Genomic DNA, 44656 nt, shown 5'->3' on the forward strand with positions numbered 1-44656 from the left:
CGAAAATAAAGTCATCGACTATGTGACACCGACTGCGCAGGAATTGGCCGCGCGTAAAAAACGTAATTTGGCCATTGCCGCCGCGCTGGTTACGTTCTGCGCTCTAATTTTTGCTCTGATGGTGTTCAAAAGCTGGGGCGGAGGCGCCTAAGTGACCGACGCGCAAAATAAGGCCGACCAACAGAGCCGTAATATCAGCCGCACGATAGGCATACTTGCGGTCGTGACATTCGCCATGTTGGGTCTCGGTTTTGCCTCGAAACCACTTTACGATACATTTTGCCGCGTCACAGGCTATGGCGGCACAACCCGCGTCGCCGATACGAATGAAAACCTCGTGAGCGACAGGGTGATTGAGGTGCGGTTTGACAGCAATGTCACGAATGGCCTGCCATGGACATTTAAACCCAATCAATTGTCGATGGATGTGCAGGTTGGGGCTAATAATCTAACTTTTTACAAAGTGACCAATCTGGCCAATTACCCCGTGATTGCGACGTCAAATTATAATCTGACCCCGATCAAGGCCGCGCCGTATTTTTCAAAATTGGAATGTTTCTGTTTTACGGAGCAGCGACTCGAGCCCGGCGAGAGCGCAGAGCTTCCCGTTGTGTTTTTCATCGACAATCAAATCCTCGACGACCCGCGTCTGGATGACATAAAAACCGTGACTTTGTCTTATACCTTCTTCCCCGTTGATGAAAAAGCCTAAGCCGCGACGCAAAGCCGCTATTATCTGCCGTGAAAACATTGCCCGCGGGTTAGCTTTTAGCTATAGCGGAGAAAATCTACGCCTTTCTTTTGCTGGAGTGCCCTATGGCCGGACATGCCGTTGAACATGACTATCACCTGATTGATCCAAGCCCGTGGCCGCTCGTGGCTTCTATGGCGGCATTGGTCTGGTGTTTTGGAATGGTTATCTTTTTCAAAGGCCTAGCCTCCGCAGATAGCGGCACGGCCTTTTTCCTCGCTAAAGGTGCATGGCCTATCCTTGCCGGCGGCATTTTATTTTCCGCTTATGCCATGTTTGCATGGTGGAAAGACGTCACTGCAGAAAGCCGCGCCGGAGATCATACACCGGTTGTGCAGCTTGGCCTGCGCTACGGCATGATTATGTTCATCATGCAAGAAGTCATGTTCTTTGTCGGATGGTTCTGGATGTTCTTTGAACTCGGACTTTTTCATAAAGTCCGCGCCGGATGGAACCCTGATGTAACAGATAATCCTGAAAAATGGGCCGATAGCTGGACCGGCGGCCTGCATACGGTTGACCCATGGAATTTGCCATTGATGAATACTCTGGTTTTGTTGCTGTCCGGCACGACCGTCACATGGGCGCATCACGCGCTCATCCACGGCAAACGCAATGAAGCCAAATGGGGGCTGGGCCTGACCATTTTGCTCGGCATAGCTTTTACTGCATTGCAGGCGCTCGAATATTATGAAATTTTCACGCACCGCGCCGACGGAGAACCGTGGTATGATGTGAATGCTTATGGCTCAATCTTTATCTTTGCGACGGGCTTTCACGGCTTTCACGTTCTTATAGGGACGATCTTCCTGCTGGTGTGCTGGTCACGTCTGATGGCGGGCGGCTTTACCGCCAAGAAGCATTTCGGGTTTGAAGCGGCCGCCTGGTATTGGCACTTTGTCGATGTCGTCTGGATTTTCCTCTTCGCCTTCATCTATGTCTTGTTCCAATATAACGGCGTCCATTAAAGGGCGTGCCCGGCTTCCTTGTTCTTGACGGTATTAAAGGCCGCTGCCCCGATTGTGGCAGCGGCTCTTTATTTTCAGGCTTTCTAAAATACGCTACCCACTGCGAAGTGTGCAGCAAGGATTTTCAATCCGAAGATGCCGGTGACGGCCCCGCTGTCTTTGTCATATTTATTGCGGGATTTTTTATTGTGCCATTGGCGCTTGTGTTCCAGCTTGCGCTCGACGCACCCGTCTGGCTGACTTTGCTCATCTGGATACCCGTTATCTTGATTTCGTCTATAGTGCTGCTGCGTCCGTTGCGCGGCATCATGTTGGCCATGCAGCTGAGCCGGGATTCCGGCGAAGCCCGGCTGGAAGATAAGGACGGCTCGATAGAGGATAAGAGTTGATGCGTTTTCGTCCCATGCCCGGTTTTACAGTCCTCACTCTGATTATGCTGGCGATTTTGATTTCGCTCGGTACGTGGCAATATCAGCGCCTACAATGGAAAACGGACCTGCTTGCCAGCATTGATGCGGCTGCGGATGCCGCGCCCTTTATGAGCCTGTCAGCGGTCAACACAGCCATAGAGGACGGTGATCCCGTGGATTTCCGTCGTATTGAAATTGTCGTGACGCCAATCCCGGCTGCGGGTGAGTCCAAAATTGCAACGCCGGTCTTCTTTGTCTTCACAACACAGGACAAGAAAACCTATTGGCGCGTTTTTTATCCCGTATCATCACACGGCAATGGGGTTTATGTCGCTGGACCGCTTATACCCGACGCGCAAAAACTTGCCTATAAATTGCCCAATGACCCCCAAGAGAGTGTGACGGGGTATGTCCGTCTGCATCAGACCCCCGGCTTTGGCAGTCCAAAATCGACACCGTCTCAAAACCGCTATTTTTCGTTCAATCCTGTTCCTGACGAACTGGATTGGGGCGAAGCTATTCCAGGACGCGATATCCAGACGGGTTATTATATCGACGCCGTCCCGGCCACGCGTGCCGAAAACATCCCGCCGAAACGGCCTGATATTCGCAATAATCATTTTGACTATATGCTGACATGGTACAGCTTTGCCCTGATCCTGCTGGTAATCTACACCATCATGCATGTGCGCGCGGGTCGGCTCAGTTTTGGGGGCCGTTCGTGAGTCCTCGCCGGCGCGCTGACACTAATACGGCTCTGTTCGAAACTGTGGCAGGCGGCGGCGTGCATCTGCGTCATCCCCAATGGGCTGATTATGATGCATGGGCAGAACTGCGACTGTCTTCGCGCCAACATTTACAGCCTTGGGAGCCGCGCTGGAGCGATGATCATCTGACCCGCAGCGCTTATCGCGCCCGATTGACGCGGTTTAAAAAAATGGTCGCTGCGGATCAAGGCTATCCATTTCATATTTTTCGCGCCTCTGACAATGTTATGGTCGGAGCCGTCAATTTAACGAATGTACAGAGAAAAGTGAAACAAAGCTGCGCGCTGGGCTACTGGATTGCGCAGCGCCATTCCCGGCAGGGCTATGCCCGCGCCGCCGTGCGTGCCGTGTCACGTTTTGCGTTTGAGACTTTGGCTTTGCACCGCATTGAAGCCGCCGTGGGTCTGGATAATACAGCATCGCGGCATCTACTCGACGCGGCCGGATTTACCCATGAGGGGATCGGGCGCGGCTATTTAAAAATTGACGGTGTCTGGCGTGACCATGATCTAATGGCGAAATTGTCAAATGATTAGCTAGGCCGATCCGCTAAACATGGAGAGTTGCGACGGTTTAATCCCGATTTGCGCCAGCGCCGCTTCCCACATTTTCTCAGGTTTTGTGTCATAGATAAGCGCGTCTGTGCCCTCAGCTATCAGCCAGGCATTGACGCCAAGTTCGGCCTCAAGCTGTCCCGGTGACCATCCGGCATAACCCAGCGCAAAAATGGCGCGCTCCGGCGGGCTCTCTCCGGCCAAGGCGAGCAACACATCTTTGGTGGACGTCAATACAAGCCCGTCACGCACGCGTATGGAAGATTCCAGAGAGAAAAAATCATCACTATGAAGGACGAAGCCGCGCTCACGTCCCACTGGGCCGCCGTTAAAGACGGGGCGGGGGCGGGCGGCATTGGGGCCTTCAACGCCGGACTGTTTCAAAATTTCGCCGAGGTTAACGCGCGGCTGCGGATTGTTGAGCACCACCCCCATAGCCCCGTCATCATCGTGCAGGCACATCATAATGATACTACGCGCAAAACGAGGGTCCAACATAGCGGGCGTGGCGATTAAAATCTGTCCGCCTAGATATTGCGTTTCAAAGCTCATAGCCCAGCAAAGCACGGCGCGGCGATTAATGGCAAGCATGTCTTGCCAAAAGGGCGCGTTATGACCATATTTTAGCTGTATAGACCCAAACCCGGAGAGACTTATGAGCCTTAAAGTCGGCGATAAATTACCTGAAGCCACTTTTATGATCCCCACGCCTGACGGCCCGGAGCCGCGCAGTACGGATGATATTTTTAAAGGCAAGCGCGTCGCGCTCTTTGCCGTACCCGGGGCTTTTACCCCGACCTGTAGCGCCAAACACCTGCCGGGCTTTAAAAACCGCGCCGATGAGTTGTCTGCCAAAGGTATTGACGCGATTGCCTGCACATCGGTCAATGATGTTTTCGTCATGGATGCGTGGGGCAAGCAGTCAGAGGCGGGAGATATGATGATGCTGGCCGACGGCAACGGGGATTTTGCCCGTGCCGCCGGACTGGACATGGACGCAACAGGCTTCGGCATGGGCGGGCGCAGCCAGCGCTATTCGCTAATTGCAAATGACGGTGTTGTCGAACAAATCAATGTCGAGCAAAGCGGCGAGTTTAAAGTCAGTTCTGCCGATTATATGCTGGAGCAGCTTTAAGCTGCCCGCCTGCCGCAGGGTTTTGCCCTGCGGCGCATTCGGCCCCATGGACGCCGGATAATATTATAAAATCAAAGGGGACATCATGGACATTGCGCAATATCTTCCAATTATATTCTTACTTCTGGTTATCGTTGTGGTGTTCAAAGCGATCAAGATTGTTCCGCAAGGCCGCGAGTTCCCGATTGAACGCTTCGGGCGTTACAGCAAAACATTAAAACCCGGCCTGTCTTTTATCATTCCATTTTTCGACCGTATCGGGGATCGCACCGATATGCGCGAGCGCGTTATAGATATTCCGTCCCAAGACGTAATTACCAAAGATAATGTCATGGTCACCGCTGACGCCGTTGTCTTCATCCAGGTCACGGATGCCCGCCGCGCAGTCTATGAGGTGGACAGCCTTGATAACGCCATCCAGAATCTCTGTCTGACGAATGTGCGGACGGTTGTCGGATCTATGGATCTGGACGAAGTCCTCTCCCGCCGTGACGAAATTAATGCCCGCCTGCTCACCGTGATTGATAATGCAACCGATCCCTGGGGCACGAAAGTGACGCGGATTGAGATCAAAGATCTGTCCCCGCCTCATGACATTACCCAGGCCATGAACAAGCAGATGAAAGCCGAGCGCGAGAAACGCGCCGATATTTTGAACGCCGAAGGGTCCAAACAATCCTCTATCTTGCGCGCTGAAGGCGAAAAAGAAGCCGCCATTCGCGAAGCTGAAGGCCGCCGCCAAGCTGCGTTTCTTGACGCCGAAGCCCGCGAGCGCGAGGCACAAGCCGAAGCTAAAGCGACCCAGATGGTGAGCGACGCCATTGCCAAAGGTGACGTCAACGCGATCAACTATTTTATTGCTCAGGATTATGTCAAAGCTTTTGAAAAGCTGGCCAGTTCTCCGCAGCAAAAAACCGTTATCGTACCGGCAGAGCTGTCTGCTCTCGCCGCGACTGTGGGCGGGATAAGCGCCCTGCTCGGCGGCGATAAAAAAGCAGGTAAATAGATCATGGAGCCGGCGACAAATGGATTGGTAGTCATGCTCGAAGGGCTTAATGCTTGGAAGTGGCTGATCTTCGGAATGCTACTGTTGATATTTGAGTTGTTTACCGGATCGCTGTTTATTCTGTGGCCGGCTTTGGCCGCGCTCATCGTCGGCATGGTCAAATTTGTCCTGCCGCTGGGCTGGGAAAGCCAGCTCGTCCTGTTTGCTATATTGACGGCGATCGGTCTGTTGATAGGCGAGAAATATATACGCCCACGCCTGCGCCGCGATGATGCCGCAGATGACCTCAATGCGCCGGGTAAGAAAATGGTCGGCCGTAAAGCCGTTGCAGTAACGGATTTCATTGTCGGTGAAGGCCGGGTCGCTTACGGCGATACGCAATGGCGAGCGCGCCTTGCCGACGGTAATGCCGTGACCGGAGATACGCTTGTGATCACGGGAATTGACGGCGCAACTTTATTGGTCGTGCGTGATTAGCCAATTGTGCATGCAGCCCTCATGCGTTTATAAGCGCGCCTTATGAATTCAGTCATAATCATTCCGGCCCGTATGGCCAGCCTCCGCCTTCCCGGCAAACCGCTCGCCGATATATGCGGCGCGCCGATGATTGTGCGCTGCGCGCAGCGCGCACAAGCAGCAGCTCTCGGCCCTGTCTATATTGCGTGTTGCGAGCCCGAAGTCCGCGACGCCGTTCAAGCTGCAGGCTATGAGGCCGTCATGACCGATCCGGATTTGCCGTCCGGGACTGACCGCATTAAAGCGGCGCTGGAGCAGATTGATCCTGACGGTAAATTTGACACTATAATCAATGTGCAGGGCGATTTGCCGACGTTGGATCCGTCTATTCTTAAAACCGCCATGTCTGTGATGGATAATAAGAGCGTTGATATCGGAACATTAGCGGTCGAGACCGAAGATCCGGGTGATATTGCCAATCCCAATGTTGTCAAAGCCGTCATTTCATTCGCGCATGAAGGTGCTGGACGCGCTCTATATTTCACCCGCGCGAGCGCGCCCTCAGGCGATGGCCCTGTCTATCACCATGTCGGGCTTTATGTTTATCGCCGCGCTGCGCTGAATAGCTTTTGCGCGCTTGCCCCTTCACCGTTAGAGCGGCGCGAACGGCTGGAACAGCTACGCGCGCTGGAGGCCGGCATGCGCATCGACGTGGCCCTGATTGACACGGCCCCGCATGGCGTGGATACCCCCGCCGATCTTGTGCGCGCCCGCGCTGAATACGAGTCCGCATTATGACCAAACACATTGCCTTTCAGGGCGAAGCCGGCGCCTATTCGCATCTGGCCTGCTCACATTATCATCCGAATATGACCCCGCTGCCATGCCCGTCTTTTCAGGCCGTTTTTACGGCTGTGCAATCGGGCAAAGCGGACGCGGCCATGATCCCGGTAGAAAATACATTAGCCGGACGGGTGAGCGATATTTACCATCTTCTGCCTGAAGGTAATCTGTTCATCACTGAGGAGCATTATCTACCGATCCGGCATCAGCTTCTGGGTATTAAAGGCGCGGTATTGTCTGATATTAAAATCGCGCGCTCCCACGCCATGGCGCTGGGACAGGTGCGTAAAAATCTGCTGGCATTGGGCATCGCGCCGATGGAAGATATTGACACGGCGGGCGCAGCGCAAAAAGTTGCCCTACGCGGCGATAAGGCGATAGCCGCGGTGGCCAGCACAATGGCTGCACAGCTTTATAATCTGGACATATTGAAAGAAAATATTGAGGACGAGCCGCATAATACGACGCGGTTTCTCACACTAGCGCGAAAGCCCGCTCCGGCCATAGGCGACGGCCCGTGGGTGACAAGCTTTATTTTCAAAGTCCGCAATGTCCCCAGCGCGCTATATAAAGCGCTGGGCGGGTTTGCCACGAACAGCCTGAACATGACCAAGCTGGAGAGCTACATGATCGGCGGTTCGTTCACCGCTACGCAGTTTTACGCTGATGTGGAAGGCCATCCCGATGATACGGCGATGGGGCATGCTCTTGAGGAACTGCGGTTTTTCTCCGAAAAAGTCATTATGCTCGGGACTTACGCCGCTGACCCCTCCCGGGAGACAGAGTGAACCCCACTCTAGGATATCGCGGGCATGAGCCCTATATCAAAGCCATGAAACGCTTGATTTGTATATTGGTTGTTGGACTCATGGGCTGTGGCGTCGGGCCAATGCCTGCCTCGGCAGATGAACCCGCAGTCTATACCAATTGGCGCACGAATGCCGCGCTGTCGGCTTACGACGCGATGAGCTTTCACGACGGCACGCCTGTTAAAGGGGATCCCCAATATTACTATAGTTACCAGGGCGCGATGTTTTACTTCTCAAGCCAGAAGAACCGTAACCGTTTTATCAGCGAGCCGGAGCGTTTTGCGCCAGCCTATGGCGGCTATTGCGCCTGGGCTGTATCGCATGGCAAACTTGCGCCGGGCGATCCCGAATATTGGACGGTCAAAGACGGACGCCTTTATTTAAACTTCAATCGCCGCGTGCAGCGGCGTTGGCTCAAGCGCGCCGATAGATATATCGCCAGAGCAGACGCGAAATGGCCGGAGATTCTTGAAGACTAGCCGCGGATTATCCGTCTTGATCCAGCCACCAGCGCAGCAATTGATGCGCGATTGCGTAGCGCGGCGGTATTAAAAATTCTTCCGATGTTTTATCGAAAACGGCCCTTACCGTTTTACGGTCAAACCACCGCGCGGTTTCAATCTCTTTAGTATTAATCGTGAGTTTTTTATTTTCGGCGCGGCAGGTCATGCCCACCATGATCTGGCTGGGAAAGGGCCAAGGCTGGCTCATCACATAGCGCGCGTCAGAAATATTCACACCGGTTTCTTCCCACACTTCGCGACGCACGGCTTCTTCCATGGTTTCGCCGGGCGATACAAAACCGGCCAGCGCGGAATAGGCGCCTTCGGGCCAAGTTGCGCCGCGGCCTAATAAAACCTGATCCCCATGCTCGACCAGCATTATCACGACAGGGTTGACGCGCGGGAAATGTTCCTGCTGACATTCGGGGCAAATGCGTTTGACGCCGCCTTCATACGCCATGGTTTTCTTGCCGCATTGCGCGCAAAAACTATGGGTTTTATGCCAGTCAAAAAGAGACTTGGCCCGTCCGGCAATGGCCAGATCCTTGGCGCTTAAGCGCCCCGCAATGCCGCGCAAATTTTCAAATGCTTCGCCGGGCCGCGCGGGGCTCTGTATGTCGACTTTTACATTGAACGCAAAAAGCGGCTTTTTACTGTCCATGCCAAGAAATACCGGGCCGGGATCAAATATATTGCGTCCTTTCATGGCCGAAGGGTGGACGCGAAACAGCGCCCCGTCCGGGGCAATAGCCGGCTTGCCATCGGTCATTAGAATTGCGGTCGCGTTTTTGTTCTTTAAATATGTCTGCAGGGTCGCCACATCGCGGCGCGTTTCTGCGTGGTCGAAAGGGCCGCCGGCAAAGGCAATATTATAATCATGGGTCATGGCGCAGTCCTGCCGAATTGCCCCGCTTAAAGCAAGGCCTTAACACTGGCCTAAAACGTAAAAAAACCGCCCCATGGAAAGTCCAGGGGCGGGATGTAATTTATCGGTTTGGAAGTTGGTAAATATCTTGTTTAAGCCGCTATGACGTTGTCGGTCAGGTTAGATACTTTATCTTTAGTAATGTTGGCAGCGCCTAAAATGTGCTGCTTATCAATTTACTCTTCTTCGTCTGAACTCGCCATTTTCGCAGCTTCTTGAGAGCTGATGGCTGGCGTATCTTTATCGTGTTCAGCGCCTTTTTTAGATTGGCGGGTTTCGGTATTAATATTTGGATTGGTCATGTTAGGCCTTTCTGACTTTGGGCTTCGGAGCGCTTTTTGTCGGCGTGGGCATGCTGACTTCCGGCTGAACCGTTTGGCCCGGTAAGGTTGGTGATGTTTCGACGCTATCAGTCCTCCCGGGACGTTCGGCGTGCAGATCATTTGGGTGTGTATTTGTATTGGTCATACTTAAATAACGGGCAATCACTGTTTTCGTTCCGATGTTGGGACTTGCTTACATTGCCACGCTTTGTCATAAGCCGCGCCGGAAGGTCGGCTATGGACGGAGTCCTCGCCAACCCGGTCAGGACGGGAACGTAGCAGCCGTAACGAGTTTTCTTCGGGTCATGGTTTGGCCTTCCACTTTTTTATTTCCCGGCCCGCGCTGAAGCGCGAGACTCGCCTCTTGTAAAAATTCCCGCGATAGCCGTGCTGAATTGAATCAACCGCCATTTTCTTATCATCCAAAATATTTAAAATGCAGTCGTGGTTAATCGGCTGTTAAAGCGCATCCGCGCATAATTACTGCTCTATTTACGGAGCCGGTCATGGCCAGACTATCTTTCAGAGCGTCCAAAGCGGTGCGCCTCGGCGTATTGGCCATGGCGTGGGTTTGGGTATGCGGAATTTGCGTGTCATTGGCTTCTGCTTACTGGGCGCTGCATGACATGCCGGAGCTACCCTCACTCTCCGATCACCGCCGACCGGTCAGTATTGTTTTCAAAGACCGCTATGGTCAGGATGTTGGTGTGCGCGGGGCTTTGCCCAGCGCGCCGGCTAATTTGGATATTCTGCCGTTGCATTTGCCCCAAGCGCTTCTATCCATTGAAGACCGCCGGTTTTATGGCCATTCCGGTATAGATCCTCTGGGCATTGCCCGTGCTTTATATGTCAATTACCGCAGCGGAGAGCTAAGACAAGGCGGCTCAACCCTCACACAGCAGCTTGCCAAGAACCTGTTTCTGGATAATGACCGCACGATAAAGCGCAAAGCGCAGGAAGCCTTTATTGCGTTATATTTAGAGCAGCGCTTTTCCAAGCGCGAGATTATCGAGCTATATCTGGGGCGGGTTTATTTTGGCGGTGGGGCTTACGGTATTGACGCTGCGGCGGAGCGGTTTTTTGCGAAACCTGCAGCCGATCTAACGCTGGGGGAAAGCGCTATTTTGACCGGGCTTCTCAAAGCGCCGTCTGATTATGCGCCGTCTCAAAGCGGTGTTCCCGCCGCGCGGCGCGCGACATTGGTTATGCAGGCGATGGTACGCGATCGCGTCATTACGCCGGCTCAGCGCGACGCCATTTACGCGCAGCGTATCTGGGTTGAATCACCCCATAATTCGGGCAGTGAAAATTATGCCATGGATTATGCCATGATCGAATTAACAAGCTTTATGGGCGTTCCTGACGAGGATATTGTTGTGCATCTGGCGCTGGATATGCGACTGCAAAATGCGGCAGAGGCTGCGGTGGCGACACATTTGGATCCGGAGCGGCGCGCGCGTCAGGCCGCTGTCATCACGCTGGACGGGACAGGCGGCGTGCGCGCGCTTGTCGGCGGGGCTGATTACGGCCAGTCTCAATTTGACCGGGCCACACTGGCCCGCCGGCAGCCGGGAAGCGCCTTTAAACCTTTCGTCTATCTGACGGCATTGCGCGCCGGAATTTCGCTGCAGGACATGCGCGTCGACCGCCCTGTTACGCTCGGAGATTGGACGCCGCGTAATTTTAGCAAGATTCACAAAGGCGATATTTCGGTTGAGCGCAGCTTTGCCCTATCGATTAATACGGTCGCTGTCGCCCTGTCACAGGAAACAAGCCCGCAAGCCGTCGTGGCTACGGCCTCACAAATGGGACTGCCGGAGTTCAAACCTTACCGGTCTATCGCTCTGGGCGCGCAGGAGGTCACGCCGTTGCAGCTGACCCGCGCCTATCTGCCTTTTGCCAGCCAGGGCTATTTCTATGACGCTTATATGATTGAAACAATCGAGACGCCCGAAGGCGCGGCCATTTACAGGCGCAGACCGCCGGAGGCAAAGCGCGTCCTTGCGGCTGGAGAACTGCGGCAAATGAACAGCCTGATGCACGGCGTTGTCACCTTCGGCACGGGGCGCGGCTCGACTATTGCGGGACGCGAAACTGCGGGGAAAACGGGAACGACTAATAATTACCGCGATGCGTGGTTTGTAGGTTTTGCCCCTGATCTTGTAACAGGGGTCTGGGTTGGCAATGACGAAAACCAGTCCATGCGCCGCGTCACGGGCGGGTCAATCCCCGCGAAAATCTGGCAGGACGTCATGACAGAAGGTCTGCGCGATCTTCCTAACCGCAGCCTACCCCGCACGGCCACACGGTTTACCCAGGGTGAACCGGAGCCTACGCAGCCACTGGGTCCATTGCTCACCTCGATTGAAGGGCAATTGCCAAATTGAGATAAATAGTTAGTAATCCGCGCCGACGGCGTGAAGCTTTGCACCGTGATCGCGCAGCCATTTGCGCCCCGGCTTGGCCGTATCGACCAAATCGTCGACAATATTCCAAAAAGCGCGGCTATGGTTCATTTCAATGCGGTGGGCGACTTCGTGGGCGCATACATAATCCAGCACCCAGTCCGGAGCGCAGATCAGCCGCCAGCTATAGCTGATATCGCCACTTGCCGCGCAGCTGCCCCAGCGTGAGCGTGTATCGCGAACCGTAACATTGGCGGGCCTCAGATCCAGCGCGTGTGTATGAATAAGCGTGCGCGCCTCTAGCTGCTCGCGGGCCTGCCGAATTAAAAACCTACGCATGCGTCCTGACAAAGCTCCCGGGGGCGCCGGGACGAGCAGGCGCGGCGGGACATGTACGCCGCTGTCCAGAGTCTGCGCGGGCAGATATTTCGGACGGTCACGACTTACGGGGCTAAGAACCTGTGTGGCCGCGCCGCGAAACATAATCTGTCCGCCATTTATAAAAGGCTGAGCTTCGGGGAGTTTTTCCAAATGCACGGAAATCCAGTCGGCCTTGTCACGGGCAAAGGCGCGCGCGGCGGACAGATTGCGCATATTCGGCGCAGTAACGATCATTTCGCGCTTGGCGGCGTCCATTTTAATGGAAATATTCTTCGCGCGATTATTTACAGTATAGACCAGACGCGGCTCGGCGTTATCGCGCTCACGAAAAGCGGGCGCTTTGGTTTTAGGCTGTTTGCGGCGAAGAAGCATTAGCTCGATATGGCCACATTTGGGACGCGCTGCAAGTCAACCGATCTGCGCAATGACAGCTACCCACGAAAACTGTCCTTGCGGCGGCGCACTTCGCCCAAGACGTCTTCGGGACTATGGCCCTTCATATTAACGGCGCGGGCTACGGCGTCTTTATCCGCGCGCATAAAGGGGTTGGCGGCTATTTCCGCGCCGATGGTTGTCGGCACTGTGGGAAGGCCGCCGTCGCGTTTAGATTTTGCGTCTGTAATATAATCAGCCAGATCGGGATTGCCGCTCTCAATAGTTTGGGCGAAGCGCGCATTTGAGAGCGTATATTCATGGGCGCAATAAACTTTTGTTGGCTTAGGTAAGTCCCGGTAGCGCGCCATAGCGGCCCACATCTGCGCGGCCGATCCTTCGAACAGACGGCCACAACCCAGCGCAAACAAAGTGTCGCCGACAAATATAACGTCTTCCTCTTTGAAGTAGTAATTGATATGACCCGCCGTGTGGGCGGGCGTATCCCAGATGACGGCTTTGCAATCCCCGAGCCTAACGATGCTGCCCTCGCTGACGGCTTCATCAATAAGCGGGATGCGGGTCTCTTCGGCTTTGGGACCAATGATGGTTGGGCCATATTTGCGTTTCAGCGCCGCATTACCGCCTGTATGGTCGGGATGATGATGGGTGTTGAAGATATAATCCAGGCCCCATCCTCGCGTCTGCAGCTGTTTTGAAATCTCGCCCGCGTCCGGTGTATCAATACACGCGGTCTGCCCCGTATTTGTGCAGCGCAGGATAAATCCGTAATTATCAGACAGACAGGGAAACAGAATTATTTTTAGACTCATAATTTTCTCTTTTTGGTTTGGCCGCAGCCTTCAATGCTCTTATCATAAATTATGCGCCAAACTGCAAACCAGCTTTCAGAATTTTATGCCTCTCCCATGGGGCGCGCGGCGCGCATTATGGCGCTGCGCCGCCTGACCGCGCTATGGCCGCCTGAAGAAGAAGCCGGCCTTGCTATGTTGGGCTTGGGCTATGCAGGGCCTTATCTGATGCCATATGCCTCTAAGGCCAAAAAAGTCATCCTGACCATGCCCGCCGCTATGGGGGTTATCCCGACATCCGGACGGCGCGGTAATGTGGCGGCACTGGTTGAAGACGACGCCTTACCGCTCCCGCCCGCCAGCTTTGACCGCGTCTTGCTAATTCATGCGCTGGAAGAGTCGTTGGATTTCACGGCAGTGCTGCGCGAGGCCTCCCGCATACTTACGCCGGAAGGACGGCTGGTCGTCATCGCGGCCAACCGCTCGGGATTATGGGCGCGTAGTGACGCCTCGCCATTTGGCGCTGGACGGCCGTTCTCGCGCAGTCAGTTAGCCGGAGCGCTAGAGGCTGCGCAGCTTCTCCCGCTGGCCTGGTCCGGCGCGCTTTACGCCCCGCCTGTCACCCGCCTGTCCGGCCCGCGCTTTATCACAGCGATGGAACGCTTCGGCGAAACCGTGTGGCCTCGTTTTTCCGGACTAGTCCTTGTCGAGGCGGTCAAGCGGCTCTATGCGGGAACATATCTGGCCAGCGGTGAAGAGGTGCGCGTGCCGCTTTTTCCAAAGCCCGTGCCAATTTTTGAATCCGGGCCGCATAAAGGCCGTCAAGGGCCGGATATGGATCGAAATAAGGAACAAAATGGCGAGTAAGCCCGACATTTCCAGACTTCGCGTCGATATTGACCGTGTCGATAAGGCGCTGTTGGGTCTCATCGCGGAGCGGCTGGGTTTGGCCGCGCAGGTGCGCGCCAGTAAATCCGGCATGCGAGTCTGGCGTCCGTCCCGCGAAGAATCCCATGTCCGTGAACTGGCTGAGGCGGCGGGAACAACGTCGCCAGAATTGGTCAGCCGCATTATGGCGGAGTTAATGAGCGCCAGCCTTGCCATTCAAGGTCCGATGGTTCTGCATATAGCGCTGGAAGGCGACGCGCAAAGCCTTGCTGCATTAGTGCGTGACCGCTTCGGCGCGTCCATTCCCTTTCGCCATTACCCGACAACCAGCGCGGCACTGGCGGCAACGCTCGCTGATCCTGAAGGCGTCGCCATATTGCCAGCGCCCGGCGGCATGCACCGCTGGTGGAATGCCTTGCTGCCCGGCGGCGCGATGGAAGGGTTAAATATTCTTGCGGGATTGCCGCGTACGGGCGCGCAGGACTGGCCGCGCGCCGTGGCTGTCGCAGGGGCCGATATAGCGCCTTCAGGACCTCAGGATCGCAGCCTGATTGCGGTTAAACATGAAGACATCAGTGCTGCAAAAACCTTAGAGCCAAAGGCTACGCTGCGCGCTGAAGCCGGAGAGTATCGCCTTTATCACTGGCCCGAATATGTAGCCCAGGACACACTGGGAGAGATAAAATCAAAAGTTCCAAGCGCGTTTATCATAGGCGTACTTCCGCCCAGTCTGGGGCAAAGCCAATGAGCGGATTTGATACAATACTGATCGTTGGCGGCGGATTAATTGGCTCGTCCATAGCCCGCGCCGCGCGGCGTTACGCACAGGTCAACACCGTCCTTATGGCTGATAGTCACGCCGCCGTTGTTGCGCAAATCAAAGCGCTCGACATTGCTGACAGAGTTTCTGTGAATGTCGCCAAATTGGCAATGGACGCGGATCTTGTTATCCTCGCTGTGCCGCCCGGACGTATGGGCGCTGCCGCCGCAGCCGTCATTCCTGCCATGAAAAGCGGCGCTGTGCTCTCCGATGTCGGCTCTGTCAAAGGCGCGGTCATTGCAGCGGTCAAGCCGCATCTTCGTGATGATATTGTCTATGTTCCGGGACATCCGATTGCAGGGACGGAAAATAGCGGGCCGGAAGCGGGCTTTGCGGAGTTGTTTAAAAACCGCTGGTGTATTTTAACCCCTGACAATGAAAACACTGACGCCGCCAAATCCCTTACAGCGTTCTGGGAAGGGCTGGGCAGTCAGGTCGCTATGATGAGCGCCAAACGCCATGACACGGTTTTGGCCACAACATCACATGTGCCGCATTTGCTGGCTTACGCTTTGGTCGGCACAGCGGTAGATATGGAGCGGGTAACAGATAATGAAGTCGTCAAATTCTCTGCCGGCGGCTTTCGCGATTTTACCCGGATCGCGGCGTCAGACCCCGAAATGTGGCGCGATGTTTTTCTGTCTAATAAAACCGCCGTTCTGGAAGTCGTGGACCGTTATATTGAAGACCTCTCCGCATTGAAGCGCGCCATTCGCTGGGGCGAGGGCGAGGCCTTGTTGCGCGAATTTTCCAAGACTCGAAATATCCGTAGACAGATTATTGATGCGGGGCAGGATACGTCTGCGGCTAATTTCGGGCGTGATGATAGTAATGATATAAATGCGGGTGATTAAGCCGCCGCGCGTCTAAAACGGAAGACGCCCCATACCTATCGGGCCAAGGGATAGTTCGCCGCGTCTGACAGTCAAATCCAGCTCATAAACGCCGTCATCATTTTTCGGCAGTCCTGATAAAAACATATCGATTAATATGCCTGCGCCTTGCGGGATCATGCCCTCGCGCTGCGCTGCACGGATGATTGCGCCGGGGTCTTCGGTCAAAAGGTTGATCTCGCCAGACAAATCTCCTCCATCGCGGATCAGATCCAGCGTGCCGTCAAATTGCAGGTCACCCCAATTAAAGACGATTTTCTCGGCAATAATCCGGTCATTCTTCGCTGCGCCGAACGGGGCATCAGAGATCAGTTCGCGGGTAATGACAAATCTGCCGCGCACGGCCTGCGCATTGGGGCCAAGCAAGCGTCCCATATCACCCAGCTTTGACGCCTCAACAGTAATATCGGTGAGGTCAAATGTGAGAGTATAGTCTTTGCGCCCCACGTCACGCAGCACATATATGGATTGCGCAAAGGTGACAGGCCATACGCTACCCTCGGCTGCGTATACAGTCACATCTTTGGCCGTAACTTCAGTCTGCCTGGACAGGCTCGAAGTCAGGCTGCTATCAACGCGCGCCATTGGCGTTTGGGTTTCGTAAACGCCACTGAACAGACCGTGATCAATAGAAAATTGTGCAGGGCCCTCATGAGTGAGCGTCACCGATGTCGGCAAATAAGCGGGAGCATTGGCCTCCATATGGTCGAAATTTGCGCTCCATCCTGCGCCGCTTAGGCGGACAGGCGACAGATCGGAGCGAAACCGCAGCGGAAAGCCGGAGATTTTAATCGGCGCCGTCACGACGGTCATATTGTCTTCAGAGAGTGATTTCAGTTCTGTCGTGACTTTATCGGGCAGGATCTCGGCTGCCACGAACCAATAGACGCAATAGACCAATGCACTCAGAACGAGAACGATAATCAGCTTTATCATTTATTCTCACCGTTGGCATCGTCAGTATCCGCTTGTTTATCACGCATGACATCGACGGGCGCGGGATCAGGTTGGGGTGCGGTTTCGCGGCGATCCCCCATTTGGCGGGTGTAAATGACCAATAGCTTTCCATATTCGCGGGCCAGCACGCCAAAACGGCCCTCCTCGCGCTTGTCCGGTACGGGGTAACGGGTCAGGCGCATGCCGTTTGTGGCGTGGCTCAGCTCTGACATGGCGCGCGGCATATGATAGTCCGAAGTAACAATAATCAGATGCTCATAGCCCAGCGCGCGGGCCCAGATCGCGGTTTCGCGCGCGTTACCGGCGGTGTTCCCCGCAGCAAAATCCAGATCGACGCAGCACGACATCGTTTCGTCCTGCACGTCTAATATGTTTGCGATTTGCGATGGCGTGACCGCTTTATCAACGCCGCTAATCAGCAGCCGCTCCGCTGCGCCGGATTTTAAAAGCGCGGCTCCTGCTTCCAGCCGCCCTCCGCCCGGTCCGGTTAACACAACAATGCCGTCCGCATTCAGGCTCTCCGGTGCAGGCGCCCTGCGTTTAACGCTTTGAATGAAAAGACCGAAGCCAAGCAGTAAAGCGATCAACCCCAATATAATGGCAAAGCGCATAAAGCCCAGCAGGCTGATCATTCTGCGCCGTTTCGGTTTTGTCTCGCTCATATCTGGCGGCGTCCTTCGCGCATAGAGAGCCGTGTCAGCACGGTCCGGCCTGCGCTTATGGCGCAAATCAGGCCGGACAATAAGGGGGCGAAGAACAAAATCCAAAGATCAAATTGGCGCAGGGCCAAACGCGGCAACAGCCCGTCTCCCTGCTGGGTCGTAAATAGAGCCAGGATAAGAAACATGATCCCGGCTAGTCCTGCGCCGGATATGCCCGACAAAAGTCCGAGCCAGCCAAAACGCTGTGTGAACAGGCGCGCAATATAGCGCCTGCGCGCGCCAATTTGGGTGAGAACATCAATAATCTCGCGCCGCGCGACCAATCCGGCTTGAGTAGCAAAAATGGCGGTCGCGACCGTACCTGCCATAAGCAATGCCAGCGCCATCAGAGCGAGAATTTGCACGGCCCGGGCCGTGCGTGAAATATCGCGGCCCCACCGATTATGGTCATCCACGCTGCCCTCCAGCCCGGCTTTCGTTAAAGCGAGGCCCGCCGCACCTGCGTCAAAGAGATTATCTCCGGTCAAGCGTAAATCAATCAGGGCGGGGATGGGTAGATCTTCGGGAAGGGCGGCATCACCCAGCCACGGGCGTAACAGTTCGCGGGACTGCTCCGGATCAATAGCCAAAGCCTGGTCGACGCCGCTTTGGGCGCGCAAAATGGGCAGCGCCGCCTCCACCTGTTCGGCCGGGAGTTGCACTGTGGCGGATCGCGACAGACCCCGCCCCCATTCGCTGGCGGCGCTATAGCTGCGCTGCGCGCTCATGGCGGCAATACAGGCTAGAAAGACCATAATCATCATGACTAGAAAGAGCGGGCGGTCGGCCCGTGCGCTACGCGGGAAAAGCGGTTGCGGTTTGGGAATTGTGAAATCAGGGGTCGCCATTATGATAAGCTGCCATCTTGGATAATCAAATGCCGCGCACTGGCCGGAATAAGGTCTAAATCATGTGTCGCGATCAGTACGGTCGTTCCGATACGGTTCATTTCTGCAAAGAGTCGGATAAGACGCGCTCCCATTTCAGGGTCAACATTGCCTGTGGGCTCGTCAGCGATCAGCAAATCAGGCTTGGCAATCACCGCGCGGGCAATGGCGACGCGCTGTTTTTCACCACCCGATAATGTGGGCGGCAGGGAGTTCAAACGATCTCCCAGTCCGACCCAGCGCAAAATCTCTACCACGTCTTCAGCATAACTGGCGCGCCGCACGCCGTGAATGCGCAAAGGAAGGGCGACATTTTCAAAAACTGATAAATGGTCGATGAGGGCAAAGTCCTGTAAGACGACTCCAATGCGCCGGCGGATCAGCGCGCGATTTGCGTCGGGGAGCACCGCCGTATCCTGCCCGAATAAAGAGATGAGCCCGCGGCTGGCCTGCTCGCGCAGATACATCAACTTTAGAAGAGATGATTTTCCGGCCCCTGACGGCCCGGTCAGGAAGGCAAAATCACCCTGGGCCAAGGTGAGATCAATGTCATGCAGAACTTCAGGCCCTTCGCCATAGCGCATGGCGACGCCTGACATCTGTACGGATGGGGCGGTATTGGCATAGGGGCTAGACATTGGGCTTGTTATTGGCATTCTGAGCTGGAGTAAACGAATCAGGGGCCTTATGATACTGACATGTCCAGAATGTGCCACGCGTTATTCAGCAAACGCTGATTCGATTGGGCCGAATGGACGGACAGTGCGCTGCGCGAGTTGCTCTGCGACGTGGTTTGTCTCCTCTGATCCTGATATTTTATCCTTGTCCGAAAACCGCGCAGAGCCTGTAATGCGCTCCGGCTCTATGCCTAGCATGTCTGCGGACATATTGTCTGATGCGGGGGCAAACCTTATTCCGGCAGGCGCAGCCAGCGCCGCCGCTATTCGCGATAATACAGACCGCAGCCGCGCGCGCCGCCGCCTTTTTGGCGTCTCCATGATATGGATTGTGACGCTGGCTTTTTTGGCGGGCTTAGCCGCCGCCGCATATTTTTACCGGCAGCCGCTGATTGAGCGCTATCCGGCTTTGGCCACATTTTTTAAATCGGTGGGTATTGATGTGGCTAAAGGCGGCCTGACCATCGAAGAGATCGAGCCGCGCGGTGTGATTTTAGAAGGCGTGCCGACTTTAATTGTCGAAGGAAAAATCGTCAATCTTACGGGCGAGGCTCTCACGCCCCGCCCCGTCATGTTAAGCCTTCATAACTCCGGTGGTGATGAACTGGCACGCTGGGTTGTTGAGCTGGCTCCCGTGAATATGGCAGGCGGCGCGCGCAAGACTTTTTCTACTCAATATCCCAATCCACCGATCGACAGCTCAGTCTTGAAATGGTCTTTTGTGGGCGACGCTATTAAATCCACGCCTGAGGATGGCGAACGCCTAAAAGTAACGCGTGATGCGGCTCGTACGCAGTGAGTTCAGAATCTTGTGAAACGCCATGATATCATAATCGATGCTGCGTCTATCAGTGCGGCCAATGCGGCTTTGGCTAAAATATTGGTGCGTGATGTTTTTATAACTCATCCTGATACTGTCGTTCTGGCTTTGCTGGATGGAGGGTTCGTTTTTGCAGCGGATATGATGCGTGAATTATTTGCATGCGGCATTGATCCTGCATTCGGCACATTGCGCATTTCCAGCTATGGCGCGGCTAAGGAAAGCTCAGGACACCCCGTCATGACCGCGTCGGTTAATGTTCCGATAGACGGGAAAACAATATTATTACTCGACGATGTTCTTGAAACCGGACTTAGCGTTAAAGCCGCCCGCGATATATTAATGGCTGGCGGCGCAGTGCAAATATTCACAGCTGTATTTGCGCGTAAGCCTGAACCAAAGTCCGGACGGCTATGCGGCTGTGATTTTCAAGCGTGGGACGGGCCGGATAGATTTCTGGCCGGATATGGCATGGATGATAAAGCGTGCGGACGCGGAGCGCCCTATATTTACGCGGTTGACTAAGCGCGCTTAAAAGCGCTCCAGCAGGCGATCCAAATAGTCCAGTTCTTCTTTATCGCGCTCCTGCTCGGCCGCTCGGCGGCGTAGCTCTTCCATTAAATCACGGGCGCGCTGGCGCTGCGTTTCTGCCGGAATATCTGTGCCGTCTCCAATCGCGCTGCCTTCCTCGCCATCATCACCGCGGCCAAAGGGGTCTGATCCCGCGCGCCCGCCATTGCCGGATTGATCTGCGTTTTCGCGGCCCGGATTATTGCCTTGGGCCACCACGGCCTGTCCAATAGAGCGCATCATAGCGATCGCTTCGCGCTGGGCTTGGCGCGCCTGTGTATAGTCCCCGGCAGACAGCGCCTCCTCGGCGCGATTCATGGCGGCGCGGGCGCGCGCAATGGCCTCTTCCGGTGATAGCGCGAGTACGGTTCCATTGTCTGCATCGGGCTGCCCTGCGCCGATACCCAAACGGCCTTCGGGCGCATCAGGGTCGACGTCGCCTACGCCGCTGCCAGTTCCATTAGGATCGTTTTGCGTGCTCAAGCCTTGTCCTTGATCTTCACCGCTCTCACTGCCGCCGCCGGGCTGCGCGTCCGGGCTTGGCGCCTTGCTCATTTCAATTCCGCTTTTGGACTCTGAAAGTGTATCTTCGAGCGTATCCAGACCACCGGACAAGGCGGCCTGATCTCGGGCGAGCTGCTCCGGATCAGGGGTTTCCCCTTGGCCATCACGACCCTGTCCGGATTGATCGCCCTGATCGCTTTGTTGATCCTGACGGTTTTGCGCCTCTTGCTGGCGGCGCGCTTCATCTTCAAGGCGGCGCTGTTCGCCTGTTAAATCCGCAAGGCCTTCAAGGGCTTCTTTGGCTTCTGCGGACAGACCATCCTCACTCTCGCCCTCACCGCCTTCACCCTCACCGCCTTTGGTTTTCTGGATTTGCATATTTTCGAGCAGCTCGGCCAATTGCGTTAAAGCGCGCCTCGCGCCGGCGGTATCGCCCAAACGGTTAGCCTCTTCAATCGCGTCCATGAGGCGTTGTATTTCGGCTAGATCACGCGGGTTTCCACCTTCACCTCCTCCTCCTTCAACGGTCTCAGCGGTGTCGGTTAAATATTCGACGTAGCGGTCAACGGCGTCATTATAGCGTCGAAATAATGTGTCGATTTCACGTTTGCGCGCGCGCCGTGCAATACCTCCGCGCAGTTCTTGCTCGGCGGCAATCATTTCTTCGCGCGCGCTGCCGAGCGGACCAAATTCTGCACGTAGAGCAATATCCCACAGCTCGCTGTCCAGACCATCAATATCCGCCATGGACTCGGCTTGGGCCACGCGCTGATGGACATAGCGCAGTCCCATAAATATAGACACATCGCGGTAAAGATCGTCGGGGACATCGGTAATCGCGCCCAATAGATCATAGACGCGGCGGATATTTTTCGGTGCGCGCTCTATCGTCATTTCCGGTAAATCCGCAGTAAAAGCCGGATAGCGGATATCGCGCGGGCGCGGCTCCGGGGCGTACCCTCCATCCGCGTTTAGCACCAGACTGCGGTTTTCGATCACAGCTTTGGCCAGCGGATCGATAAAAATTTTGTCGGGAATAGCAAAGCTCTGCGCTTCGCTCCGCCCTTCCTGTCCGGCGCCATCAATAGCGACCAATACGCCTCTCACTTGTTTGCCGGCCCAGCGGTGCTTAACAAGCGACAGCGCGGAGTCATGGCCCTTAACCTCTTTGACTGCTGTGCCCGGAATATCTAGTCCGATACGTTCTGTCGCCATATCAGGATTATTTTCGGGGACGACTTCAAGGAATAATTGCGTTATCCCGAAATCATCGCGCGCAGAATAAGTGACAATCAATCGGTCGCGTTTTGACGCTTCAGGCGTTTTATCAAAGGCAATCATAGGCGCAGTATCCGCGCCAATGTCCATGATCCATTTTTGCGTCCGGCTGCCAATGCGCCAGCGCGCTTGTGAGGGGGTGCTGAGGGTGGCGCGAACTTCATAACTTTCCGGTCCCAAACGTTTCGGAGTGAGGCGGCGCGTCTTGCCATTTTCAGTAAGCGCCATACGCGGAGCGTTTTTAATACCGCTGACACGGGCGACAAATTCGCTACCCTCGGGAGCTGATACGCTGGTCTTGCCCTTAAAATAGACCGGCGGACGGCCGGTATAATCCGGTGGATCAATCCAAGCGTCAAATTTTGCGTGTTTGGCAATTGTCGCGGATTGCCATGTCGGGATCAGGCTGGCGCGGAGGCGCTCGAGACTCTCCGTCGTTCCCAGCAATACCGCCAGCCCAATAATGGCGGGGATAATAAAGCGCAAAAAATAGGGATCGCGCGGCGCGATAGCCGGGCGCAGTTTTGTCGGCTTGGCGCGCCGGGCCTTATCGCTGGCCTGCGCGATATGCGTCTGCCATGCGGCCCGGTTCGCGCCGTCGTCAATAGACGCCGGACGGTCGCGTAATGTCGCGATAGGGCGGTGGGATAAGCCGGCATCGCGTTCAACCCGCATTTCAGCCTCGGCTTCACTTGGAAAAAAGACGGTGTGGCTTCGCCATGCCGCGCGGATAAACAGCACAATGACTGCGAGCAGAGCGAGGCCCCGCCACGGATCGCCAATACGCTCCCACAGTCCGGAAATGCTTCCGGCTGTGAGAAGGCCGAGCGCGAACGCCGCGAGCGTGAATACAGGTGCGTAACGTTCCCACATCAAATGCAGGCGTGCGCGCCGAACCAATTTGCGCAGATATTTGCGCTGCGCCGCGACATCAAAATCAGCGGCGGGTTTAGTCATAACTGGCGTGGTCTTCGTCATTATATTTCTTATAGAGTGGCAATTTGGCAAAAGCATGTGGCAAAAACAGGTTTGACCTTAAATTTTCGTGAGGCTGGCGGGCAAGCCTTTAACGCTCACACATTCGCGATTAGGCCCGGCGCTACTCTCATGTTAAAGGCGCGAAAAAATGACAGGGCTTTGTCCTGCGCGCATTATGGACGCTGGCTTATGATATATTTTCGACTGAGGATTGCTGCGTGTCTTATTGCGCTATGGGCACCTATGGTCGTATCGAACGCGGCCTCCGCGCAAGATGTGGCCGCCTTTTTCATGCGCACCGATATTGAGCATGTCAGCCTTTCACCGTCAGGCGACTATTACGCTGTCTTTGTTCCGGATTATAAGGCCGGAGTATTTACAGACGGCGAAGTTTTGGTGCGTCGGTCAAAAGGCGGTAAAATTCGCAAAACTATACGGACGAATAACAGGACGGTATTCTGGATCGATTGGGTTGATGAGAACCGGTTAGCGGTTTATTCACGCGGATTTTACGCGGTCAAACAAGGCCGTAAAATGGGCAAAGATAAGTTGCGCGATTCTATTGATCTCTACGACTTGCGAAGCGGAAAAACGCAACAGATGTATCATAAAATTCTCAAAGACAGAGATGAGAAATCTGCGCGGATAAAAGTTCTTGGCCGTGATAGAGTGTCAAATTCTCTGTTCGTGGCTTTACAGAAAGACGGCCCGACACAGCTTCTGAAGTTAAATTCAGATTTGAGTCGACCGACAAAAATTCTGACAGGTACAAACAAAACAAAATACTGGATTATGGATAATCGGAACAGACCCCGGCTACGCATTGATGAAGGTGAGGCAAGCTATATAACAAAATTCTTTAGAGCAGAAGGGTTTAGGCGAAAAAAATGGCGTCATTTCTATACGGCCAATAATTTAGAAAGCCGGTTTACCGTTATTGGCTTGCCGCCAAGTGATAATAAAGTTCGGATTCTAAGACGGTCTCAAAATGATGAAACGTCATCTCTTTATCTGATGAACACCGATAAAAACACTGGGCCTAAACAAATATACAGTCACGATACATACGATCTGGCGGGAGCGGACAGCTTTGGCGATAAATCAGAAATTTATTATACCTATTGGTGGAATGACGCCATGGAGAAGTCTTGGTTTTCTAAAAAACGCGAAAAAATCGCAAAACGATTAGAGAAAAAACTTCCGCAGAATATAAATTGGCGAATTCGCGAAGTGGTAGGAAACGACGACTATTGGCTAATTAGTCATAGTGCTGCCGGTCAACCGCCCGCCGTCTCCCTGTGGGTCAATCGAACGTCCAAACTTGTGCCAATTGTGAAAACAGAACAAAATTTTGATGGAACTCAAATTCCTCAAAAACAAAGAATCGATTACATGGCGCAGGACGGCCAAACGCTCGTTGGATATTTTACACCTGCCATTATTCCAACTCGAAATGGTGATTATTCAGGTGATGCGCAGCTATTGGTTATACCGCATTCCGGTCACGGGAATCGCGACAGACTTGAATGGGATCCATGGGCACAATATTTTGCCGGCGAAGGATATAATGTTTTTCAGCCCCAATATCGGGGATCCGGCGGGTATGGGCGTCAATTTGAAGATCTCGGATATGGCGAGTGGGGCAGAAAAATGCAGACTGATATCTCGGATGGTGTTGCTGCGCTTGAAGTCTCGGGGAAAATTCGTCATGATTCCAGACGGGCTATTATGGGAAAGGCATATGGCGGTTATGCGGCATTGAATGCCGCAGTAGAAAACCCGGAGAGATATAGCTGTGTTGCGAGTATTAATGGGATAACTGACCTAGGCATATTTTTGGATGGGTTTAATCAAGACATCTCTGAAGAGCGCTATGCTTATTTTTCTTGGGAAGCAAAGATTGGTGAAATCGCGCGTGACCGAGAGAAATTGAATACATTATCACCCGCAAAGCAGGTTGGACAGATGAAATCCAAGTTGTTTATTGTCCATGGCCGAAATGATGACATCATACCAGTGGAACAGTCAGAACTTATGCACCGTGCTGCACAATCTGCCGGCCTGGACTCAACACTCGTAAGGTTTGAGGGTTTGGGTCATAGCGACTGGACTCGTAAGCAGGAATATGACGTCATGAGCGCCGTTGACGGCTTCTTACAGCGCTGTATGCGCTAGGATAATTCTACCTGTTTTTGATGAAATCCGGCACAGTTTCTGTCGATAAAATCTGTTCATAATCGGGGCGTTTGCGAATGATGGCAAACTCGCCGCCGCTGACCAGAACTTCCGGCACAAGCGGGCGGGTGTTATACTGATTGGCCTGAACTGCGCCATATGCGCCTGCGCTATGAAAGACGACCAGATCGCCTGCGCTCATTTGCGGCATATTGCGCTGCACTGCAAATGTATCACCACTCTCACAGACGGGGCCGACAATGTCGTAGCTGACGGTATCTCCGGGTTTGGGACTAACAGCTTCGACGCCGTGATAGGCGCCGTAAAGCGCCGGACGGATCAAATCATTCATGGCCGCATCAACAATCAGAAAATTACGGGTCTCGCCGGGCTTTGTATAAATCACGCGAGAGAGCAGGGCGCCGGCATTGCCCGCAATCACACGCCCGGGTTCGAATATCAGGCGCACATCCAGAGCATCCGTCGCGCGGCGCACCATCTTAGCATAGGCTGAAGGAAGGGGTGGATCAGCGGTGCCATCGCCATAGGGAATGCCAAGACCGCCGCCCAGATCGAAAGTCTCTATGGCGTGACCGTCTTGGCGTAGATCCGCAATCAGGCCGCCTATTTTTTCAATGGTTCTTTCATAGGGCTCTAACTGCGTGATCTGGCTGCCGATATGAACATCAACGCCTTGCACGCGAATGCCGGGTAATTTTGCCGCGCGGGCATAAAGCACGCGGGCGTCATCCCATGCGATTCCGAACTTATTTTCTTTTTTGCCAGTGCTGATTTTTTCGTGACCGCCGGCGGCGACATCGGGATTGACCCGAAAGGCAATGGAGGCGTTGACCTTCATCTGCGCGGCGATATTCGACAGGGCTTCCAGTTCGGCGGCGCTCTCCACGTTAAACTGGTAAATGCCTGCGCTCAGCGCGAGGCGCATTTCATCGCCTGTTTTGCCGACACCTGAGAACACGATTTTATTCGGCGAGATGCCCGCGCGCAAAGCCCTTGTCAGCTCTCCGCCCGATACGACGTCCGCGCCTGCGCCGCGCTTGGCCAGCAATGTTAACACCGCCAGATTGGAATTGGCTTTGACCGAATATGCGATCAGCGCATCAGTGCCGTCAAAACCTTTGGCGAAGACATCGTAATGGCGTGCTAAGGTTGCGGCGCTGTAGACATAAACGGGCGTGCCGACGGCCTCTGCAATATCGGATAGGGCGACATCTTCGCAGTGAAGCGCACCGTTTTTCTGCAAAAAGTACCGCATGATTAATTGTCAGTGCTGTCTGTGGCTTCGGCTTTTCTGGCTTTGCGGGCCTTGGCGGCATCAATAGCTTTTTGCGCCTCGGCCTTTTGCTCATCCGTGCGCAAGTCTTCACCATAAATGGGGGGGGGCGTTCGAAGATCACCGCGCAGTCCGCACCCGGCCAGGACCGGCATGATCAGCAAAGCGAGAAGGCCAATGGTTTTTGTTTTACGGTGGCGCATGATGGGCTCCTAATTTTTCGCTCTCTTAATGGCTTTGGCCAATCTTAGCAAAATTTAAGTTCTAAAACCGACTTCAGCAGATTATGCAGAAGAATGAAATATATGTCTTTGCTTATTTGCGCCTTACTGCTCGCCGTGCCTCCCGCCATTGCGCAGAGTAAACCTACGGATGCGGAGCACTGCTTTCCCGCCAAAGATATTGCCAAGCTGAAAGTGAAGCTGGATGATATACCGCAAAAACATCGCGGCTATATTGTTCCGGTGGCCGCGGCTAAATTCACCGTTAAAGATGACTACGGAATGCCGAAGCGTTTTGTTTACCGTCTGGACGGCAAAGAGATCAATTTACCAATTTCACAAAATGGCGAGGTCAAGAATATATTCGCGCCGCAAACCTTGTCTCAAGACGGGGAGTTTTGCGTGATTGATCCCGTGCGCGCGGCCGCGAAACTTGCCGATGAGGGTGCACAAACCGCTATCAGTTTTTCTATGGGGGTTGAGGCGGCCTATCCACGCCAAAGCATATATAGCCTTGAAAATCTGGAACGGGGACTGACGGACGGCCGCCCCGTCTATAAAAAAATGTTTGGGGCCATGGGTTTCATGGTGCCAAAACTGACTCATGTTAGCGTCGGTTATGCGGCGAAGAATCCTGCGCCCAAAATTGAGGCGGTAAAAGACGGGGTTAAAATCGGCGGATTGGTCGTGGAGCCGTTCGGCAAGACATGGGTTGTCGAGGTTGCGCAGCTGGAAGATATTGGCGCGGACGGGCTTTATATCGGTGATAATTTCAGAGTGCTGGAGCCCGGCGTCTCAATCGAGAAGATGAAAAAATTCGGATTTACCATTGAGGGTAAAGAGTAAGCTTATGGTGGCCAATGCCCCTATCGCTTCGCCATGTGCGCTTATATGCACGCTGGATTTGAAATCAGAGCTGTGTTTTGGCTGTGGCCGCTCGCGCGCGGAAATTGCGCGCTGGACACGGTATAGCGACGCAGAGCGCGCTGCAATTATGACTGCGCTGCCGGCGCGTATGTCCAAGCTAGGCGCGTCGGTTTAATCAACCCGCCGGATTGGCGTGACGTTAGTGTCTTCAATGGCCTTCTCTTTTAATTCCAGATCTTCGATCTTGCCAGCACGCTTGGTGATTTTATCTGTGGAAATCCGTATTTTACGAATATCTTCCGTACTCTGCGAAAAATGGCTTTGCAGTTTCTCGACGCGCTCGTCCAGCCGCGTCACATCTTCGGATAAAAGCCCGACTTCGTGCTGGATGATATGGGCCTGTTCGCGCATTGCAGCGTCTTTCATCACCGCGCGCATGGTGTGCAGCGTGGCCATAAATGTTGACGGGGACACGATGACGACTTTCTCCATAAAGCCTTTTTTGATGACGTTTTCGAAGCGCGCGTGAATCTCGGCGTAAATCGCCTCGCTGGGCAAAAACATCAGCGCGACTTCATGGGTCTCGCCGAAGATAATATACTTCTCGGAAATCGCTTTGATATGGATCAGTAGGTCGCGCGAAAATTCGCGCTTAGCTGCCGGCTCGGCAGGGCTGTTTTCCGCTTCTATCAGTCGCTTCCATGCTTCCATTGGAAATTTACTGTCAATGGCGACATCGCCATAACCGTCGGGCATTTTGATGATGGCGTCCACACGTTTGCCGTTCGACAAAGTATGCTGGAAGGCATAGGCATTAGGCGGCATCAAGGTCTTGATTATATCCTGCATCTGGATCTCGCCAAATGCGCCGCGCGACTGCTTGTTGGACAAGAGGCTTTGCAAGCCCGACACTTCGGTCGAGAGCATTTCAATATTTTTCTGCGCGCGGTCAATCAGCGCCAGCCGCTCATGCAGATGTTTAAGGCTCTCCGAACTGCGCTCTTGGGTATCTACAATCGATTTTCCAACCCGTTCGGAGACTTTAGCCAATCTCTCGTCCAGACTTTCGCGAAAGAGCGTATCGCGCTGCGCGCTGTCATTGGCAAATTGCGACAAACGGCCCTGGAGCTGCGCTTGTTGCTGCGCCATATCGAATATGCTGGAGTGAAGCCTTTCATCGCCCGAGGGTTTCAAAATATAGGCCGCCAGCGCGCCGAGCAGAAGAAGGGCAAGACCGAGAATGATCTCGATAAGCGAAATTTCGAGGCCCGAATATGATATAATAGGTTCCATGAAACGCTTATGCGGCGCTTTATAGATTCGGTAAAGCGCCCGTTATGCTACGGGGCTTATAATATGTTAAGGGATTTAGCGTTCCGTCACGCTGATGTGATGCGCGTTTGATTTCATAATGGGCTGGAGGGTGTTATGCATAGGCATGAAAAAATATCTCTCCGTCTTGACCGTCCTGTCCTTCTTTGCAGCGCCGGCCTTTGCCGGACAAAATGCAGCATCGACCGTTGTAGAGCTCTTCACATCACAAGGGTGTTCGTCTAGCCCGCCGTCAAACGCGCTGCTGAAACGCTTTGCCGAAGACGACACTATTCTCGCGCTAAGCTACGGGGTGGAGTATTGGGATTATCTGGGCTGGAAAGACACATTCGCGGATCCGTCATTTACTATCCGGCAGCGCTCTTACAGTACCTCTATCGGCCATGGACGGGTCTATACACCGCAAATGGTCGTGAATGGTTCGTGGGATAAGCCGCGCCTGACCAAGCACGCGGTCAATGTTGACGTCCTATCTAACGAGGCGCCGAAATTGACATTGCATGATGACGGTAGCGTCGAGATCGGCGAGTCTTCACCGGAGCGCGCAGAGCTGGTATTTGTGACCTATGTCCCCGGCGACCAAAGCGTTGCTGTAACGCGCGGCGAAAATAGCGGGCGCACCCTGATTCTGACCAATGTCGTAACCAGCGTAGCTGTATTGGGAGAATATGATGGCCGCGCAGCGGATTTCTCCCGTAATATCCGCACCGGAGAAGCTTATGCCGTATTGCTGCAAAAGCCTGATAATGGCGCCATCATTACGGCGGCAAGTTACACGCCCTGATCATAATCAATATAGCTGATTCAAATACACAAAACGCGCCTCGAAAGTCACGAGGCGCGTTTTGGTGTGCGCAGGGAGTTGCGCAATATGAGAAAAAAGGGTCGAAAGAGGATCCGAGCACAGGGCTGGGGGGCTGTATGTAGTCCGCACAGGGTCTCTTTCGACCTGATTGAACTTTATGCGCGTTTTAAAAGGCGCGGAAAGGGCCAAATTGTGGCGCAAATAAGGCAATTTGTGACAATGTTGACAGGATAGTGCATTCCGGTCAAAAATTTATAGTGTTTTAGAATTGCACGAGGCGTTTCGCGCGTTAATGTAAGGCTATGAGCGCGAATATTGTTGATTTGTCCCAAAGCCGCAAGACGGCGTCATCCCCTAAAAAATCCCGCAAGACGGCGCAGGTTGCTTTTCAGCGCGCCGAACTGAACCAAATTTTGAGCGTATACGGCTTTATGGTGAGCAAAGGGGAGTGGAAAGACTACGCGATAGATTTTCTGCCGGAGCGGGCGGTATTTTCGATCTTCCGCCGGGCAACGGAAACACCGCTTTATACAATTGAAAAACGTCCCGACATGGCAGCAAAACAGGGCGCTTATAGCGTAATTGCGCCCGGGGGCCTTATTTTAAAGCGTAGCCGTGAGCTTAAAAATGTCCTGAAGGTATTTGATAAAAAGCGTTTCTCTATTGCCGGTCGATAGACGTCTATTGCACTTCGCGTGCCTCTAATATCGATATGGCTTCTGATTCTGAAACGTAGCCTCTACTTCGCATACAGCTCTCAAACCCAGCAGAGCTATAGCCTCCAGCGCTTGACTCGCATTTATGCCAATCCTCAATTGATGTCGAGCCGTTAAGGCGCACATATGTTTTAGTGGCCTTCCCGCCGGATGACATAATAGGAGTTGGCCTAGGGGCAGGCGTTGCGGTTGTCACCACGGCGGGCGCGATGATGCGCGGCGCGGGAGGCGGCATGGGCGCACTGATCACACGGCGAATAACCGGCGAGGGGCGTGCTACGCTTCGCCGGATTACAGGCTGGACATAGACTTGAGGCGAATAAGTCGAGATTTGCCGATATTGAACGGCGGGCTGATAACTAACGCAGCAGATCGGCCCATAACTGCGAGACGGCTGTATGTAGGGCTGAGGCACGTAAACTTCGGAGGCGTAATCCGGGCGGTATTGCGGCGCGTCGCCAAAACGCGTGCTTTGCGCGTCATAAGGCCCAACACACCCACTTATAATAAGTCCAAAAACAGCGCTACACAGCATAGCGCTGTGCCGCATCGGGAAGAATTGATGTGTCATATAAGTGACGCAGCAAGCGGCATGCCAAAAACAGCTTCTTTTCGGCGCGGTAGTCCTTATAAGGCGGCCATGACAAAAACAGACCCGATATCAGATAAGCCCGCCTCCCGGTTATCCCAAATTGAAGCTGCTGCGAATGCCTATGGCCTGCGTAGCTTAGATAATTATGTTCAAATCAGATCGGTAGCCGAACGCCTTCGTGATGGCTTGTGCGCGTTTCTTGATGACAGCCGAGAATGCGTATTTTTAGTGCCGCCTCAAGGCGGTTTTAGCCGCAAAAACTACGGGTCTGCAGCGTTTTCTGTCTCTGGCAAAGGCGTTTTGCCTTTGGAGCCGATTAGTTTTGGATTGGCCGTGCGCGTCACGGAGTCGGACGATTATATGCGTTTGGTTATGACGGCGCGTAAAGCTGGGGATCGCATCTATATTCGCGCCGAAAACAAATTAACAGCAGAACTGAATTTGCCCCTCAAAGATGAAAATATGATGCCGGTTTTTGAATCCCTAACCGATTATCTGCTTAACTGGTTCCAGAGCCGCATTGATCATTATGATGACGGCGATTACGGCGGTACAGATATTGGGTTTGATATTCTCCGCGTTGAGACTACAGAAACACCTGTCCCTACTCTAACATAAATATGGGGCTGTTCACACGACCGCCGCTTTTAGCTTGCCACGGCATAAAAACTCGGCAAAAAAACGCTTTGATATAGCCCGATAACGGAAAAATTTATGTCCGAAACTGCTTCGCATATAGTACATCTTTTGCCATTAAAAATGGCGTTAATTGGCGGGTTGGGTATCGGCGCGCAGTGGCTGGCGTGGAAACTGCAAAAACCCGCCATCGTCTTGATGGCGCTCGCCGGACTTATTTTCGGCCCGCTCTTGGGCTACCTTTTAACGCTGAGCATGCCTGATTGGCTGCCTGCAAAAATTGGCAACCCTGTTTTCGGGGTGATGGATGCCCTGCGGCTTAATCCGATCAAGGACTTCGGAGATTTGCTGCGACCTGTGATAGGAATTTCCGTCGCCATCATTCTGTTTGAGGGCGGGTTAACTCTCAAATTCCGCGAAATTCAGGGCTTCGCCAAACCCATTCGCCGTATGCTTCTGGTGGCCAGCCCCATTTCATGGCTGTTAGGGGCCTGTGCGGCGCATTATATCGTGAAATTACCTTGGGACATTTCAGCCATGATTGGCGGGCTGTTTGTGGTTACCGGCCCGACCGTGATCGTTCCACTTCTGCGTCAGGCTCATCTCGCAGAGCGGCCTGCCAACGTGCTGAAATGGGAAGGTATCGTCAATGACCCGATGGGCGCGTTATTTGCTGTCGGTGCTTATGAATTTATCCGCTTTACCGCCGCAGGCGGCAGCCTCCAATTTGCTTTCGGCATGCTCGCCTTTGCGGCTATATTCGGCACGGTCATCGGAATTGTGTCCGGCTGGGCGATGAGTCAGGCCTTTAACCGCGGCATTATTCCCGAATATCTCAAAGCCCCTGTCATGCTGGTCTGGGTGCTGTTGATTTATGTTTTCGCTAATGAAATGGCTGAAGAAACCGGACTTCTGGCTGTGACGGCTATGGGTATTACCATGGCCAATTCGCGTTTCGCCTCTTTGGTGGAAATGCGCCGGTTCAAAGAAAACATTGCGGTTCTGCTGGTCTCCGGCGTGTTCGTCATTCTAACGGCGACCCTGACGCCGGATGTGATTAAATCCTTTTTTGATAATTGGCAGGTCCCGACATTTGTCCTGGTCACAATCTTTCTGGTCCGCCCTATTGCGGTCTTCATTGGCACAGCCTTTAGCGGACTGAACTGGAAAGAGACTCTGATCGTCAGCCTTATTGCGCCGCGCGGTATTGTTGCCGTGGCTGTGGCGGGTTTCTTCGCGACCGAGCTTGTCGCGCTCTCAACAGAATATGCTGAACAGGGCAATTTCGCTCTGGCGGCCAGCCTGGAGCAAGGCGCCGTTTTCGTGCCGCTCTCCTTCGCTCTGGTTTTTGCCACCGTATTGTTCTCCTCATTCACCGTGACGCCTTTGGCTAAAGCCTTAGGTCTCGCCACAGAAAACAGCGAGGGTGTGTTGATTGTCGGAGCCAATCCGTGGTCACTCGGTTTGGCGAAGGGTCTGAAAGATATGGGCGTTCCGGTCACTGTCGCGGATACCAATTGGCGCCGTTTGCGCGGCGCGCGCCAAGAGGGCCATTATGTGTTTTACGGCGAAGTCCTGTCCGAACATGCTGACTACAATCTCGATCACAGTAAATTCCAGCATCTTATCGCGGCGACGCCTAATGATGCCTATAATTCGCTGGTCTGCGTCGAGTTCGCGCCAGAGCTGGGTCGCCACCGCGTCTTCCAGCTCGCCGGTCCTGAAAAAGACGAATATGACAAGACCGCGATTACCTTCACCGCGCGCGGCCGTATTTTGTCCACCCAAGGGCGTAACTTTGACGGCTTGACGCAAAATTGGTGGGGGGGGTATCGTTTCCGATCTACCAAATTAAGCGAGGAATATACGCTGACTGATCTTTTGGCGGATCGCGGCGAGGATACGGACATCCTGATGATCAAGCGCGCTGATGGTTTTGTTGCGATACCGAACTCCGGCGAGAAGCTGAAGGTTGAAGCTGGCAGTACGGTCTTAACCTTCGGCCCTGTGCGCGCCGACCGCGCCAGCGAAGATGCCCGCGCGCAGGAAAACCCCAATCCGTCCGGCGTTCTTCCCGCATAATTGAGACCAGCCTAAATAGGTAGACGTCATAATAGGACAGGGAAGTGAGTTATCCCCGTTAGGAGCGTAATGGCGCTTTGCGAATCCATTCCGCCGCGCCTATAGTCGATATATGAGTGATCCCAAGCCAAGCGGCGAATATCAGGTTTTAGCGCGTAAATACCGCCCGCAGAGTTTTGACGACATTATTGGTCAAGACGCTATGGTGAAAACCCTGCGTAACGCCTTTGCGACTAACCGCGTGGCTCACGCCTTCATGTTAACCGGCGTGCGGGGGATTGGTAAAACTACGACGGCGCGGCTCTTGGCCCGCGCGCTCAATTACGAAACTGACGATATTGCCGGCCCGTCAGTTGATTTTCCGGTTTTGGGCAAACACTGCGCCGACATTATGGCCAGCAGCCATATGGACGTTTTGGAAATGGATGCGGCCTCCCGCACAGGCGTCGAGAATATGCGCGAAATGCTGGACGGCGTTCGCTACGCTCCTGTCGATGCCCGTTACAAAGTCTATATCATTGACGAAGTGCACATGCTTTCAACCGGTGCGTTTAACGCGCTGCTCAAAACGCTGGAAGAGCCGCCGGATCATGCCAAATTTATCTTCGCGACAACCGAGATTCGCAAAGTGCCGATCACCGTTTTGTCACGTTGTCAGCGTTTTGATCTGCGCCGCGTCGACGTCGCCGAGCTTTCCGCACATTTAAAAAGTATCAGTGAGCAGGAAGACGCTAAAATTTCCGATGACGGCCTTGCGCTGATTGCCCGCGCCGCCGAAGGCTCTGTACGCGACGGTCTGTCGCTTCTTGATCAAGCGATCGTCCAGCGTCTGGATAAAGACAGCGAAGTGTCCATGGAGCAAGTGCGCGATATGCTCGGTCTTGCTGACCGCGTTCGCGTGCTGGATTTGTTCGGGTTGGCCGCGCTGGGCGACGCTAAAGGCGCGCTGACGGAGATGCGCGCCCAATATGATCACGGCGCAGATCCGGTTGTGATTATGCGCGATATGCTCGACTTATGTCACGAAGTCAGCCGCGCTAAAGCGATGGGAGACGCGGATGGCATGGACGCGTCGCCTGATGTGGCGCGAAAGGTCGGCGAGATCGCAGACGCGTTGACCATGGGACAGGCCACGCGTTTGTGGCAAATGCTTCTTAAAGCGTATAAAGATACACGCCTTGCGCCTGACCCGCTGGCTGCTGCCGAGATGGCATTATTGCGGCTCTGCGTAGCTGCTGAAATGCCGCCGCCAGAGCTGGCCGCGAAATTGATTGCCGATATGGGCAGCGAAGGCCGCGCTAAAGATATAGCCGGTTTTGCACCCAAAGCACCGGCGTCAGACCCGGCTCCGCAATCGCGCGAAAGCGGCGGATCGCAACCTGTGTCTATGACGGCGCGAAAGCCCGCCCTTGAGTCAGAACCAGAGCCTGCGCCTACAGAGGCGGTAATGTTCAACTCGCTGGAAGATATTGCTAACCACGCCGAGGCCGAAGGCTCGCGCGCCCTGCGCAGCGATATCGAGACCTGCCTGCGTTTGGTCAGCTTTGCGCCGGGCAAAATCGTATTTGAGCCTGCCCCAATGTCGCCGCCGCGCCTTCCGGCCTATCTGAAGGAAAAGCTTAAAGACTGGACGGGTCAGGATTGGTCAATCGTCATTGAAAAAGCGCCCGTCGGCACGGAGACTATTCGAGAGCGCCGCAACCGCGAGGTAAAAGAGCAGGACGATTCCGACCGCAATCATCCCGACCTCATTGCAGCGCTTAATCTCTTTAAAGGCGCGCAGCTGGTGGAGACCCGCGAGCGCGCGCCTAAATCCGCGCAAATTATTGCCGGCAATTTCGGCGCAAAACCACAGGACGATCACTTATGAAAGACATTATGGGCCTGATGAAACAGGCCAAGAAAATGCAGGAAAATATGGAGCGTGCAAAGCAAGATGTCGCGGCCCTGACAACAACAGGGAAATCCGGAGGCGGTCTGGTGACGCTGACGCTCTCCGGCAGCGGCAATATGAGCGCTATGAAAATTGATCCCTCGCTTCTGAACCCTGATGAGGGTGAAGTGCTGGAGGATTTAATCATTGCGGCCTTCCACGACGCCAAAGCCAAAATGGACGAAGCCAGTCAGGCGGCGATGAAAGACGCGATGGGTGATATTCAACTCCCGCCCGGGATGAGCCTTTAATGAACCGCCGTGAGCTGATCAGAGCCGGACTTGTGGCCGGAGTTGCCGGAGCCGCGCTGTCAGCGTGCGGGGCAGATAAGGATGGCCGTTATGGCGGTATCGGACATGGCGAGCGCAAAAAGCTTCTGAAGGGTTTCTCCGTTAATTTGGAAATGTGGTGGACGGAACTTCCATTAGAACAGCGTTTCGAACTGGCCGCGCTGGCGGGCTTCACACAGGTCGAGATTTGGTTTGTCAGCTCTGCAAACCTCAACGCAAATGAGCTGGCAAAAATGGCGAAAGCCGCGGGCGTCAAAGTCACACAGATTGTCGGAGCATCGTCAAAACTCGGGGCCCCCTATGGCCGCGATATTTTTCTGACCAGCATGAAATCCGCTATTGAAGAAGCTAAAATTCTCGGCGCGCCCGTTGTGACAATAACCGGGCACGAGATCATTGAAAACCAGTCCAACGAGCTTTCTATAGAAAATTACCGCCACAATCTGGAAGCCGCTGCGCCGTTATTTGAAGAGGCGAAGATCTTCGCTGCAGTCGAGCCGTTCAATCCTTATGACCATCCGGGGCATTTTATAAATGGCCATAAAGATGCGCTCAATATGGTGCGGGTCATTGGCTCTGATTATGTAAAAATAAACTGGGATCTGTTTCATATGCAGCGCGCGGAAGGCAATGTGATCGCATCTTTGCGCGAGGGTATCGATCAAGTCTGTTACATGCAGCTTGCCGACAGTCCGGGTCGTAATCAGCCCGGTACGGGCGAGATGGATTATGTGAATATAATTTCTGCGGCCAGAGCGGCCGGATATACCGGCCCGATCGGGTTGGAGTGCGTTCCCAAAGACAATAATAATGATCAGGCTGTGATTGATATGTTGGTGCTTTCCGAGCGCGTGGCAGCTGCGGCGCAGGTTTAGGTCACCATGAGCACTACTGTAGGCCCTGAAATTGAACGGCTGATCAGCCTGCTCGCCAAACTACCCGGTCTCGGCCCGCGCTCAGCGCGCCGCGCTGCGCTTGCCTTGATAAAGAAACGCGATACGGTCATGGATCCCTTAGTGTCGGCGCTGGCTGATGTATCCGCGCGCATTACGACATGCGAGATTTGCTATAATGTGGACAGCCAAAACCCGTGCCATATTTGCGCTGCACCGGGGCGTGACCAGACAAAAATCTGCGTGGTGCAGGATGTCGGTGACCTGTGGGCGCTGGAACGGGCAGGAGCGTTTCGGGGCACTTATCACGTTCTGGGCGGAAGCCTGTCCGCGCTGGATGGCGTCCGTCCGGAAGACCTCAATATTGCTCCGCTGATTGCCCGGTCAGGGCGCGGCGACATTACCGAAGTTATTTTGGCGATGAACGCGACAATCGACGGACAGACAACGGCGCACTATATTACAGATAAACTTGCGGGAAGCGATGTCAGCGTATCGCGCCTGGCACATGGCGTTCCTGTCGGCGGGGAGCTTGACTATCTGGATGATGGAACGCTCAGCGCGGCGATGCGCTCGCGCCGCCCCTTCTAATATAATCCGCAAAAGCAGAAGACTGATCACAGAAGGTGCTCACATCATTCAAATTCACCGACGGCGAACGGATATATACCAAAATCCGGATTTTGGGTCACAATGGGGCTATTCTATGTTATGGGCCGATTGGGACGTATTAAGGCGCCGGGGGATGAATAATGAGACTTGTGACAATAGGCCTAAGCTTGATTTTAGCGGCGGCATTCGTGTTTTTCGGCGCGCAGAAATTCGGCAGCGAAAATATTATATTTGCGACTATCGCAAATAATTCCGGCATTGGCCTGTTCGAGCCCATTATCCGCATGCTGACCGGCGCAGCGGAGCTGGCGACAGCAGCTTTGCTTTTATTGCCTGTCACGCGGCGCCTCGGCGCCGTGGCCGGACTCATTATACTGCTCGGCGCAATCGGTTTTCACCTGTCCCCCTGGCTGGGTATTTCCCCTGAGGGTATTGGCCCGGGTCTGTTCTATATGGCGCTGGCCATGTTTGCCGGGCTTATTGTTTTAAATGTTTTACTCAAAGACACACCGCTGTTTGGACGCGATAACTAGCCTCAAAATGCCCGCTTCATACCATACCATTGCCGCCAGGGGCGATGCGCCCCTGCTCTTTTTCGGAGATCACAGCAGCGCTCATATTCCGAAGGCTATGCAAGGGCTTGGGATATCCCCGCAGGACCGCGCGCGCCATATAGCTGTAGACATCGGCACGGAGGGTATAATCCACGCGCTGTGTAGAGAATTCGGCTGCGCTGGACATCTGGCAGGAGTTTCCCGGCTCGTCATTGATTGTAACCGCGACCTTAAGGCGAAAAACCTCATCCCGACAATCAGCGACGGGACACATATTCCCGGCAATGCGAGCCTAACTGCCACCGCGCGCCAGTCGCGCATAGACACCTATTATGCGCCCTATCATGACGCACTGGGCAGGGCGGTAGACGTGTGTGCTAAGCGCACAATTGACCCACTTATCGTGTCTATGCATAGTTTTACAACACAGCTGCGCGGGGGTGATAAGCGGGGGGTCGAAATTGGGTTTTTAGTCAAGGCCGATCCGCAAAGCGCGAATGACGCTATCGCTGAATTTGCTACAATTTCATATAATTATGATGTTCGTATCAATGAGCCTTATTCGGCGTGGGATTTAAATTACACGGTTGATCGCCACGTCATGCCGCGCGGTCTGCGCCACCTCTATATAGAAGTGCGTCAGGATTTCATCGCGACGCCCGCCGCGCAAAGCAATATGGCCGATATTCTCTCGCGTGTCATCGGCCCCGTCATGCGTCGGTCGACCATTGCGCCGCGCTGATAAGCAAGCGATGAAGGGTTCGGCACGATATTGAACGTGGCGCGTTTATGACTATATGCCGTCAGTATATATCAGGCGACACGAGGAATGCGCTATGAAAATTGAAAATCAGCTGTGTGACAATCAAGATCACTTTATTTCCGGACGCAATATGTTTGGCGATTATCCCGAAGGAATGGAGCAGGCCGTGTTCGGCATGGGATGTTTCTGGGGAGTAGAGCGCATTTTTTGGCAATTGCCGGGCGTATACGCAACGTCTGTAGGCTATGCGGGCGGCACGGACGACGCGCCGACTTATAAATCCGTGTGCGGCGGACGCACCGGCCATGCCGAAGTTGTGCATGTCGTCTATGACCCGGCTGTCATCAGTTACGCCGATCTGCTCAAGGTCATGTTTGAAAACCATAATCCGACACAGGGCGACCGGCAGGGCAATGACCGGGGTAGCCAGTATCGTAGCGTCATCTTCACATTTGATGACGGTCAGCGCATGGCCGCCGAAGAGGCGGTGACGCGGTACGGGGCGGCATATCATGATAAAGGCTTTGGCGCGATCACGACGCAGATATTGCCCGCGCAGACATATTACGCTGCAGAGGATTATCATCAACAATATTTACAGAAAAATCCGGCTGGATATTGCAATCACGGCCCGACGGGCGTTGTCTGCCCCATGCCAACTCGCGTCACGGCATAAAAATCCTCCGGCAGAGGTGGGAGTCTCTACCGGAGGGAATTCTAACGCCGTGACCAAGTCCGGCGGAGCAACTTTATAAAGAGCCGGGTGCTGTTTGGCTGTCTACAGTTTCTAACATATTGCCGAATTGGGCCAAATTAGGGCAGGTGTGCTCCTTTCCCGATATGATACCGTTCCGTTACTCATAGTATTAAAGCGGAGTTAATATAGGCCGCCATATTCATTTCTGTGGCCGCATATCGAACGAATAAGGAACTTAGCGTTCTAAAACCCGTTGTTATTGCAACAAATTAGTACGGCCGCCTAAAGTCTGAAGATTCACAGTAAAAATGCGAAGGGCGCTGTTGACGATGTCGATTTGCGCGCGTATATGGCGGCTCACTTGGGAGATTGACTGTCTGGGGGTTGCCCTAGAAACCCTTCTTCTGGTGAAAAAAACGAGATTTCATAGAGGTTTAGCCTTTGGTCTGTGACCATAAGCTGGGCTTTGTTTTAGCAAGCGGCCCGCCGCTTTTTTCTGCTTGAACGTCCATTGGGGCGGTTTTGCGGAAGTTAAGAGGGCGGAGACGGTTGCTATTTGTGCAGGACTAACGCCCCGACCCTTCTCATATGAGCGGGGGGCGGGCTGAAAACTAAGGTAGATTATGCCAACGATCCAACAGCTCATCCGCAAGCCGCGGAAACCGAAAGCCAAACGGAACAAAGTTCCGGCGCTGGAGCAATGCCCGCAAAAACGTGGCGTTTGCACGCGCGTCTATACAACGACACCGAAAAAGCCGAACTCTGCGATGCGTAAAGTTGCCAAGGTTCGTCTGACCAACGGCTTCGAAGTTGTGAGCTATATCGGTGGTGAGAAACATAATCTGCAAGAGCATAGCGTTGTTCTTATCCGTGGCGGTCGCGTAAAAGACTTGCCCGGCGTTCGTTATCACGTCCTTCGCGGCGTGCTGGATACACAAGGCGTGCAAGAGCGCCGTCAACGCCGTTCGAAATACGGCGCGAAGCGTCCTAAGTAAGGGTATTAGATATGTCACGTCGTCACCGCGCTGAGAAACGCGAAATCCTACCGGATCCAAAATTCAACGATCTGGTTCTGTCCAAGTTCATGAACGCAATCATGCTTGACGGTAAAAAGTCTGCTGCCGAGAAAATCGTCTATGGCGCGCTGGATATTGTTGAGGAAAAGGCCCGTACAGAGCCGATCCGCGTTTTCCATGACGCGCTGGAAAATATTAAGCCGAGCGTTGAAGTTCGCTCACGCCGCGTTGGCGGGGCGACCTATCAGGTTCCCGTCGAGGTTCGCGTTGAGCGCCGTCAGGCTCTGGCTATCCGCTGGCTTGTTAACGCGTCACGCGGACGTAACGAGAATACAATGCGCGAGCGTCTCGCCGGTGAATTACTGGATGCGTCCAGTAATCGCGGCTCGGCTGTGAAAAAGCGCGAAGACACACACCGCATGGCCGAGGCGAACCGCGCCTTTGCTCATTATCGTTGGTAAGACATAATTTTTTTAAAGAGACCGTAAGATGGCCCGCGAATACGAATTAAAAGATTACCGTAACTTTGGTATTATGGCGCATATTGACGCCGGTAAGACCACGTGTACTGAGCGGATTCTTTATTATACAGGTAAGAACCATAAAATTGCGGAAGTGCATGACGGCGCGGCCACTATGGATTGGATGGAGCAAGAGCAAGAGCGCGGCATTACGATTACGTCCGCTGCGACAACCTGTTTCTGGGCCGGTAAGCGTCTGAACATTATTGACACCCCTGGTCACGTTGACTTCACAATCGAAGTTGAACGCTCTTTGCGCGTGCTTGACGGTGCGGTTACGCTTTTGGATGCCAATGCCGGTGTTGAGCCGCAAACAGAGACTGTTTGGCGCCAGGCCGACAAGTATAAAGTCCCGCGCATGGTATTCATTAATAAAATGGACAAGACCGGCGCTGATTTCTACGCCTCTGTTGAATCTGTGAAAAAGCGGCTGGGCGGCAACGCTCTTGAGATGCAGCTTCCGATCGGCTCTGAAACAGAGTTTCGCGGAGTGGTCGATCTGGTCGAAAACGTTGCTTATGTTTGGCCTGATGATGCGGATCTTGGCGCGAAATACGATACTGTCGAAATTCCTGCTGATATGGTCGAAAAGGCTAAAGAATATCGCACTGCTCTTATCGAGGCCGTTGCCGATATGGACGACGCTGTCATGGAAGCCTATTTCGAAGGCGAAATGCCTGATGCGGCGACAATTAAGCGCCTTGTTCGCAAGGCAACGATTGCCAATAAAGTTGTTCCCGTTTTCTGTGGCACAGCCTTTAAAAATAAAGGCGTACAGCCTTTGCTGGACGCAGTTGTTGATTACCTGCCAAGCCCGCTGGATATCGCTTCTATTAAAGGCATCGACGTTAAAACCGGCGAGCCGACGACGCGCAAGGCTTCTGATGATTCCCCTCTTTCCATGCTGGCCTTTAAAATCATGAATGACCCTTTTGTGGGCACTTTGACATTCTGCCGCATCTATTCAGGCGTTCTTGAATCAGGCTCGCATGTTTTGAACACGGTTAAAGAAAATAAAGAGCGCGTTGGCCGTATGCTGATGATGCATTCTAATGACCGTGACGATATTAAGATTGCCTATGCGGGCGATATTATCGCTGTGGCGTCATTGAAGAACACAACAACGGGCGATACACTATGTGATCCGAGTGAGCCGGTTATTCTGGAGCGTATGGAGTTCCCTGATCCGGTTATTGAGATCGCGATTGAACCTAAATCCAAAGCTGACCAAGAAAAGTTGGGCCTTGGCCTGCAGCGTCTTGCGGCTGAAGATCCATCCTTCCGTGTCTCAACAGACCATGAGTCAGGTCAAACCATCATGGCGGGTATGGGCGAGCTTCACCTCGACATCCTTGTTGACCGCTTGAAGCGCGAATTTGGCGTAGAAGCCAATATCGGTCAGCCGCAAGTGGCTTACCGTGAAGCTTTGGCTGCACCCGTTGATATCGACTACACGCACAAAAAACAGTCCGGTGGTTCAGGTCAATTTGGCCGTGTTAAGATTAAGTTTGAGCCGCTTGAGCCCGGTTCCGGCGTTGAATTTGAATCAACAGTTACCGGTGGTAATGTTCCTCGCGAATATTTCCAGGGCGTTGAAAAAGGTATTCGCACGATGGCCGAGTCGGGCCTGCTTGCGGGCTTCCCGGTCATCGACTTTAAAGCCAATCTTTATGATGGCGCTTATCATGATGTTGACTCATCCGTGATGGCCTTTGAGATTGCGGCGCGCGCAGCGTTCCGTCAGATCAAAGAAGAGGGGCGCATCAAGCTGCTCGAGCCGATTATGAAAGTCGAAGTTGTGACGCCGGAAGAGCATGTTGGCGACGTTATCGGCGATCTGAATTCACGCCGCGGAATGATTGAAGGCACAGAGATTCGCGGAAACGCAAATGTCGTCAATGCCATGGTCCCGCTGGCCAATATGTTCGGTTACGTGAATGACCTGCGCGGTAAGACTAAAGGCCGCGCGCAGTTCACAATGACATTTGACCACTATGCCGCGACGCCGAAAGCCGTCATGGACGAAGTGATTAGCAAACAATCGGGCGCGTAAGGCGCGCCCCTTAAACGACCTCCAGAGGAGCTTAAAATGGCAAAAGAAAAATTCCAACGCGACAAGCCGCACGCCAATGTTGGCACGATTGGCCACGTTGACCACGGTAAGACGACGCTGACGGCGGCGATCACGAAGTATTTCGGTGATTTCAAGGATTATGACCAGATTGACGGCGCGCCTGAAGAGCGTGCGCGCGGTATCACCATCTCTACGGCTCACGTTGAGTATGAGACGGAAAACCGTCATTATGCTCACGTCGACTGCCCCGGACATGCTGATTATGTGAAAAACATGATCACAGGCGCGGCGCAAATGGATGGCGGCATTTTGGTTGTCAACGCTGCGGACGGCCCGATGCCGCAAACGCGCGAACATATCCTTTTGGCCCGTCAGGTCGGCGTTCCGGCTTTGGTGGTTTACCTCAACAAGGTTGACCAGGTTGATGATGAAGAGCTTTTGGAGCTGGTTGAGATGGAAGTGCGCGAGCTGCTGTCCTCTTACGATTACCCTGGCGATGATATTCCGATTATTCCGGGCTCCGCTTTGGCGGCGCTGAACGGCACCGATCCCGAGATTGGCGAGAACTCCATTCGCGCTTTGATGAAGGCTGTTGATGAGTATATTCCCCAGCCTGAGCGCGCGATTGACCAGCCCTTCTTGCTACCGATCGAAGATGTATTCTCCATCTCAGGCCGCGGTACGGTTGTCACCGGGCGTGTTGAGCGCGGGATTGTCAAAGTGGGCGACGAGATTGAAATCGTCGGTATCCGCGATACGCAGAAAACGACCTGTACGGGCGTTGAAATGTTCCGCAAGCTTTTGGACTCCGGTCAGGCCGGCGACAATATCGGCGCGCTGATCCGTGGTGTTGACCGCGAAAATGTTGAGCGTGGCCAAGTGCTGTGTAAGCCGGGCAGCGTAACGCCGCATAAGAAGTTTGTGGGTGAGGCTTATGTCCTGACCAAAGACGAAGGCGGCCGTCATACGCCGTTCTTCAACAATTACCGTCCGCAGTTTTACTTCCGTACGACTGATGTGACCGGTGTTGTGACATTGAACGAAGGCACGGAAATGGTTATGCCGGGCGACAACGTCAATATTAATGTCGAACTGATCGTCCCGATCGCGATGGAAGAGAAGCTGCGCTTCGCTATCCGTGAAGGCGGACGCACCGTCGGCGCCGGCGTCGTGTCAAAAATTATTGAGTA

The 44656-nt window shown here is 53.9% G+C and carries 50 protein-coding genes and 1 other RNA gene (1 of these 51 running past the window's edge); 37 read left to right on the forward strand and 14 right to left on the reverse strand.

The window, feature by feature from the left end:
- The 6 genes from H142_RS16805 to H142_RS0106425 all read left to right on the forward strand — a co-directional run.
- Positions 1-151, forward strand: partial view of a hypothetical protein gene (locus H142_RS16805; RefSeq protein WP_017931284.1) — the 3' portion only. The gene continues 8 nt to the left of window position 1, outside the view; 151 of the gene's 159 nt are visible here — the last part of the coding sequence; its start codon lies beyond the left edge, outside the window; the stop codon is at positions 149-151.
- Positions 152-712: a cytochrome c oxidase assembly protein gene (locus tag H142_RS0106405; RefSeq protein WP_017931285.1), complete on the forward strand. Its 561-nt coding sequence runs from the start codon at positions 152-154 to the stop codon at positions 710-712.
- Between the two features lie 104 nt (positions 713-816).
- The gene (locus H142_RS0106410) at positions 817-1719 is read left to right on the forward strand and encodes a cytochrome c oxidase subunit 3 (protein WP_017931286.1); all 903 of its coding nucleotides are present in this window, start codon (positions 817-819) and stop codon (positions 1717-1719) included.
- 5 nt (positions 1720-1724) lie between these two features.
- Entirely contained in the window at positions 1725-2108 is a 384-nt protein-coding gene (locus tag H142_RS0106415; RefSeq protein WP_017931287.1) for a DUF983 domain-containing protein, read from the forward strand.
- A complete protein-coding gene (locus tag H142_RS0106420; RefSeq protein ID WP_017931288.1) occupies positions 2108-2854 on the forward strand; it encodes an SURF1 family protein in 747 nt (248 codons plus the stop codon). The genes H142_RS0106415 and H142_RS0106420 overlap by 1 nt, the downstream gene beginning before the upstream one ends.
- Complete coding sequence (locus tag H142_RS0106425; protein ID WP_017931289.1) at positions 2851-3432, forward strand: GNAT family N-acetyltransferase; 582 nt, start codon at positions 2851-2853, stop codon at positions 3430-3432. The genes H142_RS0106420 and H142_RS0106425 overlap by 4 nt, the downstream gene beginning before the upstream one ends.
- On the opposite strand, the gene H142_RS0106430 is transcribed toward H142_RS0106425, so the two are convergent.
- Entirely contained in the window at positions 3433-4041 is a 609-nt protein-coding gene (locus H142_RS0106430) for a YqgE/AlgH family protein (protein ID WP_017931290.1), read from the reverse strand. It abuts the gene before it with no gap.
- A gap of 64 nt (positions 4042-4105) precedes the next feature.
- On the opposite strand from H142_RS0106430, the gene H142_RS0106435 reads away from it, so the two are divergent.
- The 6 genes from H142_RS0106435 (at position 4106) to H142_RS0106460 (ending at position 8178) form a co-directional block, all read left to right on the forward strand.
- Positions 4106-4585 (forward strand): peroxiredoxin, encoded by a 480-nt coding sequence (locus tag H142_RS0106435; protein ID WP_017931291.1) that lies wholly within the window; start codon positions 4106-4108, stop codon positions 4583-4585.
- 85 nt (positions 4586-4670) lie between these two features.
- A complete protein-coding gene (locus H142_RS0106440) occupies positions 4671-5591 on the forward strand; it encodes an SPFH domain-containing protein (RefSeq protein ID WP_017931292.1) in 921 nt (306 codons plus the stop codon).
- A 3-nt stretch (positions 5592-5594) separates the two neighbouring features.
- On the forward strand, positions 5595-6068 hold the full coding sequence (locus tag H142_RS0106445) for an NfeD family protein (protein ID WP_017931293.1): 474 nt from the start codon (positions 5595-5597) through the stop codon (positions 6066-6068).
- Between the two features lie 42 nt (positions 6069-6110).
- Positions 6111-6845 carry a 3-deoxy-manno-octulosonate cytidylyltransferase gene (locus tag H142_RS0106450; protein WP_017931294.1) on the forward strand — a complete coding sequence of 245 codons (735 nt, stop codon included), beginning with the start codon at positions 6111-6113 and terminating at the stop codon, positions 6843-6845.
- On the forward strand, positions 6842-7678 hold the full coding sequence (locus H142_RS0106455; protein ID WP_017931295.1) for a prephenate dehydratase: 837 nt from the start codon (positions 6842-6844) through the stop codon (positions 7676-7678). Before H142_RS0106450 ends, H142_RS0106455 begins: the two co-directional genes overlap by 4 nt.
- On the forward strand, positions 7675-8178 hold the full coding sequence (locus H142_RS0106460; RefSeq protein ID WP_017931296.1) for a YHS domain-containing (seleno)protein: 504 nt from the start codon (positions 7675-7677) through the stop codon (positions 8176-8178). The genes H142_RS0106455 and H142_RS0106460 overlap by 4 nt, the downstream gene beginning before the upstream one ends.
- Before the next feature lie 7 nt (positions 8179-8185).
- On the opposite strand, the gene nudC is transcribed toward H142_RS0106460, so the two are convergent.
- Positions 8186-9088, reverse strand: a complete 903-nt coding sequence (nudC, locus tag H142_RS14660) for an NAD(+) diphosphatase (protein WP_017931297.1) — start codon at positions 9086-9088, stop codon at positions 8186-8188.
- Between the two features lie 215 nt (positions 9089-9303).
- Positions 9304-9429 carry a hypothetical protein gene (locus H142_RS17150; RefSeq protein ID WP_017931298.1) on the reverse strand — a complete coding sequence of 42 codons (126 nt, stop codon included), beginning with the start codon at positions 9427-9429 and terminating at the stop codon, positions 9304-9306.
- A gap of 246 nt (positions 9430-9675) precedes the next feature.
- Between H142_RS17150 and ffs the strand changes: the two genes are divergently transcribed.
- Together ffs and H142_RS14665 are read left to right on the forward strand one after the other, a co-directional pair.
- An RNA gene (ffs, locus tag H142_RS16640) (signal recognition particle sRNA small type) lies at positions 9676-9773 on the forward strand.
- A gap of 183 nt (positions 9774-9956) precedes the next feature.
- Positions 9957-11837, forward strand: a complete 1881-nt coding sequence (locus H142_RS14665; RefSeq protein ID WP_017931299.1) for a transglycosylase domain-containing protein — start codon at positions 9957-9959, stop codon at positions 11835-11837.
- 9 nt (positions 11838-11846) lie between these two features.
- On the opposite strand, the gene H142_RS0106480 is transcribed toward H142_RS14665, so the two are convergent.
- Entirely contained in the window at positions 11847-12608 is a 762-nt protein-coding gene (locus tag H142_RS0106480) for a M48 family metallopeptidase (protein WP_017931300.1), read from the reverse strand.
- 59 nt (positions 12609-12667) lie between these two features.
- A complete protein-coding gene (gene gloB / locus H142_RS0106485) occupies positions 12668-13441 on the reverse strand; it encodes a hydroxyacylglutathione hydrolase (RefSeq protein WP_017931301.1) in 774 nt (257 codons plus the stop codon).
- 51 nt (positions 13442-13492) lie between these two features.
- Between gloB and H142_RS14670 the strand changes: the two genes are divergently transcribed.
- The 3 genes from H142_RS14670 to H142_RS0106500 are packed head-to-tail and all read left to right on the forward strand — an operon-like array spanning position 13493 to position 15982.
- Positions 13493-14287, forward strand: coding sequence for a class I SAM-dependent methyltransferase (locus tag H142_RS14670; protein WP_017931302.1), 795 nt, complete (start codon positions 13493-13495; stop codon positions 14285-14287).
- A complete protein-coding gene (locus H142_RS16215; protein ID WP_017931303.1) occupies positions 14277-15056 on the forward strand; it encodes a chorismate mutase in 780 nt (259 codons plus the stop codon). Before H142_RS14670 ends, H142_RS16215 begins: the two co-directional genes overlap by 11 nt.
- Entirely contained in the window at positions 15053-15982 is a 930-nt protein-coding gene (locus tag H142_RS0106500; protein WP_017931304.1) for a prephenate/arogenate dehydrogenase family protein, read from the forward strand. Before H142_RS16215 ends, H142_RS0106500 begins: the two co-directional genes overlap by 4 nt.
- 12 nt (positions 15983-15994) lie before the next feature.
- Here the strand turns inward: H142_RS0106500 and H142_RS0106505 are convergent, their stop codons facing one another.
- The 4 genes from H142_RS0106505 to H142_RS0106520 are packed head-to-tail and all read right to left on the reverse strand — an operon-like array spanning position 15995 to position 19204.
- Positions 15995-16957 carry a DUF2125 domain-containing protein gene (locus H142_RS0106505; RefSeq protein ID WP_017931305.1) on the reverse strand — a complete coding sequence of 321 codons (963 nt, stop codon included), beginning with the start codon at positions 16955-16957 and terminating at the stop codon, positions 15995-15997.
- Complete coding sequence (locus tag H142_RS14680) at positions 16954-17640, reverse strand: YdcF family protein (RefSeq protein WP_017931306.1); 687 nt, start codon at positions 17638-17640, stop codon at positions 16954-16956. Before H142_RS14680 ends, H142_RS0106505 begins: the two co-directional genes overlap by 4 nt.
- On the reverse strand, positions 17637-18527 hold the full coding sequence (locus H142_RS0106515) for a cell division protein FtsX (RefSeq protein ID WP_017931307.1): 891 nt from the start codon (positions 18525-18527) through the stop codon (positions 17637-17639). The genes H142_RS14680 and H142_RS0106515 overlap by 4 nt, the downstream gene beginning before the upstream one ends.
- Positions 18527-19204 (reverse strand): cell division ATP-binding protein FtsE, encoded by a 678-nt coding sequence (locus H142_RS0106520; protein ID WP_033314808.1) that lies wholly within the window; start codon positions 19202-19204, stop codon positions 18527-18529. The genes H142_RS0106515 and H142_RS0106520 overlap by 1 nt, the downstream gene beginning before the upstream one ends.
- Positions 19205-19253: 49 nt before the next feature.
- On the opposite strand from H142_RS0106520, the gene H142_RS0106530 reads away from it, so the two are divergent.
- Complete coding sequence (locus tag H142_RS0106530) at positions 19254-20042, forward strand: MJ0042-type zinc finger domain-containing protein (RefSeq protein ID WP_083898950.1); 789 nt, start codon at positions 19254-19256, stop codon at positions 20040-20042.
- A gap of 12 nt (positions 20043-20054) precedes the next feature.
- A complete protein-coding gene (locus tag H142_RS0106535; protein WP_017931311.1) occupies positions 20055-20588 on the forward strand; it encodes a phosphoribosyltransferase in 534 nt (177 codons plus the stop codon).
- A gap of 6 nt (positions 20589-20594) precedes the next feature.
- Here H142_RS0106535 and H142_RS0106540 read toward each other — a convergent pair whose 3' ends face one another.
- Positions 20595-23393 carry a DUF4175 domain-containing protein gene (locus tag H142_RS0106540; RefSeq protein WP_233341593.1) on the reverse strand — a complete coding sequence of 933 codons (2799 nt, stop codon included), beginning with the start codon at positions 23391-23393 and terminating at the stop codon, positions 20595-20597.
- Positions 23394-23927: 534 nt separating this feature from the next.
- Here H142_RS0106540 and H142_RS0106545 point away from each other — a divergent pair.
- A complete protein-coding gene (locus H142_RS0106545; protein WP_169331819.1) occupies positions 23928-25568 on the forward strand; it encodes an alpha/beta hydrolase family protein in 1641 nt (546 codons plus the stop codon).
- Between the two features lie 7 nt (positions 25569-25575).
- Here H142_RS0106545 and lysA read toward each other — a convergent pair whose 3' ends face one another.
- Both lysA and lptM read right to left on the reverse strand, forming a co-directional pair.
- On the reverse strand, positions 25576-26844 hold the full coding sequence (gene lysA / locus H142_RS0106550) for a diaminopimelate decarboxylase (RefSeq protein ID WP_017931314.1): 1269 nt from the start codon (positions 26842-26844) through the stop codon (positions 25576-25578).
- A gap of 2 nt (positions 26845-26846) precedes the next feature.
- Positions 26847-27065, reverse strand: coding sequence for an LPS translocon maturation chaperone LptM (gene lptM / locus H142_RS14685; RefSeq protein ID WP_017931315.1), 219 nt, complete (start codon positions 27063-27065; stop codon positions 26847-26849).
- A gap of 102 nt (positions 27066-27167) precedes the next feature.
- Here lptM and H142_RS0106560 point away from each other — a divergent pair, with 102 nt between their 5' ends.
- Together H142_RS0106560 and H142_RS14690 are read left to right on the forward strand one after the other, a co-directional pair.
- On the forward strand, positions 27168-27929 hold the full coding sequence (locus H142_RS0106560; protein ID WP_156811909.1) for a hypothetical protein: 762 nt from the start codon (positions 27168-27170) through the stop codon (positions 27927-27929).
- A gap of 4 nt (positions 27930-27933) precedes the next feature.
- Positions 27934-28125 (forward strand): DUF1289 domain-containing protein, encoded by a 192-nt coding sequence (locus H142_RS14690; protein WP_017931317.1) that lies wholly within the window; start codon positions 27934-27936, stop codon positions 28123-28125.
- On the opposite strand, the gene H142_RS0106570 is transcribed toward H142_RS14690, so the two are convergent.
- Positions 28122-29243, reverse strand: coding sequence for a DNA recombination protein RmuC (locus H142_RS0106570; RefSeq protein ID WP_017931318.1), 1122 nt, complete (start codon positions 29241-29243; stop codon positions 28122-28124). The genes H142_RS14690 and H142_RS0106570 overlap by 4 nt on opposite strands.
- Before the next feature lie 145 nt (positions 29244-29388).
- On the opposite strand from H142_RS0106570, the gene H142_RS0106575 reads away from it, so the two are divergent.
- Both H142_RS0106575 and H142_RS0106580 read left to right on the forward strand, forming a co-directional pair.
- Positions 29389-30066 (forward strand): DUF1223 domain-containing protein, encoded by a 678-nt coding sequence (locus H142_RS0106575; RefSeq protein ID WP_017931319.1) that lies wholly within the window; start codon positions 29389-29391, stop codon positions 30064-30066.
- Between the two features lie 323 nt (positions 30067-30389).
- Entirely contained in the window at positions 30390-30764 is a 375-nt protein-coding gene (locus tag H142_RS0106580; protein ID WP_017931320.1) for a DUF2794 domain-containing protein, read from the forward strand.
- A gap of 4 nt (positions 30765-30768) precedes the next feature.
- Here H142_RS0106580 and H142_RS16810 read toward each other — a convergent pair whose 3' ends face one another.
- Entirely contained in the window at positions 30769-31374 is a 606-nt protein-coding gene (locus H142_RS16810; protein WP_156811910.1) for a hypothetical protein, read from the reverse strand.
- Between the two features lie 69 nt (positions 31375-31443).
- Here H142_RS16810 and H142_RS0106590 point away from each other — a divergent pair, with 69 nt between their 5' ends.
- From H142_RS0106590 to tuf, 13 genes are all read left to right on the forward strand, one after another.
- Entirely contained in the window at positions 31444-32013 is a 570-nt protein-coding gene (locus H142_RS0106590) for a hypothetical protein (RefSeq protein WP_156811911.1), read from the forward strand.
- Positions 32014-32109: 96 nt separating this feature from the next.
- Positions 32110-34113 (forward strand): cation:proton antiporter, encoded by a 2004-nt coding sequence (locus H142_RS14695; RefSeq protein WP_017931323.1) that lies wholly within the window; start codon positions 32110-32112, stop codon positions 34111-34113.
- Positions 34114-34225: 112 nt separating this feature from the next.
- Positions 34226-35983, forward strand: coding sequence for a DNA polymerase III subunit gamma/tau (locus H142_RS14700; protein ID WP_017931324.1), 1758 nt, complete (start codon positions 34226-34228; stop codon positions 35981-35983).
- Entirely contained in the window at positions 35980-36297 is a 318-nt protein-coding gene (locus tag H142_RS0106605) for a YbaB/EbfC family nucleoid-associated protein (protein WP_017931325.1), read from the forward strand. Before H142_RS14700 ends, H142_RS0106605 begins: the two co-directional genes overlap by 4 nt.
- Complete coding sequence (locus H142_RS14705) at positions 36297-37211, forward strand: TIM barrel protein (RefSeq protein ID WP_017931326.1); 915 nt, start codon at positions 36297-36299, stop codon at positions 37209-37211. Before H142_RS0106605 ends, H142_RS14705 begins: the two co-directional genes overlap by 1 nt.
- A gap of 6 nt (positions 37212-37217) precedes the next feature.
- Entirely contained in the window at positions 37218-37820 is a 603-nt protein-coding gene (gene recR / locus H142_RS0106615; RefSeq protein WP_017931327.1) for a recombination mediator RecR, read from the forward strand.
- 161 nt (positions 37821-37981) lie between these two features.
- A complete protein-coding gene (locus H142_RS16220; protein WP_017931328.1) occupies positions 37982-38374 on the forward strand; it encodes a DoxX family protein in 393 nt (130 codons plus the stop codon).
- A 7-nt stretch (positions 38375-38381) separates the two neighbouring features.
- Positions 38382-39137: an N-formylglutamate amidohydrolase gene (locus H142_RS16225; protein ID WP_017931329.1), complete on the forward strand. Its 756-nt coding sequence runs from the start codon at positions 38382-38384 to the stop codon at positions 39135-39137.
- Between the two features lie 94 nt (positions 39138-39231).
- Positions 39232-39834 carry a peptide-methionine (S)-S-oxide reductase MsrA gene (gene msrA, locus H142_RS14720; protein ID WP_017931330.1) on the forward strand — a complete coding sequence of 201 codons (603 nt, stop codon included), beginning with the start codon at positions 39232-39234 and terminating at the stop codon, positions 39832-39834.
- A 644-nt stretch (positions 39835-40478) separates the two neighbouring features.
- The gene (gene rpsL / locus H142_RS0106635; RefSeq protein ID WP_017931331.1) at positions 40479-40850 is read left to right on the forward strand and encodes a 30S ribosomal protein S12; all 372 of its coding nucleotides are present in this window, start codon (positions 40479-40481) and stop codon (positions 40848-40850) included.
- Between the two features lie 11 nt (positions 40851-40861).
- The gene (gene rpsG, locus H142_RS0106640) at positions 40862-41332 is read left to right on the forward strand and encodes a 30S ribosomal protein S7 (RefSeq protein WP_017931332.1); all 471 of its coding nucleotides are present in this window, start codon (positions 40862-40864) and stop codon (positions 41330-41332) included.
- A 28-nt stretch (positions 41333-41360) separates the two neighbouring features.
- A complete protein-coding gene (fusA, locus tag H142_RS0106645) occupies positions 41361-43445 on the forward strand; it encodes an elongation factor G (protein WP_017931333.1) in 2085 nt (694 codons plus the stop codon).
- Between the two features lie 36 nt (positions 43446-43481).
- Positions 43482-44656, forward strand: a 1175-nt coding sequence (gene tuf / locus H142_RS0106650; RefSeq protein WP_017931334.1) for an elongation factor Tu, incomplete at its 3' end; no start/stop codon positions are given.

It is taken from the genome of Robiginitomaculum antarcticum DSM 21748 (assembly GCF_000365025.1).
Lineage (GTDB): Bacteria > Pseudomonadota > Alphaproteobacteria > Caulobacterales > Maricaulaceae > Robiginitomaculum > Robiginitomaculum antarcticum.

Excerpts from the sequence above, each read along its gene's own strand:
- H142_RS14705 (WP_017931326.1), top strand. The coding sequence starts at position 36,297 with ATGAACCGCCGTGAGCTGATCAGAGCCGGACTTGTGGCCGGAGTTGCC.
- nudC (WP_017931297.1), bottom strand. The coding sequence starts at position 9,088 with ATGACCCATGATTATAATATTGCCTTTGCCGGCGGCCCTTTCGACCAC.
- H142_RS0106540 (WP_233341593.1), bottom strand. The coding sequence starts at position 23,393 with ATGACGAAGACCACGCCAGTTATGACTAAACCCGCCGCTGATTTTGAT.
- H142_RS0106505 (WP_017931305.1), bottom strand. The coding sequence starts at position 16,957 with ATGATAAAGCTGATTATCGTTCTCGTTCTGAGTGCATTGGTCTATTGC.
- H142_RS0106515 (WP_017931307.1), bottom strand. The coding sequence starts at position 18,527 with ATGGCGACCCCTGATTTCACAATTCCCAAACCGCAACCGCTTTTCCCG.
- H142_RS0106500 (WP_017931304.1), top strand. The coding sequence starts at position 15,053 with ATGAGCGGATTTGATACAATACTGATCGTTGGCGGCGGATTAATTGGC.
- H142_RS16810 (WP_156811910.1), bottom strand. The coding sequence starts at position 31,374 with ATGACACATCAATTCTTCCCGATGCGGCACAGCGCTATGCTGTGTAGC.
- fusA (WP_017931333.1), top strand. The coding sequence starts at position 41,361 with ATGGCCCGCGAATACGAATTAAAAGATTACCGTAACTTTGGTATTATG.
- H142_RS0106520 (WP_033314808.1), bottom strand. The coding sequence starts at position 19,204 with ATGTCTAGCCCCTATGCCAATACCGCCCCATCCGTACAGATGTCAGGC.
- H142_RS0106410 (WP_017931286.1), top strand. The coding sequence starts at position 817 with ATGGCCGGACATGCCGTTGAACATGACTATCACCTGATTGATCCAAGC.
- H142_RS14700 (WP_017931324.1), top strand. The coding sequence starts at position 34,226 with ATGAGTGATCCCAAGCCAAGCGGCGAATATCAGGTTTTAGCGCGTAAA.
- H142_RS0106420 (WP_017931288.1), top strand. The coding sequence starts at position 2,108 with ATGCGTTTTCGTCCCATGCCCGGTTTTACAGTCCTCACTCTGATTATG.
- H142_RS14665 (WP_017931299.1), top strand. The coding sequence starts at position 9,957 with ATGGCCAGACTATCTTTCAGAGCGTCCAAAGCGGTGCGCCTCGGCGTA.
- H142_RS0106480 (WP_017931300.1), bottom strand. The coding sequence starts at position 12,608 with ATGCTTCTTCGCCGCAAACAGCCTAAAACCAAAGCGCCCGCTTTTCGT.
- msrA (WP_017931330.1), top strand. The coding sequence starts at position 39,232 with ATGAAAATTGAAAATCAGCTGTGTGACAATCAAGATCACTTTATTTCC.
- H142_RS14680 (WP_017931306.1), bottom strand. The coding sequence starts at position 17,640 with ATGAGCGAGACAAAACCGAAACGGCGCAGAATGATCAGCCTGCTGGGC.
- H142_RS14690 (WP_017931317.1), top strand. The coding sequence starts at position 27,934 with ATGGTGGCCAATGCCCCTATCGCTTCGCCATGTGCGCTTATATGCACG.
- H142_RS16220 (WP_017931328.1), top strand. The coding sequence starts at position 37,982 with ATGAGACTTGTGACAATAGGCCTAAGCTTGATTTTAGCGGCGGCATTC.
- H142_RS0106570 (WP_017931318.1), bottom strand. The coding sequence starts at position 29,243 with ATGGAACCTATTATATCATATTCGGGCCTCGAAATTTCGCTTATCGAG.
- H142_RS0106435 (WP_017931291.1), top strand. The coding sequence starts at position 4,106 with ATGAGCCTTAAAGTCGGCGATAAATTACCTGAAGCCACTTTTATGATC.
- rpsL (WP_017931331.1), top strand. The coding sequence starts at position 40,479 with ATGCCAACGATCCAACAGCTCATCCGCAAGCCGCGGAAACCGAAAGCC.
- H142_RS17150 (WP_017931298.1), bottom strand. The coding sequence starts at position 9,429 with ATGACCAATCCAAATATTAATACCGAAACCCGCCAATCTAAAAAAGGC.
- H142_RS16215 (WP_017931303.1), top strand. The coding sequence starts at position 14,277 with ATGGCGAGTAAGCCCGACATTTCCAGACTTCGCGTCGATATTGACCGT.
- lptM (WP_017931315.1), bottom strand. The coding sequence starts at position 27,065 with ATGCGCCACCGTAAAACAAAAACCATTGGCCTTCTCGCTTTGCTGATC.
- H142_RS0106455 (WP_017931295.1), top strand. The coding sequence starts at position 6,842 with ATGACCAAACACATTGCCTTTCAGGGCGAAGCCGGCGCCTATTCGCAT.
- H142_RS14670 (WP_017931302.1), top strand. The coding sequence starts at position 13,493 with ATGCGCCAAACTGCAAACCAGCTTTCAGAATTTTATGCCTCTCCCATG.
- H142_RS0106560 (WP_156811909.1), top strand. The coding sequence starts at position 27,168 with ATGTCTTTGCTTATTTGCGCCTTACTGCTCGCCGTGCCTCCCGCCATT.
- H142_RS0106545 (WP_169331819.1), top strand. The coding sequence starts at position 23,928 with ATGGGCAAAGATAAGTTGCGCGATTCTATTGATCTCTACGACTTGCGA.
- H142_RS0106530 (WP_083898950.1), top strand. The coding sequence starts at position 19,254 with ATGATACTGACATGTCCAGAATGTGCCACGCGTTATTCAGCAAACGCT.
- H142_RS0106575 (WP_017931319.1), top strand. The coding sequence starts at position 29,389 with ATGAAAAAATATCTCTCCGTCTTGACCGTCCTGTCCTTCTTTGCAGCG.
- H142_RS0106605 (WP_017931325.1), top strand. The coding sequence starts at position 35,980 with ATGAAAGACATTATGGGCCTGATGAAACAGGCCAAGAAAATGCAGGAA.
- recR (WP_017931327.1), top strand. The coding sequence starts at position 37,218 with ATGAGCACTACTGTAGGCCCTGAAATTGAACGGCTGATCAGCCTGCTC.
- H142_RS0106450 (WP_017931294.1), top strand. The coding sequence starts at position 6,111 with ATGAATTCAGTCATAATCATTCCGGCCCGTATGGCCAGCCTCCGCCTT.
- H142_RS16225 (WP_017931329.1), top strand. The coding sequence starts at position 38,382 with ATGCCCGCTTCATACCATACCATTGCCGCCAGGGGCGATGCGCCCCTG.
- lysA (WP_017931314.1), bottom strand. The coding sequence starts at position 26,844 with ATGCGGTACTTTTTGCAGAAAAACGGTGCGCTTCACTGCGAAGATGTC.
- H142_RS0106430 (WP_017931290.1), bottom strand. The coding sequence starts at position 4,041 with ATGCTTGCCATTAATCGCCGCGCCGTGCTTTGCTGGGCTATGAGCTTT.
- H142_RS0106590 (WP_156811911.1), top strand. The coding sequence starts at position 31,444 with ATGACAAAAACAGACCCGATATCAGATAAGCCCGCCTCCCGGTTATCC.
- H142_RS0106580 (WP_017931320.1), top strand. The coding sequence starts at position 30,390 with ATGAGCGCGAATATTGTTGATTTGTCCCAAAGCCGCAAGACGGCGTCA.
- rpsG (WP_017931332.1), top strand. The coding sequence starts at position 40,862 with ATGTCACGTCGTCACCGCGCTGAGAAACGCGAAATCCTACCGGATCCA.
- H142_RS0106440 (WP_017931292.1), top strand. The coding sequence starts at position 4,671 with ATGGACATTGCGCAATATCTTCCAATTATATTCTTACTTCTGGTTATC.
- gloB (WP_017931301.1), bottom strand. The coding sequence starts at position 13,441 with ATGAGTCTAAAAATAATTCTGTTTCCCTGTCTGTCTGATAATTACGGA.
- H142_RS14695 (WP_017931323.1), top strand. The coding sequence starts at position 32,110 with ATGTCCGAAACTGCTTCGCATATAGTACATCTTTTGCCATTAAAAATG.
- H142_RS0106445 (WP_017931293.1), top strand. The coding sequence starts at position 5,595 with ATGGAGCCGGCGACAAATGGATTGGTAGTCATGCTCGAAGGGCTTAAT.